At 67.6% G+C, this 57,671-nt stretch carries 51 protein-coding genes, 1 pseudogene and 1 riboswitch (2 of these 53 only partly in view); of the genes and pseudogenes, 14 read left to right on the top strand and 38 right to left on the bottom strand.

The annotated features are described in order from the left end of the window. On the top strand, positions 1-267 hold the final stretch of the coding sequence (locus LXM88_RS34870) for an MFS transporter (RefSeq protein WP_262544024.1). Its footprint begins 957 nt before the window's first position; 267 of the gene's 1,224 nt are visible here — the last part of the coding sequence; its start codon lies off the left edge, out of view; its stop codon occupies positions 265-267. A 162-nt stretch (positions 268-429) separates the two neighbouring features. Here the strand turns inward: LXM88_RS34870 and LXM88_RS34865 are convergent, their stop codons facing one another. From LXM88_RS34865 to LXM88_RS34820, 10 genes are all read right to left on the bottom strand, one after another. Further along, positions 430-1,596, bottom strand: a complete 1,167-nt coding sequence (locus LXM88_RS34865; protein ID WP_262544023.1) for a glycosyltransferase family 4 protein — start codon at positions 1,594-1,596, stop codon at positions 430-432. After that, positions 1,596-2,780 carry a glycosyltransferase family 4 protein gene (locus tag LXM88_RS34860; RefSeq protein ID WP_262544022.1) on the bottom strand — a complete coding sequence of 395 codons (1,185 nt, stop codon included), beginning with the start codon at positions 2,778-2,780 and terminating at the stop codon, positions 1,596-1,598. Before LXM88_RS34860 ends, LXM88_RS34865 begins: the two co-directional genes overlap by 1 nt. Next, on the bottom strand, positions 2,777-4,243 hold the full coding sequence (locus LXM88_RS34855) for an O-antigen ligase family protein (protein WP_262544021.1): 1,467 nt from the start codon (positions 4,241-4,243) through the stop codon (positions 2,777-2,779). Before LXM88_RS34855 ends, LXM88_RS34860 begins: the two co-directional genes overlap by 4 nt. Before the next feature lie 10 nt (positions 4,244-4,253). Continuing rightward, on the bottom strand, positions 4,254-5,402 hold the full coding sequence (locus LXM88_RS34850; protein WP_262544020.1) for a glycosyltransferase family 4 protein: 1,149 nt from the start codon (positions 5,400-5,402) through the stop codon (positions 4,254-4,256). A gap of 43 nt (positions 5,403-5,445) precedes the next feature. Further along, positions 5,446-6,405 (bottom strand): glycosyltransferase family 2 protein, encoded by a 960-nt coding sequence (locus LXM88_RS34845; protein ID WP_262544019.1) that lies wholly within the window; start codon positions 6,403-6,405, stop codon positions 5,446-5,448. Between the two features lie 66 nt (positions 6,406-6,471). Then, positions 6,472-8,697 (bottom strand): polysaccharide biosynthesis tyrosine autokinase, encoded by a 2,226-nt coding sequence (locus tag LXM88_RS34840; RefSeq protein ID WP_262544018.1) that lies wholly within the window; start codon positions 8,695-8,697, stop codon positions 6,472-6,474. Positions 8,698-8,747: 50 nt separating this feature from the next. Next, positions 8,748-9,926: a polysaccharide biosynthesis/export family protein gene (locus LXM88_RS34835; RefSeq protein WP_262547075.1), complete on the bottom strand. Its 1,179-nt coding sequence runs from the start codon at positions 9,924-9,926 to the stop codon at positions 8,748-8,750. Further along, a complete protein-coding gene (locus LXM88_RS34830) occupies positions 9,920-10,363 on the bottom strand; it encodes a low molecular weight protein-tyrosine-phosphatase (RefSeq protein WP_262544017.1) in 444 nt (147 codons plus the stop codon). Before LXM88_RS34830 ends, LXM88_RS34835 begins: the two co-directional genes overlap by 7 nt. 29 nt (positions 10,364-10,392) lie before the next feature. Further along, positions 10,393-11,805, bottom strand: a complete 1,413-nt coding sequence (locus LXM88_RS34825) for a UDP-glucose dehydrogenase family protein (RefSeq protein ID WP_262544016.1) — start codon at positions 11,803-11,805, stop codon at positions 10,393-10,395. Positions 11,806-11,932: 127 nt separating this feature from the next. Next, the gene (locus LXM88_RS34820) at positions 11,933-13,306 is read right to left on the bottom strand and encodes an undecaprenyl-phosphate glucose phosphotransferase (protein ID WP_262544015.1); all 1,374 of its coding nucleotides are present in this window, start codon (positions 13,304-13,306) and stop codon (positions 11,933-11,935) included. A gap of 428 nt (positions 13,307-13,734) precedes the next feature. On the opposite strand from LXM88_RS34820, the gene LXM88_RS34815 reads away from it, so the two are divergent. After that, positions 13,735-15,261, top strand: coding sequence for a mannose-1-phosphate guanylyltransferase/mannose-6-phosphate isomerase (locus LXM88_RS34815; RefSeq protein ID WP_262544014.1), 1,527 nt, complete (start codon positions 13,735-13,737; stop codon positions 15,259-15,261). Between the two features lie 123 nt (positions 15,262-15,384). Here the strand turns inward: LXM88_RS34815 and LXM88_RS34810 are convergent, their stop codons facing one another. From LXM88_RS34810 to LXM88_RS34775, 8 genes are all read right to left on the bottom strand, one after another. Then, entirely contained in the window at positions 15,385-16,326 is a 942-nt protein-coding gene (locus tag LXM88_RS34810) for a transposase (protein WP_262544013.1), read from the bottom strand. 723 nt (positions 16,327-17,049) lie between these two features. Continuing rightward, positions 17,050-17,631: a DUF3501 family protein gene (locus tag LXM88_RS34805; protein ID WP_262544012.1), complete on the bottom strand. Its 582-nt coding sequence runs from the start codon at positions 17,629-17,631 to the stop codon at positions 17,050-17,052. Between the two features lie 31 nt (positions 17,632-17,662). Further along, a complete protein-coding gene (locus LXM88_RS34800) occupies positions 17,663-19,000 on the bottom strand; it encodes a heterodisulfide reductase-related iron-sulfur binding cluster (RefSeq protein WP_262544011.1) in 1,338 nt (445 codons plus the stop codon). 123 nt (positions 19,001-19,123) lie between these two features. Then, positions 19,124-19,546, bottom strand: coding sequence for a rubrerythrin family protein (locus LXM88_RS34795; protein WP_262544010.1), 423 nt, complete (start codon positions 19,544-19,546; stop codon positions 19,124-19,126). A gap of 230 nt (positions 19,547-19,776) precedes the next feature. After that, positions 19,777-21,045 (bottom strand): RNA polymerase sigma factor, encoded by a 1,269-nt coding sequence (locus LXM88_RS34790; protein ID WP_262544009.1) that lies wholly within the window; start codon positions 21,043-21,045, stop codon positions 19,777-19,779. Further along, on the bottom strand, positions 21,042-21,458 hold the full coding sequence (locus LXM88_RS34785) for a VOC family protein (RefSeq protein WP_262544008.1): 417 nt from the start codon (positions 21,456-21,458) through the stop codon (positions 21,042-21,044). Before LXM88_RS34785 ends, LXM88_RS34790 begins: the two co-directional genes overlap by 4 nt. A gap of 38 nt (positions 21,459-21,496) precedes the next feature. Then, positions 21,497-21,919 carry a YciI family protein gene (locus tag LXM88_RS34780; RefSeq protein ID WP_262544007.1) on the bottom strand — a complete coding sequence of 141 codons (423 nt, stop codon included), beginning with the start codon at positions 21,917-21,919 and terminating at the stop codon, positions 21,497-21,499. A 125-nt stretch (positions 21,920-22,044) separates the two neighbouring features. After that, positions 22,045-22,398, bottom strand: coding sequence for a YciI family protein (locus LXM88_RS34775; protein ID WP_034185206.1), 354 nt, complete (start codon positions 22,396-22,398; stop codon positions 22,045-22,047). Positions 22,399-22,605: 207 nt separating this feature from the next. On the opposite strand from LXM88_RS34775, the gene LXM88_RS34770 reads away from it, so the two are divergent. The 4 genes from LXM88_RS34770 (at position 22,606) to LXM88_RS34755 (ending at position 27,055) form a co-directional block, all read left to right on the top strand. Beyond that, positions 22,606-24,453, top strand: coding sequence for an ExeM/NucH family extracellular endonuclease (locus LXM88_RS34770; RefSeq protein WP_262544006.1), 1,848 nt, complete (start codon positions 22,606-22,608; stop codon positions 24,451-24,453). Positions 24,454-24,728: 275 nt separating this feature from the next. Further along, positions 24,729-25,115: a DUF883 family protein gene (locus LXM88_RS34765; protein WP_262547074.1), complete on the top strand. Its 387-nt coding sequence runs from the start codon at positions 24,729-24,731 to the stop codon at positions 25,113-25,115. Between the two features lie 64 nt (positions 25,116-25,179). After that, positions 25,180-25,764, top strand: a complete 585-nt coding sequence (locus tag LXM88_RS34760) for a BPSL1445 family SYLF domain-containing lipoprotein (RefSeq protein WP_262544005.1) — start codon at positions 25,180-25,182, stop codon at positions 25,762-25,764. 235 nt (positions 25,765-25,999) lie between these two features. Next, complete coding sequence (locus LXM88_RS34755; protein ID WP_262544004.1) at positions 26,000-27,055, top strand: AI-2E family transporter; 1,056 nt, start codon at positions 26,000-26,002, stop codon at positions 27,053-27,055. Positions 27,056-27,119: 64 nt separating this feature from the next. Here the strand turns inward: LXM88_RS34755 and LXM88_RS34750 are convergent, their stop codons facing one another. The 6 genes from LXM88_RS34750 to LXM88_RS34725 all read right to left on the bottom strand — a co-directional run bounded on the left by LXM88_RS34750 (position 27,120) and on the right by LXM88_RS34725 (position 33,144). After that, positions 27,120-27,638, bottom strand: a complete 519-nt coding sequence (locus tag LXM88_RS34750; RefSeq protein ID WP_262544003.1) for a thioesterase — start codon at positions 27,636-27,638, stop codon at positions 27,120-27,122. A gap of 208 nt (positions 27,639-27,846) precedes the next feature. Continuing rightward, positions 27,847-28,863 (bottom strand): NADP-dependent oxidoreductase, encoded by a 1,017-nt coding sequence (locus tag LXM88_RS34745; RefSeq protein WP_262544002.1) that lies wholly within the window; start codon positions 28,861-28,863, stop codon positions 27,847-27,849. A gap of 37 nt (positions 28,864-28,900) precedes the next feature. Next, positions 28,901-29,689: an SDR family oxidoreductase gene (locus LXM88_RS34740; RefSeq protein ID WP_262544001.1), complete on the bottom strand. Its 789-nt coding sequence runs from the start codon at positions 29,687-29,689 to the stop codon at positions 28,901-28,903. A 451-nt stretch (positions 29,690-30,140) separates the two neighbouring features. Beyond that, a complete protein-coding gene (locus tag LXM88_RS34735) occupies positions 30,141-30,731 on the bottom strand; it encodes a phosphatase PAP2 family protein (protein ID WP_262544000.1) in 591 nt (196 codons plus the stop codon). 83 nt (positions 30,732-30,814) lie between these two features. Next, positions 30,815-32,131: an Nramp family divalent metal transporter gene (locus LXM88_RS34730; RefSeq protein WP_262543999.1), complete on the bottom strand. Its 1,317-nt coding sequence runs from the start codon at positions 32,129-32,131 to the stop codon at positions 30,815-30,817. After that, the gene (locus LXM88_RS34725; protein ID WP_262543998.1) at positions 32,080-33,144 is read right to left on the bottom strand and encodes a helix-turn-helix domain-containing protein; all 1,065 of its coding nucleotides are present in this window, start codon (positions 33,142-33,144) and stop codon (positions 32,080-32,082) included. Before LXM88_RS34725 ends, LXM88_RS34730 begins: the two co-directional genes overlap by 52 nt. Positions 33,145-33,631: 487 nt before the next feature. Here LXM88_RS34725 and LXM88_RS34720 point away from each other — a divergent pair, with 487 nt between their 5' ends. Then, the gene (locus LXM88_RS34720; RefSeq protein ID WP_262543997.1) at positions 33,632-34,555 is read left to right on the top strand and encodes a LysR family transcriptional regulator; all 924 of its coding nucleotides are present in this window, start codon (positions 33,632-33,634) and stop codon (positions 34,553-34,555) included. 97 nt (positions 34,556-34,652) lie between these two features. Continuing rightward, positions 34,653-35,054 carry an OsmC family protein gene (locus LXM88_RS34715; RefSeq protein ID WP_175917638.1) on the top strand — a complete coding sequence of 134 codons (402 nt, stop codon included), beginning with the start codon at positions 34,653-34,655 and terminating at the stop codon, positions 35,052-35,054. Between the two features lie 132 nt (positions 35,055-35,186). On the opposite strand, the gene LXM88_RS34710 is transcribed toward LXM88_RS34715, so the two are convergent. Next, on the bottom strand, positions 35,187-36,068 hold the full coding sequence (locus LXM88_RS34710) for a Dyp-type peroxidase (RefSeq protein WP_262543996.1): 882 nt from the start codon (positions 36,066-36,068) through the stop codon (positions 35,187-35,189). A gap of 531 nt (positions 36,069-36,599) precedes the next feature. Between LXM88_RS34710 and LXM88_RS34705 the strand changes: the two genes are divergently transcribed. Both LXM88_RS34705 and LXM88_RS34700 read left to right on the top strand, forming a co-directional pair. Next, complete coding sequence (locus tag LXM88_RS34705; protein ID WP_262543995.1) at positions 36,600-38,462, top strand: ABC transporter ATP-binding protein; 1,863 nt, start codon at positions 36,600-36,602, stop codon at positions 38,460-38,462. Between the two features lie 209 nt (positions 38,463-38,671). Then, the gene (locus tag LXM88_RS34700) at positions 38,672-39,385 is read left to right on the top strand and encodes a riboflavin synthase subunit alpha (protein ID WP_262543994.1); all 714 of its coding nucleotides are present in this window, start codon (positions 38,672-38,674) and stop codon (positions 39,383-39,385) included. 165 nt (positions 39,386-39,550) lie between these two features. Here the strand turns inward: LXM88_RS34700 and LXM88_RS34695 are convergent, their stop codons facing one another. The 12 genes from LXM88_RS34695 to LXM88_RS34640 all read right to left on the bottom strand — a co-directional run bounded on the left by LXM88_RS34695 (position 39,551) and on the right by LXM88_RS34640 (position 55,991). After that, positions 39,551-40,111 carry a shikimate kinase gene (locus LXM88_RS34695; protein ID WP_262543993.1) on the bottom strand — a complete coding sequence of 187 codons (561 nt, stop codon included), beginning with the start codon at positions 40,109-40,111 and terminating at the stop codon, positions 39,551-39,553. Positions 40,112-40,180: 69 nt separating this feature from the next. After that, positions 40,181-41,422, bottom strand: coding sequence for a voltage-gated chloride channel family protein (locus LXM88_RS34690; RefSeq protein ID WP_262543992.1), 1,242 nt, complete (start codon positions 41,420-41,422; stop codon positions 40,181-40,183). A gap of 79 nt (positions 41,423-41,501) precedes the next feature. Further along, positions 41,502-41,605, bottom strand: a riboswitch (Fluoride riboswitch). Positions 41,606-41,687: 82 nt separating this feature from the next. Beyond that, positions 41,688-42,707, bottom strand: coding sequence for a chemotaxis response regulator protein-glutamate methylesterase (locus LXM88_RS34685; protein ID WP_262543991.1), 1,020 nt, complete (start codon positions 42,705-42,707; stop codon positions 41,688-41,690). Next, on the bottom strand, positions 42,704-45,013 hold the full coding sequence (locus LXM88_RS34680; RefSeq protein ID WP_262543990.1) for a hybrid sensor histidine kinase/response regulator: 2,310 nt from the start codon (positions 45,011-45,013) through the stop codon (positions 42,704-42,706). The genes LXM88_RS34685 and LXM88_RS34680 overlap by 4 nt, the downstream gene beginning before the upstream one ends. Next, a complete protein-coding gene (locus LXM88_RS34675) occupies positions 45,010-45,717 on the bottom strand; it encodes a chemotaxis protein CheW (RefSeq protein WP_262543989.1) in 708 nt (235 codons plus the stop codon). Before LXM88_RS34675 ends, LXM88_RS34680 begins: the two co-directional genes overlap by 4 nt. A gap of 46 nt (positions 45,718-45,763) precedes the next feature. Beyond that, positions 45,764-47,158, bottom strand: coding sequence for a CheR family methyltransferase (locus tag LXM88_RS34670; protein WP_262543988.1), 1,395 nt, complete (start codon positions 47,156-47,158; stop codon positions 45,764-45,766). Further along, positions 47,155-47,667, bottom strand: a complete 513-nt coding sequence (locus LXM88_RS34665; protein WP_262543987.1) for a chemotaxis protein CheW — start codon at positions 47,665-47,667, stop codon at positions 47,155-47,157. The genes LXM88_RS34670 and LXM88_RS34665 overlap by 4 nt, the downstream gene beginning before the upstream one ends. After that, the gene (locus tag LXM88_RS34660; protein WP_262543986.1) at positions 47,664-49,340 is read right to left on the bottom strand and encodes a methyl-accepting chemotaxis protein; all 1,677 of its coding nucleotides are present in this window, start codon (positions 49,338-49,340) and stop codon (positions 47,664-47,666) included. The genes LXM88_RS34665 and LXM88_RS34660 overlap by 4 nt, the downstream gene beginning before the upstream one ends. Before the next feature lie 126 nt (positions 49,341-49,466). Continuing rightward, on the bottom strand, positions 49,467-50,600 hold the full coding sequence (locus tag LXM88_RS34655; RefSeq protein WP_318654705.1) for a hybrid sensor histidine kinase/response regulator: 1,134 nt from the start codon (positions 50,598-50,600) through the stop codon (positions 49,467-49,469). A gap of 473 nt (positions 50,601-51,073) precedes the next feature. Next, positions 51,074-52,657: a Na+/H+ antiporter gene (locus tag LXM88_RS34650; RefSeq protein WP_262543984.1), complete on the bottom strand. Its 1,584-nt coding sequence runs from the start codon at positions 52,655-52,657 to the stop codon at positions 51,074-51,076. Positions 52,658-52,887: 230 nt separating this feature from the next. Continuing rightward, positions 52,888-54,321 (bottom strand): aldehyde dehydrogenase family protein, encoded by a 1,434-nt coding sequence (locus LXM88_RS34645; protein WP_262543983.1) that lies wholly within the window; start codon positions 54,319-54,321, stop codon positions 52,888-52,890. A gap of 29 nt (positions 54,322-54,350) precedes the next feature. Next, positions 54,351-55,991, bottom strand: a complete 1,641-nt coding sequence (locus LXM88_RS34640) for an acetolactate synthase large subunit (protein ID WP_262543982.1) — start codon at positions 55,989-55,991, stop codon at positions 54,351-54,353. Between the two features lie 350 nt (positions 55,992-56,341). On the opposite strand from LXM88_RS34640, the gene LXM88_RS34635 reads away from it, so the two are divergent. From LXM88_RS34635 to LXM88_RS34620, 4 genes and pseudogenes are all read left to right on the top strand, one after another. Then, a complete protein-coding gene (locus LXM88_RS34635; protein ID WP_096474909.1) occupies positions 56,342-56,659 on the top strand; it encodes a type II toxin-antitoxin system RelE/ParE family toxin in 318 nt (105 codons plus the stop codon). Between the two features lie 3 nt (positions 56,660-56,662). Next, the gene (locus LXM88_RS34630) at positions 56,663-56,962 is read left to right on the top strand and encodes an addiction module antidote protein (RefSeq protein ID WP_039344756.1); all 300 of its coding nucleotides are present in this window, start codon (positions 56,663-56,665) and stop codon (positions 56,960-56,962) included. Between the two features lie 7 nt (positions 56,963-56,969). Then, positions 56,970-57,110 (top strand): annotated as a pseudogene (locus tag LXM88_RS34625) (type II toxin-antitoxin system RelE/ParE family toxin); the annotation flags it as partial. A 12-nt stretch (positions 57,111-57,122) separates the two neighbouring features. Further along, positions 57,123-57,425 carry a HigA family addiction module antitoxin gene (locus LXM88_RS34620; RefSeq protein ID WP_257770678.1) on the top strand — a complete coding sequence of 101 codons (303 nt, stop codon included), beginning with the start codon at positions 57,123-57,125 and terminating at the stop codon, positions 57,423-57,425. 33 nt (positions 57,426-57,458) lie between these two features. On the opposite strand, the gene LXM88_RS34615 is transcribed toward LXM88_RS34620, so the two are convergent. Beyond that, positions 57,459-57,671, bottom strand: the 3' end of a protein-coding gene (locus LXM88_RS34615) for a DUF445 domain-containing protein (protein ID WP_262543981.1). 1,074 nt of this gene lie beyond the right edge of the window; the window shows 213 of its 1,287 coding nt (coding positions 1,075-1,287); its start codon lies off the right edge, out of view; it ends in the stop codon at positions 57,459-57,461.

The raw sequence follows: 57,671 nt of genomic DNA, 5'->3' as shown, positions 1-57,671 counted from the left end.
CTGCTGATCGTCGGCATCGTGCTGCTCGACGTCGGCGGACAGGCCGTCCACGTCGTCAACCAGAGCATGATTCTCGGCACGCGGGCCGACGCGCATGCGCGCCTCGTCGGCTGCTACATGCTGTTCTACTCGGCCGGCAGCGGGCTCGGTGCGATCGCGTCGACGATGATGTATGCGCGCGCCGGATGGACCGGCGTCTGCGCGCTCGGCGCGGTCGTGAGCGTGGCCGCGCTCGGCGTGTGGGCCGCGACGCACAGGCGTGCGTGACGCGTGCCGGCGATGTCGATCGAGTGGGGAAAGCCGGCGCGCCCGCAGCGGGCGACCGGCAGCGGGCGGCCGGCAGCGGGCGGCCGGCACACGAACCGGCCGCGCACGCGTGCCGGTTCGATCTTCGGTTCGGCACGCGCGTTGCGCACCGCGGACGGACGCTCAGCCCGCCGCCCGGATCGCCTCTTCGTACACGCCGGCGACGCGCCGCGCGATCACCGCGTTGTCGAAATGATCGCGCGCATAACGCTTGCACGCAGCCTCGTCGGGCAGCGTGATCGCGCCCGACAGCGCGGCGCCGAGCCCTTCCGCGATCGCGCCCGCGCCGGTCGACGGCAGCACGAGATCGCTGGACAGCCCGGCGACCGCCTCCGGCAGCCCGCCGACCGGCGTGACCAGCACGGGCGTGCCGGACGCGAGCGATTCGACGGTGATCAGCCCGAAGCCTTCGAGCGCGACCGTCGGCACGACGCTGACCGTCGCCGCGCGGTACAGCGCCGCGAGATGGTGGTCGGGCACGAAGCCGAGCAGCTTCACGTTGTCCTGCAGCCCTGCCGCGTCGATGCGCTGCTGCAGTTCCTCGCCGATCTTGCCCTTGCCGGCGATCAGCAGCAGCACGTCCGGGTGACGGTGCTTGACGAGGCCGATCGCGTCGATCAGGTCCTCCAGCCCCATGCGCCGCACGAGCCGGCGCACGGCCAGCACGATCGGCCGGTCCTGCGGCAGTTGCAGCTTGTGCCGCGCCTCGGCGGGCGTGAGCGGCGTGTCGAACTGCGCGGTATCGACGCAGCCGGGAATCACGCGCACGCGCGACGGTTCGATTCCGTAGCGGTTCGTCAGGATCTGGCCGAACGCCTGCGACAGCACGATCAGGCGCGACGAGCGCGTATAGACGGCCTGTTCGAGATAGCGCTTCGCGCGCTGCCCGAGCGACGCGGCGCCCTCGACCTGGCTTTCGTCGGCCCACGGCCCCTGGAAGTGCGACACCTGCGGAATCCCGCGCGTCACGTCGAGGCCCGGGAACGTATACAGCGCGAAGTGCGACGAAATCACGTCCGGCCGATCGCTGCGGATCTCGTCGCGCAATGCGCGCCGCGCCGCGAGCATCCGGCGCGCGAGCGTCTGCGACGCGGGTCCGAAGCCCTGGATCGCGCCGCCCGTGTCGTCGGCGACCTTCGGCGAGCCGGCGACGAGCCCGCGCACCTCGACGCCCGCACCCGGCAGCGCACCGACGAGCGAGTAATACATCCGGTCGAGGCCGCCCGCACGTTCGGGGAACCAGTGCATGCCGATCTGCAACGATTTGATCGGCCGGGAGGATTGGGACATCACGATTGCTCCTGCGTGACTGCATGCTCGACCCGCTCGAAGGCGGACGGCTGCGTGGGTTGGCCGATGCGCCGGTAGAGCGCGACGTACTGGGCACCCATGTGCGCCCAGCCGAAACGGGTCATCAGTTCGCGGGCCGCGTCGCCCATCGCGCGGCAGGTGTCGCGCGACGCCGCGAGCGAGCCGATCGCCTGCGCGAGCGCCGCCGGATCGTCCGGATCCTCCAGCACGATCCCGCATTCGCGCGTGATGATTTCCGCGCCGCCCGCGGTGCGCGCGGTGACGACCGGCAGGCCGGCCGCCATCGCCTCCAGCAGCGACAGGCTCATCGCTTCGTAGCGCGACGGGAACACATACGCGTCGACCGAACTCATCAGCGTCGGCATGTTTTTCACGAGGCCGAGGAAATGCACGCGCGAATCGATGCCGAGCGCGCGCGCCTCTTCCGGATACGGGCTGCCCGGCAGATAGCCGGCCACCGCCAGATGGACGTTCGCCGGCAGCTTCGTCAGCGCCTTCAGCACGGTGCCGAGGTTCTTGCGCGGCGTGCGCAGGTCGCCGACGAACAGCAGCAGGAACGCGTCGTCCGGCAGCTTGAACGCCGCGCGGTCGGCCTGCGCGCCCGCGAACGCGCTGCCGTCGACGCCGTTGTAGATCACGCTGATCTTGCGGCTGTCGATGCCGAGCGCGGCGATCTCGTCGGCCACCTTCTGCGACACGGCGGTGATCGCTCGCGAACGCCGGTATGCCCAGCGCTCGAGCGCGGTGTTCACGCGCGTATAGACGTACTGGTAAGCCGACCACATCCCCTTCGTGAGCCCGAACGGATAGTACGGGCTCCTGAACCAGCCGCCGTGCACGAAGTGCGCGGTATTCACGTCGGCCTTGATCCACGAGATGAAGCCGTTCACGTGCAGCACGTCGTACTCGCTGCGATGCGCGCGCAGCCACCATGCGCTCTTCAGCGCGAACACCTGCTGCTTGACGAGATTCGACGGCCAGAAGCGCCCGACCTTCACGGGCACCCAGCGCACGCGCGGGTCGGCCAGCAGTTCGGGCGCGACGTGCGACGCGACCAGCGTGACTTCGTAGTGCTCGGCCAGCGCCGCGCGCGCGATTTCGTAATTGACGCGGCCCTGCCCGTCGTTATGTCGCACGACATGCGTGACGATCGCGATTCTCAAAGGTCGCCTCCCCGTGAACGCGCGGCGACCAGCAGGCGCTGAGCCTTCTGCCAGTGCGCCGCGGAAAGTATCGAAAAAATGGCTGTAAACATCAGCAGGCCGCCCGTGCCGATCAGCGAGTTCGTGAACACGAGCATCGCGAACGTCGACAGGCACAGGCTCAGGCACGCGCCGACGAACTTGTCCTTGCGCAGCTTGAACGCCGCGCGCAGCGTGCGGCCGAACAGCATCACGACACCGGCGAGATACAGCAGCGTGCCGGGCCAGCCGAGCACGAACGGCACGTTCATCACGCCGCTGTCGAAGCTGCCGTACTTGCCGAGCTCGCCGCTGTCGCTCGACAGTTTCGTCGATGCGCCCGTCGCGCCCATCCCTTCGCCTGCGACGTCGGTAAACGCCGTCTGCGCGAAGGTTGCATAGAACTTGTTGCGGTCGTCGTAGCTGCGGTCGTCCTTCAGGTTCGTGATCGACTGCAGACGCGCGCCGAGGCGATCGGCCACCGGCCCGACGGTCAGGAGCGGCACGCATAGCCCGACCAGCACGACGCCGCTGATGAGGATCCGCATCCGCACGCGGTTGTTCGACTGCGCGAGCTGGATCGCAAGTGCGATCACCCAGCCGCCCCACGTCGAACGCACGAGACACAGCGCGAACGACACGAAACCGGCCGCCCCCGCGAACCAGCGGATCTTCTGCGGCGCCGCGAGCACGAACACCAGCGCGCCCATCATCGCGAATGCGAACGGTCCCGACGAGTTCATCGTGCTGAATACCCGCACGCCGTACGGCACCGGCTCGCCCTGCGAACCCATGTCCGAGCCGATCATCCACAGCACGTCCCACTGCGGCATCACGAAGTACTGCACGACGCCGTACAGGCCCATCACCAGCATGCCCCACATGAACGTGGACAGCAGCACGTCGCGGTACTCGGGATAGTCGCGCGCGTTGACCATGATGTGAAAGCCGATCAGCACCGGGTACACCCAGTTCGCGAGGTCGTAGGTCGCGGCCATCACGCCGCTCGACACGATCCCGACGAGGTACGCGTACGTGAGCCCGAACAGCATCAGCAGCACCGGTATCCCGCGCCGCTGCGCGAGCACGCGGTAATGCCGGATCAGCCCGAAGCCGGCGATCATCGTCACCGCGAGCGGCGCGACCTGGATCAGGCTGGTCGGCGTAAAGGCACCCTTCGACCAGTCGGCGAGACGCCGCACTTCCGGACTCAGGAACCACACCCACCACATGAAGCCGACATAGCGCGCCGGGCTCTTGAAATACAGCCAGATGCCGACCGCGATGGCCAGCACCGGAAACGCGAGCGTCAACACCTTGCCCTGGTGAATGGCGATCAGCGCGGCGGTAAACGACCACAGCCCGGCCTGCCCGATCCAGTGCTTCGGTTCGGCAAACCAGCTGCGGTTGCGCGACGGTGCGCGTTCGGCGGCAATCGTACTCATCGATCCGCTCTCACCGCGACGACGGACGCGAATCCGCCAGCGGCATCGCCAGGCCCGCGGCCGCCGGCGTGCGGCGCCGGCGCAGCATGTCGCGCGTGATCCGCACGTGCTGCTCGGCAAACGCCTGCGTGGTCAGGTCGCGCTCGCGCAGGCACGCGGCGGCGGCCCGCGCACAGCCGAGCGCCGCGACCGGATCGGCGACGAAGCGGTCGGCGGCCTGGCGCATCGCCTGCGCGTCGAACGCCGGCACATAGGCGGCCGTATCGTGCGGGAAGTAGTCGCTGAGCCCGCCGACGTCGGACACGATCATCGGCTTGCCGACGGCTGCCGCTTCGAGCATCACGGTGATGCCCGACGCGTGGAAGTTCGGCCGCAGCGGCACGACGATCACGTCGGCCCATGCGTACAGCTCGTGCTGCTTCGCGAGCCCCGACGCCGAGCCGATCTTCACGTTCGGCGCATGCCACTCGCGCGGCACGCGGCGCCGCGTCGCGAGCCGCACGTCGTAGCGCTCGTCGCCGCCGAACGCGGCGAGGAACGTGCGCCAGTCGCGGTCGCGGTCGTTGCCGATCGCCGCGATCCGCAGCGGCCGGTTCGGCTTCCACTGCTGCGGCTCGGTGAGCGGGAAATCCTGCGTGTTCAGCCCGTAGTAGACGAACTCGGCATCGCGCCCGAGGTAGCGGCGGCACAAATCGGCGTTATCGCGGGCGAGCGTGGTCAACGCATCGGCGCGCTTGAGCAGCTTGCGGTACAGCCAGCGGCGCGGGCCGCCGAAGCTGCTCCACTTGTCGAACAGCCACACGCTCTGCGCGAGCAGCAGCGGGCGCTTGCCCTGCGCGCCGGCGAGCTTCAGGATCAGCGAAGCGGCAAGATGCTCCTGCTCCGTATGCGTCCAGATCACGTCGGTGTTCAGCAGCGCGGCGCGGTTGCGCCATGCATGCACGACGTCGAAGCCGAGCGCCGCCTTCAGCGCGCGACGCGCGAGGCTGGCGACACGGTTCTCGCCGCCGTCCTGCGAATACGTCAGCCGGAATTCGTCGGATTCGGCATGGTGATAGCCGTACAGGCAGCCGATGTTCTCGCCTTTCCGGTAGGTACGCGGATCGGCGCCGTAAAACAGGTGGACGTGAACGTTCGTTGCAGCTTTCGTTGCAGTCATGCGAGCCCTCCGGGGGTGGCCGCGCGCGATGCGCGCAGCCCGTTCAAGACGTCACCGGCGGCATCGCCGCACGGTGGGAGGCCAGGTTCGCGCGGCGTGCATCGCGTGCGCCGCGGCGCACCGCGCGCCAGTGCTCGCGGATCCGGTCGCGCTGCGCCGTGTGCAGCGACAGCAGCACGTGCGCGAAACCCGGATAGACGCGCGTACCGACCAGCGTCCACCACCACCACGCGATCTCGCGCCGCAGCGGCGGCAGATGCTCGCGCAGGATCAGATGCAGGTTGTACGCGCCGTTGCTGATCGCATTCAGCGACGCGGCATCGCGCCGGTCGTCGTCGAAGCGCTCGGCCGGGAAATGATCGACCGCGATCGCCGGGTCGTAGACGAGCTTCCAGCCGGCACGCTGCACGTGCATGCTGAAGCCCATGTCGTTGTGCACCTGCGCACCGGCGCCGCGCAGCCGCGTGTCGAAACGCAGCCGTTCGATCGCGGTGCGGCGGTAGCTCATGTTCGCGCCTTTCAGCATGTCGACTTCGCGCGCGCCGCCGACGCCGAGGTGATGATTGCCGACGATCTTGCCGGACAGCGTGAGCTGGCCGACGAGTTCGCGCGATTCGTCGAGCACGCGGCCTTTCTCGTGCACCCAGTCGCGCCCGCCGACCGCGCCCACGCGCGGATCGGCCTGGAATACCGACTCGACGCGCGCCAGCCAGTCGGGATGCGGCGCCGCATCGTCGTCGGTAATCGCGACGATGTCGCCGTTCGCCGAGTCAAGCCCCTTGTTCAGCGCGGCGACCTGCCCCGGCACGTCGACCGGCACGATGCGCAGCGGCAGCGCGCCGCCGACCGCCGGATCGGCGAGCCGTTCGTGCGTGGCGTCGTCCTCCGGGCGCGCGACGACGATCACCTCGTCGGGCAGCCGTTGCTGGCGCTGCAGCGCCAGCAGGCAGCGCGCGAGGTCGGCCGGGCGCCGGTAGGTCGGAACGAGCACGGAAATTTTCATCGATGGTTCTCCATCCAGTCGGCCGGGCTGGCGCGCTGCGCGCCGGCCCGGTTTCGCACACTGCACTCAGGCGCTCAGGTATTCGTGCACGGCCGCATAACCGCGGCCGTAGCCACGCGCCTTCGGCGGCACGCCGTTGAAGATCCCGCCTTCCAGATCGACGCCCGCGGTGCGCAGGCGCTTGATCGCGTCGGCGATCTCGCCTTCGGTGTGCATGCCCGAGCGCAGCACGAGGAACGTCGAGCCGGCCATGCGGCCGATGATGGTCGCGTCGGTCACCGCCAGCACCGGCGGCGAATCGATCAGCACGACGTCGTAGCGCTTGCTGAGCCCTTCGAGGTATTGCGGCAGGCGCGTCGACATCAGCAGTTCCGACGGGTTCGGCGGACGCGTGCCGGCCGCGATGAACGACAGGCCCTGCACCGGCGTTTCGCGCACGGCATCCTCGAGCGGCGACTGGTCGCTCAGCAGCTCGGACAGGCCCGGCTGTGCGGTGAGGCCGAAGTAGCGGTCGAGCAGGCCGCGACGCATGTCGGCGTCGATCAGCAGCACGCGCTTGCCCGAATGCGCGAGCAGCACTGCGAGGTTGACCGCCAGGAAACTCTTGCCGATGCCGGGCGTCGGGCCGGTCAGCACGATCACGCGGTTCTTCGCATCCATCATCGCGAACTGCATCGCGGTGCGCAGGCTGCGCAGGCTCTCGACGCTGAGATCCTTCGGACGCAGGCTCGCGAGGATCGGCCGCGCGCGGCTGCCGCTCTTCTCGGCCGCGGCGTCGAGCTTCACCTGCTCGGCGCTTTGCGGCACCAGCCCGTACAGCGGCACGTTGAAGGTGCGCTCGACGCGATCGGGATCCTCGATGCCCTGGAACATGTTGCGGCGCAGGAACACGATGCCCGTGCCGAGGATCAGCCCCAGGAACACGGCGGCCGACAGGATCAGCACCTTCTTCGGCTTGACCGGATCGCCCGGACGCAGCGCCGAATCGACGAGGTGGATGTTGCCGCCCGTGCCGGCCTTCTGCACCGACAGTTCCTGCACGCGGTTCAGCAGCAGCACGTAGATGTCCTCGGCGACCTTCGCGTCGCGCTGGAGCTGGACGGCCTTCACTTCGGTCGCCGGAAGGCTGCGGAAGCGGTTGCTGAACTTGTCCTTCTCGCCCTGCAGCTCCGCGAGCTGCTGCTTCGCGGCGATCACCATCGGGTGCGAATCGGTGAAGCGCTGCGCGAGCGACGCGAGCTGCAGGCGCTGCGCGGCGATCTGCTGCTCGTACTGCACGCTGCCCTCGAGGTAGACCTTCGCCTCGTCGCTCGCGTTGATCGAGCCCGACGTGCGCTGGTACTGCGTCAGCGCGGCTTCCGCGCGTTCGAGGTCGGACTTCAGGCGCGGTTCCTCGCCCTTCAGGAAGTCGAGCATCTTGGTCGCTTCGGCCTGCTTCGCGATCACGTGCAGGTTCAGGTACGACTGCGCGAGCGCGTTCGCGATCGCGGCGGTCTGGTCCGGGTCCTTGCCTTCGAGCGAGATCTGCACGACGCCCGTCTGCTTGCCCTGCTCGCTCACCTGGATCCCGGTCTGGAAGCCGGAGATCGCGTCGAGATCGTTGTAGCGGGTCACCGTGAACTGCGTGCCGGGGCGCGCGACGAGCTTCTTCACGAGCAGCGTCACGCCGCCGCCCTGCGCCGATTCGCCGACCTGGCCCGCCAGCAGCCGGGTGCCGTTCTCGTCGACGACCGAATAGGTGTCGTTCGGACCGGCCGTCAGCGTCAGCTTCTTGCCTTCGAGCGCGGGCACGACGCTGATCGAATCGACGTCGGCGATTTCACCGCCCCACGCATACGATTTCAGGCCGAGCCACGGCCGTGCCGGCGTGCCCGGCGTCGCGACGCGCGCGGCGAGGCTGCCGATCACGGGCAGCGTCTTCGGCACGACCGAGAAGTTCAGCTTGAACTGCTCGACGACCGGCGCGACGACGCCGCGGCTCTTGATCATCTCGATTTCCGCATCGGTCTGCGCCTGCTGCGGACCGGTGTTGATCGTCGCGCCGGTCTGCGTCTGCGTGAGCGCCTGCGACGTGTTGTCGTTGCTCTCGACCCGCACGTGCACATCGGCCTGATAAACCGGCTTCGCGATGTAGCAATAGAGGCCGGCGAGCGCGATGACCGTCACCGCGATGCCAAGCAGCAGCCAGATGTCATCCATGATGACCTGGAGCAACTGGCCGAGGACGACGTCCTCTTCCTCGGTTTTCACGGACAGATCCGTGTAGGAGTGTTTCGCTTGCGTGTTCACCATTCGTTCCCGCTTGAGTGGTGCCGGGGCGGAGGCGCCGCCCCGGCGGGCTATCAGCGCGTGATTTGCTTCATGAAGAAAATCGTCTGGATCGTCGGCAGCACCTGCTGCAGCACCCGGTTGAACTGCACCGAGCTCGCCGTGCTGACGTAGACCACATCGAGCGGCTGAAGCGGGAAGCGGCTCGACAGCATCAGTGCATCGGGCTGCGTCATGTCGAGACGGAACACTTCAGGCTTCGTCGGGTTGTCGCGCATCCCGCGCATCACGTAGATCTTGCGCGGGTTCGCATCGGTGTCGAGGATGCCGCCGCCGGCCGTCAATGCGTCGGCGATGGTCAGCTTGCCCTTGAGCATCGGCACCGTGACCGGCGTCTTGACCTCGCCCATGATGAACACGCGGCTGTCGCTGCGGTCCGGCACGTTGACGATGTCGCCCTGCTGCAGCATCACGTTCTGCCGCACTTCGCCGCGATCGAGCACGCCGTTCGCGTCGAGCGTGTAGAGCTTGCCGTCGCGCGTCAGGCGCACGCGCTGCAGGTCGGCGTCGGTGGTCGAGCCGCCCGAGCGCGAGATCGCGTCGACCAGCGTCAGCGGCACGTCGCTCATCGCGAGCGGACCCGGCGTCTTCACTTCGCCCGTCACCTGCACCTTCTGGCTGCGGAACGACAGCACGCGCACGTCGAGCTGCGGGTTCTTCACATAGCGCGCGAGACGCGTGGCCAGCTCGTCGCGGGTCTGCGCGATCGTCTTGCCGGCCACGTGGATGCGGCCGACGAACGGGAAGAAGATCGTGCCGTCGGCGGCCACCGTCTGGCCGTAAGGATCGGCCTGGCCCGGCAGCGACGACGAATAGGGCTGCTGCAGCGCGCCCGCGATCGTCTGCGTCGTGTTGCCGCCGCTCGAGAACGACTGGCCCTGCGGCGTCGTCAGCTCGGGGTGGTCCCACACGGTGACGCCGAGGATGTCCTGCGGGCCGACGCGGTACACGTACTGCGACGGATCGGTATAGCGTGCAGGCGGCAGCGGATGGTCGACCTGCTGCTTCTGCAACTGGTCCATCACCACTTTGGCGTCGATGTAATGAACCGGATAGGTCTCGGCCGCTTGCTGGCGGCCTTCGTCCTTCAGGTTCGACGAGTCGAGGTAGTTGCCGGGCGCGGTTGCACAGGCTGACAGGAAAGTCGTCAGCGCGACGGCAAGCGCCACCGGGCGCATCGGGCGTTTCAGCATAATTTCTGTAGCCATCCTTGAACCAGACGTTCGATCAGTGAGTAGCTTTCGCGGTAATCGGCCTCGCGGCCGCCGTGCGGGTCGGCAATCTCGGCCCCTTCCCACTTGCCGAGCAGGTGAACCTTGCCGCGCGCGAACGGATCGACCGATTCGACGGCCGCGATCTGTCCGCGCTCGCTGACGAGAATCAGGTCGGCGTCGCGCACGAACCGGCGCGACAGCCGCCGCGAGCGGTGGGTCGTCGCATCGACGCCGCGCTCGGCGAGCAACCGCCGCATCACCGGATCGATGCCGTCGCCGTCGTTCGCATGAACGCCGGCCGAGTGAAACGTCGGACGCGGGCCGCCGCGCGACGCGGCGTGCGACTTGAACAGCATTTCCGCCGCCGGGCTGCGGCAGACGTTCGCGTGGCAGACGATCAGGATGTTCCGGAACATGGCGTCTCGTAACGAGTGACGTGAACGGGTTACGCGCTCTCGCGCGCGGTGCCCGGCACGCGGGCCGCGACGGCCTGGCGCGAGCCCGGCCGGCCGATCGGGTGGTATTCGATGCCCTGCTCGCTCATCGTCTCCGGCTCGTACAGGTTGCGGCCGTCGAAGATCACCGGCGTCTTCCACAGGCGGCCGAGCGCGATGAAGTCGGGGCTCTTGAACGCCTTCCATTCGGTGACGATCACGAGCGCATCGGCATCGCGTGCGGCCTGCGCTTCATCGTCGACGAAGCTCAGGCGCTCGAGCCAGCTCGGGTGATCGGCGAGATCGAGCGCGATCACGCGGCGCGCTTCCTGCTGCGCGACCGGGTCGTATGCGGCGATGCGCGCGCCGCGCGACAGCAGTTCGGCGATCAGCTCGCGGCTCGGCGCTTCGCGCATGTCGTCGGTGTTCGGCTTGAATGCGAGGCCCCAGATCGCGAACGTGCGGCCCGTCAGGTCCTCGCCGAAGCGCGCGACGATCTTGTCGGCAAGCACGCGCTTTTGCGTCGCGTTGACCGACGACACGGCCTTCAGGATCTGCAGCGATTGCCCGTGCTCGTCGGCCGTGCGGATCAGCGCCTCGACGTCCTTCGGGAAGCACGAGCCGCCGTAGCCGCAGCCGGCGTACAGGAAGTGATAGCCGATGCGCGGATCGGAGCCGATCCCGCGGCGCACGGCCTCGATGTCCGCGCCGAAGCGGTCGGCGAGGTTCGCCAGCTCGTTCATGAACGAGATGCGCGTCGCGAGCATCGCGTTCGCCGCGTATTTCGTGAACTCGGCCGAGCGCACGTCCATGTACAGCGTGCGTTCGTGGTTGCGGTTGAACGGCGCGTACAGCTTCTTCATCAGCTCGCGGGCGCGCTCGCCCGGCACGTCGTCGTCGCAGCCGATCACGATGCGGTCCGGCCGCGTGAAATCGTCGACCGCCGCGCCTTCCTTCAGGAATTCCGGATTCGACACGACCGAGAACATCTGGTCGCCGCCGCGCTTCGCGAGTTCCTCGGCGACCGCCGCGCGCACGCGCTCGGCCGTGCCGACCGGCACCGTCGACTTGTCGACGATCACCTTGAAGCCCGTCATGTAGCGGCCGATGTTGCGCGCCGCCGCGAGCACGTATTGCAGGTCGGCCGAGCCGTCCTCGTCGGGCGGCGTGCCGACCGCGATGAACTGCACGTCGCCGTGCGCGACCGCGGCCTCGACGTCGGTCGAGAAACGCAGGCGGCCGGCCGCGCGGTTGCGCGCGATGACTTCCTTGAGGCCCGGCTCGTGGATCGGCACGCCGCCGTTGTTCAGGATGTCGATCTTTGCCTGGTCGACGTCGAGACAGAACACGTCGTGCCCGATGTCGGCGAGACAGGCGCCGGTGACAAGACCTACGTAACCGCTGCCGATGATAGTCAGATTCATGATGTGTCGACCTCTTGACCAATGATTCGAAATTCGTGGAACCGGAATGCCTGCACGGGAGTGCGTCTCGGGAACACGCCGGGCCGCCCCGGGTTTCCCGCCCCGCAGGAAGTCCCCTCGGGGGCGCCTAATACGCGTTGCTGCCGGTGAAGCCTTTCCAGAGCGTCAGCGCGACGATCTTGATGTCGAGCCAGAACGACCAGTTCTGCATGTAGTACAGATCGAGCTTCACGCGTCCCATCATCTTCTCGATCTGGTCGGTCTCGCCGCGAAAGCCGTTGATCTGCGCCCACCCGGTGATGCCAGGCTTGATCCGGTAGCGGAACATGTAGCCCTTGACCAGATCCTTGTAGATGTCGTCGTGCGCGAGCGCATGCGGACGCGGGCCGACCACCGACATCTCGCCCTTCAGCACGTTGATGAACTGCGGCAGCTCGTCGAGGCTCGTGCGGCGCAGGAACCGGCCGACCGGCGTCACCCGCGTGTCGTTCTTGGTCGCCTGCGTCACCGTGCCCGCCACTTCCTGGTGCACCTTCATCGAGCGGAACTTGTAGATCTCGAACTCGTGCCCGTCGATGCCCTTGCGTTTCTGGCGGAAGAACACCGGCCCGCGCGACGTCAGCTTGATCAGGCCCGCGATCAGCAGCATCACCGGCGCGAGCGCCGTGAGCGCCGCCATTGCGAACAGCCGGTCGAACACGAACTTCGGCAGGATCCGCACGTCGGTGATCGGCGACGCCGCGAGGTTGATCGCCGGCACGCCGAGCACCTCGACCACTTCCTGGTTGAAGAACGACAGCGTGCGCACGTCCGGAATGAAACGAATGTTCACGAAGTCGTGGCGGAACACCGTCACGATCTGGTGAATCCTCGGTTCCTCCGAGATCGGCAGCGTGAGCCACAGCTCGCGGATCGCGCGGCTGCGCACCAGCCACACCAGCGATTCGAACTGCCGCTCGATGCGCACGTCGTCGAGCGCGACATCGCCAGCCGCTTCGCTTTCGTCATACACGCACACCGGGTTGAAGCCCGCTTCCGGCCGCGCCCGCATCTGCGCGATCAGCCGCCGCGCCGCCGGCGTACCGCCGACAATCGCGACCGCCTTCAGGTTGTAGCCGCCGCGGCGCAGCTGCCGCAGCACGACGTGCACGCACGCCTTCGAGCCGGCCAGCAGCGTCATCGTCACGAGCGCCCAGTAACCGAGCCACAGTCGCGACAGGTCGCCCGACTGGTGAAAACTGAAGCTCATCAGGATGCCCGCGAGCTCGACCACGAGCCACGCGAATGCGACACGCCCCATCAGCGCGACGAGACGCTTGCCGCGCCACGACTGATAGATGCCGATGGCCGGAAAGAACACCACGACCAGCAGGCAGTCGAACAGCACCGTCGTGCGCTGCAGGTCGTTGAGCCAGATGCTGCCGTCGTGCAGCGCGGCGGCGATCAGCGCCCCCGCCACGACCATCGCGATATCGATGACTCTCGCCAGCACGCTCAACATGTCTGCTTCCTCTTTGAACAGGCGTTTGCCGAACAGCTCCTTGTGCAGCCCTTGCCGCACATTCGATTCAAACGTTGCATGACGCTATTGAAGCGACAAGAAAATCCTTCCTCAAGCGCACAAGTATTTCGAAAAATAATCGGAAATTCTTGCTGCGAACTTTTTGATTTAATTCGGCACGTTTTCCCGAATCGATCGGGAATCGGGAAGTTTTCGGAAACTTTACGATCGCCGCAGGCCCTTTGTGGACACGGGATGGCCAACAATTCACGGAATTATTTTTTATTTTTTTATTTGCATCCGATGCTATCGCGGAAAATTTTTCCAGATGAATGCCTGGCGAATATTCGCCAATGGATCCGGTTTTATTGTCGATTTACTTCATGCTACAACGACAGGCACTGACTTCAACCGTGGAGAGTGTCATCATGAATGCTCCGGCCGTGGCCGCCGAAACGCGCCAATCTTCGTCCGCCAGCCCCGCCGCAGGCACCCGCCTCGCCGTGCAGCCGGTGATTCTTGCCGGCGGTTCCGGCACCCGCCTGTGGCCGATGTCGCGCGAACGTTTTCCGAAACAGCTCATCGGCCTGCTCGGCGATCATTCGCTGCTGCAGTCGACCGCGCTGCGCCTCGACGGCCTGACGGCCGACCACCCGCTGAACGACGACGTGCTGATCGTGTGCGGCGAGGATCACCGCTTCACGACCGCCGAACAACTGCGCCTGACCGCCAAGCCCGCGACGATCATGCTCGAGCCGCTCGGCCGCGACACCGCGCCCGCGCTGACGCTCGCCGCGCTGCGGCTCGTCGCCGACGGCAACGATGCGGTAATGACCGTGATGCCGGCCGACCATGCGGTCGCCGACCTGCCGCGCTTCCACGCGGCCGTTGCGGCCGGCGTGCACTGCGCGGCGCAAGGCAGGATCGCGACGATGGGCATCGTGCCCACGCACGCGGAAACCGGCTACGGCTACATCCGCGTCGGCGCGCCGCTCGGCGACGCCGCGACGGGCAATCTCGACGTGCGCCGCCTCGACCGTTTCGTCGAGAAGCCGCACCTCGAGCTCGCGCAGCAGTACGTCGCGTCCGGCGAGTACTGGTGGAACAGCGGGATCTTCATCGTCCGCGCGTCGGTGTGGCTGAAGGCGATCCGCCAGCTCGAACCGGCGATCTACGCAGCCTGCGAACAGGCCGTCGCACAGGGCAAGGCCGATGGCGACTTCTTCCGCGTCGATCGCGAGGCATTCGCCGCGTCGCCGGCGAACTCGATCGACTACGCGGTGATGGAGCCGCTCGCGAGCCTGCCGCAACTGTGCGAGAGCGTCGTCGTGCCGCTCGACGCGGGCTGGTCGGACGTCGGCTCGTGGGACGCGATCTGGCAGATCTCGCAGAAGGACGAGGCCAAGAACGTCGGCCGCGGCCACGTGCTGTTCGAAGATGCCGAATCGACCTTCGCGCATTCGGAAAGCCGGCTCGTCGCCTGCGTCGGCACGCAGAACCTCGTCGTCGTCGAAACGCCCGACGCCGTGCTCGTCGCGGACAAGTCGCGCGTGCAGGACGTGAAGAAGATCGTCGGCCGCATCAAGGCGCAACAAGGCGCGGAAGCCACCGATCACCGCAAGGTGCATCGTCCGTGGGGCCACTACGACTCGGTCGACATGGGCGAGCGCTTCCAGGTGAAACGCATCGTCGTGAAGCCGGGTGCGCGACTGTCGCTGCAGATGCACCATCACCGCGCCGAACACTGGATCGTCGTGCGCGGCACCGCGCGCATCACGCGCGGCGACGAGACGTTCCTGCTGTCCGAAAACGAATCGACGTATATCCCGCTCGGCGTATCGCACCGTCTGGAGAACCCGGGCAAGATGCCGCTCGAACTGATCGAAGTGCAGTCGGGCGCGTATCTCGGCGAGGACGACATCGTCCGCTTCGACGATACCTACGGCCGGCAGTGACGCGTCAAGCGCCGGGAGCGCCGCTACGACAGCGGCGCCCCCGGTGTGGCAAGCATGGAGAGACGAAGCTTCCGCACGGGCGTCGTGGCACACGACAGCCCGCGCGATGCACTCGAACGGCGCTCAACCTACGCGGTACGCGTATTCGCGGCGATCCGACTGCACGGGATCGTTGCGGCTTTCGGACAGCGCACCCGCGTGACGCTCGGCGATGAAGCGCTTGATGTCCGACTCCGCGCGCGCCAGCGCGGACAATCCGGCCAGCACCTCGTTTTGCGGCGCGCGTGCCGGCTCGTCGCTCGCACCGTGGCGATCGATCCACTGGCGTGCCCAGTCGAGCGCGAACTGCTCGGCTTCCTCGGCATCGGTGAAACGCGGGCCGATCAGGCCCGAGCGCTCGACGCGCCGGTCGTCCTGCGAGATCTCGGCCCACGCGCGATACATCAGGTTCTGCACCGGCTGCGCGATGCCGCAGATCGTGTAGCCGCGATACTCGTCGACTTGCGGTTCGGCCGCGGCGAAGCTCGCCGACGACGCGCGCGCATGACGCAGTTCCGCCGCAGGCGTGCCGGGCACCACGAACGACGTACGTGCCGGATCGGCCGCTTCGTCATCCGGCCTCGCGCTCAGCGACGCACCTTCGCCCTCCCAAACGTTTGCCTGCGCAACCGGCAATTGCCACGACTCGGGGTTTTGCCAGAACACGCCGCGCAAGCGATCGTTGTCGGGCACGGGCTCCGCGCGACGCGCAGGCACGACCGGCACCGGCGGCGGCGGAATATACGCGAACGTGCGCCCGCTGAACTGGGTCAGCACGTCGATCATCTGCAGCAACGTGCCGCTCGCGAGCCACTCCTCGTAGCGACGACGGCACGTCGGCCCGGACGGATAACGACCGGGCAGCTTGGACCAGGCTTCACCGGTCGTCAGGATCCAGAGCACCGCGTTGGCAACGACGCGCGGTTCGGCTCGTGGACGCCCACGGCGATTCAGCCGGATGGGTTCATCGGCGATCAGCGTTGAAAGACGAAACCACTCTTCATCGTTAAGCTCATCGAAGAACATAGTAGATCTCTCCACGCAGCCAGGCCGGGCTGCGATTGGCGGCGCCGTCGCGACTTATCGTGTCGCGGGGCGGCCAGGTTGCACATTATGTTTATCCGGTGTTGTGCATGCCGGCCGACACCGCACTTTCACGGTGCCGGAATTCCCGGCAATGACGCACAAATCACGGTCTCACTCCAATGTGGGAATTTTTGTGCACGAAGCATACCACCCTCAGGGTTTATCTCAATATGACAATGACTTAATGTTACGCACTGAAACAACCTGCCACGGATGCGTAATCTATTTACGCATGAATTTTTTTGCGAGATCTTTATGCCCGGCGCTGCAAAGGCCCGCCTGGCGGGGCTCTACAAGGTATGAAGAATGGCTGCCAGCGGGCCTTTCCGGGCTGTTCCGGCCCCTGCCGGAAACAATCCCCGGAATTGCCTCCTAAAATCGGTAAATCAGGGAAAATTCCGTAACAAGATATTCACGAATCGGTAAATCATTCAAATTCCGTTCAACTGAATTATCTCCGTGCACAATCTTTTTATTGTTTCTCCGCGAGTGATGAAAGCACTGTGACGCGGGATGCACATTGTTTCCCCGCACGCAAGCGCGGGGTGCCTGTTACATCTTCGCGGCGACAGGCGAGCGCCCGCGCCGCGCTACGCGCGGAAAGCCTGTTTCGGGTCGGAACGGAAAAACGAAATACGCCGCGCAGGACGCGCGGCGGTCGTATCAGCGCAAGTCGCCGGCCAGCGACGCGGCCACGTCCGGATCGACGCGCTGCGGCGGCATCGCGTAGGCCGGGTGATCGCAGCCGATCGACAACGCCGCCCCGCCCTTGAGCGCCGCGCGCATCGGCGCGTCGAACTCGAAGCGCACGAAATGCACGGCCGACGTCTTCTTGTCGTTGTCGCGCTCGAGATCCTCGTCGGCGATCGCATAGACGCGCGCCTGCCCGTCGACCTGCAGGTACACGCGATCCTCGACGCCGATCAACCGCGCGAGCGCCGCGCGCCGCTCGATCTCGTGCTCGTATTCGATCTGCATCGTCGCCTTCAGGTTGGTGCCGTCGGGCACGAGCGGCAGGTACGCTTCCAGTTCGCCTTCGATGCCCGCCTCGTCGAAGATCTTCTCGATGTGCAGCATCTCCTGGATCTGATAGCGGATCGTCGCCTCGTCCTCGAACAAAAAACGCAGGTGGTTGCCGAGCGCGACCGCGCGGCGGCGCTTGTACGCGACGAGCCGCGCGTGTTCGGTCTTGCGGATCTTCGCGTACGCTTCGAGCGTCAGCAGGGAGTCGCGGGTCAGCGTCATGAGTGGTCCTCGTGGGTCGGCCGGCAGCGGCTCAGATGCCGTATGCGCGGCGCAGCAGCGTGAGCGGATGCGCGAGCGGTGCGGAAGGCAGCCCCTTCTCGTCGATGCCCTGCACGATGTGATGGCCGGCCAGCGCGCAGTCCGACGACACGAAATCCGGCTGCGGCTCGGCCATCGCCTTGAACACGGGCGTGCCGATCCGCATCGCGTCCGCATGGAATTCCTTCTTCACGCCGAACGTGCCCGCATGGCCCGAGCAGCGCTCGACGACATGCACGCGCGTATCGGGCACCAGCGACAGCGCGTCGGCCGTCTTGCGGCCGATGTTCTGCACGCGCGCATGGCACGGCACGTGATACGACACGGTGCCGAGGCCGGTCTTGAAATCGGTCTTCAGCAGCCCGTCGCGATGCCGCGCGATCACGTATTCGAACGGATCCCAGAATGCGTCGGCCACCGAGCGCACGGCTTCGTCGCCGGGGAACATCAGCGGCAGCTCGCTCTTGTACATCAGCACGCAGCTCGGAATCGCGCCGATCAGCGCATAACCTTCGCGCGCATAGCGTTCGAGCACGGGCAGGTTCACGTCCTTCTTCGCGGCGACACCGGCAAGGTTGCCCTGCTCCAGCAGCGGCATCCCGCAGCACGCTTCGCGCGTGACGAGCTCGTACGGGATGTCGTTGTGCGCAAGGATCGCGAGCAGATCGTGGCCGATGCCGGGCTCGTTGAAATTCACATAGCACGTCGCGTAGATCGCGACCTTGCCGGGCGTGCGTTCGCCGTCGCGCGCGGGCGGGTTGTCCGAGCACTTCGCGGCGCGCCGGAACGTGCGCGGCGCGAACTCCGGCAGCCACGCGTTGCGATCGACGCCGAGCGTCGCTTCGAGCGCGTGGCGCGCGGGCGGCGTGCGGTTCACCGCGTTCACCGCCTGCGTGACGATCGGGATGCCCGCGAAATGGCCGAGCGCATCGGTGTTCGACAGCACCTTGTCGCGCAGCGTCGCTTCGCCGCGCTGGTAGCGCGCCGCCTTGCCGCGCAGCATCAGGTGCGGGAAGTCGACGTTCCATGCGTGCGGCGGCACGTACGGGCATTTCGTCATGTAGCAGAGGTCGCACAGATAACACTGGTCGACGACCTTGCCGAAGGCTGCCTTCGGTACTTCGTCGATGTCGCCCATCGGCGTGTCGTCGACCAGATCGAACAGCGTCGGAAACGCGCCGCACAGCGACACGCAGCGCCGGCATCCGGCGCAGATGTCGAACACCCGCGTCATTTCCGCATCGATCGCGGCCTGGTCGTAGAACGCATCGGACTGCCAGTCGAGCGGATGCCGGGTCGGGGCTTCGAGACTGCCTTCCTTGTGGGGCATGGGGCGCTCCAGCGTGGCGCGCATGCGCGCGAGCGCGCTGCCCGCGCGCGGCGGGGCAGCGATTAACGAACGGCCGGCCGCTGGCGGGTCGCACGGTGGTACCGTGCGGCCTGCGGCGGCCCGTCAGTCGACGAGACTGTCCAGCGCCTTCGTATAGCGGTTCGCGTGGCTGCGTTCGGCCTTCGCGAGCGTCTCGAACCAGTTCGCGATTTCGTCGAAGCCTTCGTCGCGCGCCGTCTTCGCCATGCCCGGATACATGTCGGTGTATTCGTGTGTTTCGCCGGCGATCGCCGATTCGAGATTCAGCCGCGACGAACCGAACGGCAAGCCCGTTGCCGGATCGCCGACAGCTTCCAGGTATTCGAGGTGGCCGTGCGCATGGCCTGTTTCACCTTCGGCAGTCGAGCGGAACAGCGCGGCGATGTCGTTCTGGCCTTCGACATCCGCCTTCGAAGCGAAATACAGATAGCGCCGGTTCGCCTGCGATTCGCCGGCGAATGCGGCCTTCAGGTTCTCTTCGGTCTTGCTGCCCTTGAGGTGAGCCATTTGCGCCTCCGTTCGAGTCGGCACGGCCGCGTGCGAAGCCGGGCCGATCAGATATGTGGGGAACGATGCGTTTGCCTGGGGCGCACGCATCGTGCCTTTTAATCTAGGCGGTCGCGTTCGCATCCCCCAATAGGCTTTTTCAATCCGGGCGATAGTTCCGGGCGCGCATCGGGGATCGTCGGGAGGGTGTGTAAGCGTGGCGTAGACCGCGCTTGTGCACGCTTCATGCGTCACGCATCGATCGCGCGCTTGAGCAGCAATTCGCGTTCGCGCTCGTTGCGCGTCAGTTCCGCCGCGCGACGAAACTCGAGCTTCGCCTCGTCGGCACGGCCGAGCTTCGCCAGCAGGTCGCCCCGCACGCTCGGCAGCCAGTGATAGCGCGCGAGCGCGGGATCGTCGCGCAGCGCGTCGACGAGTTCGAGCGCCGCGGCCGGCCCGAACGCCATCCCCACGGCCACTGCGCGGTTCAGTTCGACGACGGGCGACGGGGCGACTTCGGCAAGCGCATCGTACAGCGCGACGATCTGCGCCCAGTCCGTTTCCGACGCGTGGCGCGCACGCGCATGGCAGGCGGCCAGCGCAGCCTGCAGCGCATACGGCCCGCGCACGCCGCCGAGTTTCGTCGCCCGTTCGAGCGCCGCGAGGCCGCGCCGGATCAGCAACTGATCCCAGCGGCTGCGATCCTGGTCGAGCAGCAGCACGGGCCGGCCCTGCGCATCGGTGCGCGCATGCATGCGCGACGCCTGCAGTTCCATCAGCGCGACGAGCCCGAGCACCTCGCTCTCGTCCGGCGCAAGCCCGGCCAGCACGCGGCCGAGCCGCAGTGCCTCGTCGCACAGCGCCGGACGCGTCCAGTCGTCGCCCGCGGTCGCCGCATGGCCTTCGTTGAACACCAGGTAGATCACCTCGAGCACCGACGCGAGCCGCGCAGGCCGCGCATCGGCGGCCGGCACCTCGAACGGCACGCGCGCCGCCGCGAGCGTGCGCTTCGCGCGTACGATCCGCTGCGCGATCGTCGGCTCGGGCGTCAGGAACGCACGTGCGATCTCGCCCGTCGTCAGCCCGCCGAGCAGCCGCAGCGTCAGCGCGACGCGCGCGTCGGTCGACAGCACCGGGTGGCACGACGTGAAGATCAGCCGCAGCAGGTCGTCGCCGATGTCGTCGTCACTCGCATCGGCGAGCGCATCGGCGATGTCGGGGACGACATGGGCTTCGAGCGCGTCCATCTCGTGGCCGAGCTGGTCGCGCTTCGCCGCATGAAGCGACTCCTGCCGGACGCGGTCGAGCGCGCGACGCTTCACGGCCGTCATCAGCCATGCAGCCGGGTTGTCGGGCACGCCGTCGACGGGCCAGTGCTCGAGCGCCGCGACGAGCGTGTCCTGCGCCAGTTCCTCGGCCACGCCGACGTCGCGCACCACGCGCGCGGCGCGCGCGATGATCTTCGGCGCCTCGATCCGCCAGACCGCCTCGATCGCACGGTGGGTCGCCTCGTGCGTCACGCCGACGGCCCCTGCGCGGTCGCGTCCTGCTCCATGTACATCAGCTCCCACGCGTGGCCGTCCGGATCGGTGAACCCGTGACCGTACATGCCCGGATACTCCAGCGGCGGACGCGGCGTGGTACCGCCGGCCGCACGCGCTTTCGCGACGGTATCGTCGACTTCGGCCCGGCTTTCGCACGACAGGCACGACAACGCCTGCACGTGCGTCGCCGGATCGACGATCGTCTTGTCGGTGAAGGTCTGGAAAAACGGCCGCACGAGCAGCATCGCGAAGATCGTGTCGCTGATGCGGATGCAGGCGGCCTGATCGTTCGTGTAGGCCGGCACGACCTCGAAGCCGAGCGCCTGGTAGAAAGCCTTCGAGCGCGGCAGGTCGGCCACGGGCAGGTTGATGAAAACCATCTTGTGCATGACGGGTGCTCCGGGTGAGGTTGGATTCGGGTCGGGATTCAGGCAGCGTTGCCGCGGCCGACGTGGAGTTCGCGGAACCGCTCGACCGCGTCGCTCGGCGTGAGGTCGTCGAGCTCGAACAGCGGCCGCACCTCGATCTCGCAATCCATCTCGGCGCCGAACGGCGCGGGGAACCGGCGCGTCCATTCGAGCGCCTCGTCGCGCGAACGCACCTGGATCAGCGTATAGCCGGCGATCAGTTCCTTCGTTTCGGCGAACGGGCCGTCGACCACCGTGCCCTTGCCGCCCGCGTAGCGCACGCGCCAGCCGCGCGCACTCGGCCGCAGGCCGTTCGCATCGAGCAGCACGCCTGCATTGGCCAGTTCCTCGTGATAGACGGTCATGGCCTCGACCAGCCGGTTGTCCGGCAACGCGTCGGATTCGCTGACGGCGTTGGCCCGGATCATGATCATGAATCGCATCGTTCACTCCTTGTCGTCGGTGGAAAGCGGCGCCCGTTCATCGGCGCCTTATCCGGACGACGGGCGGAACACGGCCGGATCGACACGCGCCACGACGAATCAGGGTAAATACCGAGCCGAAGCCTTCACAGGAAGCACGGGCCGACCGCGCGTACCTCGACCGTGCACCACTGCGCGGCCGGGCACTGGCGAGCGATCTCGATCGCTTCCTCGCGCGTGTCGACGTCGACGAGGAAGAAGCCACCGACCATCTCCTTCGCCTCCGCGAACGGACCGTCGAGCAGGCGCGTTTCGCCGTCGCGAACCTGCACGCGCGTACCGCGCTCGGAGCGCTCCAGCGACTCGACGCCGCGCAGCACGCCACGTGCCTTCAGCGTCTCGGCGAAATCGACCATCCGCGCGTAAAGTGCCTGGCCTTCGTCGAGCGTGCGTTCGGCACGCTGGTCGGTCGGTTCGACAATCAACAGCATGTAAGACATGGACTTCTCCTGTGGGGACGGGGTGCGGCAGCGTTCGCCGCGCGATCGGCGTGCGACACCCGATGCGAAAGCGTAACAGCCGCGGCAGGGCCTGCCTGCGTCGCTAGCCATCCGGCACTGGCCGGACGGCCAATTCGGCCGCTTCCCGACATTTTGCCGTCAAGATGCGTTCCCGAACTGTCGGATTTTCTTCCTGTGGACCGTCCCATGTCACGCCTGCTTCCGTCGCTTGCCGTTGCACTATCGCTCGCCCTCTCCTTCCGGCCGACCGCGGCTGCGCTGCCGGTCAGCGCCGGCTGCGGCGGCGCAACCACGGCGATTGCCGACCTCCGCAGCGCCCATGGCCCGTCGCCGCTGGCCGGACAAACGACGTCGATCGAAGCGGTCGTCACCGCGGCGTTCGCCGGCGCCGACGGCCTCGGCGGTTTCTTCGTCCAGCAGGCCGACGCGCAGCGGCGGCATCGGCCGGGCGTGCCGGAAGGCGTGTTCGTGTATGCGCCGAAGGCGCGCGCGAACGCCGGCGATCTCGTGCATCTCACGGGCCGGGTCGACGACCGATACGGCCGCACGCAGTTCGTGCTGTCGGGCGGCATCGCCGTCTGCGCGCGCGGGCAGACGGTCACGCCGGCGACGCTCACGCTACCGGTCGCCACACCGGCCGTGCTGGCCGCGCACGAAGGCATGCGGGTGCGCCTGCCGCAAACGCTGACGGTCAGCGATACCCACGAACTCGGCCGCTACGGCAGCGTCGTGCTCAGCAACGGCCGGCTGCGCATCCCGACCCATGTCGCGCCGCCGGCCGAAGCCGCTGCACATGCGGCGGCCAACGCGCGCAACCGCATCGTGCTCGACGACGGCTCGAACCGCCGCGATCCCGCAACGGTCCGTTATCCGCCGCCCGCGTTGAGCGCCGCCAACACGCTGCGCGCGGGCTACACGGTGCGCGGCGTCGAAGGCGTGCTCGAACTGCGCTACGACACGTGGCGACTGCAACCGGCAACCGACGCGGCGCCGGCGTTCGACGCCGCCGCGAATCCGCGTACCGATGCGCCGGGCCGGCATCCGGACGCCGATGTGCGCGTCGCGTCCTTCAACGTCTTCAACTATTTCAACGGCGACGGCCAGGGCGGCGGATTCGACGCGCCGACCAACCGCGGCGCGAAAACGCACGCCGTGTTCGTGCGGCAGGAAGCGAAGATCGTCGCGGCGTTGCGTGCGCTGCGCGCCGACGTGATCGGGCTGATGGAAATCGAGAACAACGGCCACGGCGACGCGAGCGCCGTGCGGCGTCTCGCTGCGCAACTCGGCGCCGGCTGGCGCGTGGTCGATCCCGGCACCGCGCGACTCGGCCGCGACGCAATCGCGGTCGCGCTGCTGTACGACAGCCGCACGGTCGAGCCGGTCGGACGCGCCGCGACCGTCGCGCTCGGCGGCCGCCACCGCCCGCCGCTCGCGCAGACATTCCGGCGCATCGGCGGCACGCGCACGTTCACGGTCGCGGTCAATCACCTGAAGTCGAAGAACTGCCCGAACGCGACCGGCGCCGACCGCGACCAGGCGGACGGCCAGGGCTGCTGGAATGCGGCACGCACGCAGGCGGCCACACGCATCGCGGACTGGCTCGCCGCGTCGCCGACGGGTGCCGCGGCCGACGGCACGCTGCTGATCGGCGACCTGAACAGCTATGCGAAGGAAGATCCGATCCGTGCGCTCGAATCGCGCGGTTATGCGAACCTGGTTGCCCGCTTCGTCGGCGATGCTGCGTACAGCTACGTATTTCGCGGCGAGGCCGGCAACCTCGATCACGCGCTTGCCACGCCGACGCTCGCCGCACGCGTGAAGGCCGTGCACCTGTGGCACATCAACGCGGACGAACCGGTCGCACTGCAAGCCGTGCCCGATTACAAATCGCACGCGCAACGGTCGTCCTATTACGCACCCGACGCCTATCGCTCGTCGGACCACGATCCTGTCATCGTCGATGTCGCGCTTGACGATGGCGGCCCGCGGCGTGGCTCGGGCACAAACCGTGCTTCGCCAAACGGCGTCGACTAGTGCATTGGCATCAACGCGAGGCCTGCAACGGCACTATTTACCTGATGCCGCAGGCGACGCCATATTTACCGAGCATTCACTTCGTACCGCTGTCCGATTCCCCCGATCGCGAATTTTTTTCAACCGCCGCGCCGCCCCGTGCGACGGGGCTTCGCGGCAATCCTGCCGACGAATTGAAAATTTGCGTCGAAACTCAAACGGATCAAGTGAATCACATTAATTGCAGGATTCGTCTTATCTTCAAAATAACCTTGAATCGAAGGAGGATAAACACCATGGCGCTCACCGACTCGATCGAACACAAGCTGGACCGCGGCCTGTCCGACATCCGTCGCACCGGCCGGCGCGTGGGACGCACGGCACGCTCGGCCGCCCGTGACCTGCATGCCGATGTCACCGACGATCTGCGCGGTCTGGTCGACGAACTGGAAGACCTGCTGAAAAACGACGGCGACGGCGACATCGCCGCGCTGCGCAAGCGCGTGCAATCCCGGCTCGATGAAGCGCGCAGCACGCTCGACTACGCGTCGGGCAGCGCGGCCGCGCGGCTGCGCGATTCGGCCGAACGCGTGTCGCAGGCCGTGCACGACAACCCGTGGCAAACCGCCGGTGTCGTCGCAGGCCTCGCGTTCGTTGCGGGCCTGCTCCTTGCCCGCCGTTGAACGGGGCTGCCCGCACCGCCGCCCGCCCCGTCCGCCCTCAATCAGACAACGAAGGAGAACCGCCATGCAGAAGTCTCTCGCCATGAAAGCCGCCGCCGCCGTGATGCTCGGCAGCCTCGCGCTCGCCGGCTGCACGACCACGCCCGACAAACCCGAAAGCGCGTCGACCAGCGCGTCGAAGCGACAGTCGATCGACGCGAGCGTGAACGCAACGCTGTCGCGCCTCTATTCGACGGTGCCGGGTTCGCGTGAGCTCGTCGCGAAATCGCGCGGCGTGCTCGTGTTCCCGAACGTGCTGCAGGCCGGCTTCATCGTCGGCGGCCAGTCCGGCAACGGCGCGCTGCGCGTCGGCGGCAGCACCGTCGGCTACTACAACACGTCGTCGCTGTCGGTCGGCCTGCAGGCCGGCGCGCAATCGAAGGCGATCGTGTTCCTGTTCATGACGCAGGATTCGCTCGACTCGTTCCGCAAGTCCGACGGCTGGGCCGCCGGCGCCGACGCATCGGTCGCGGTCGTGAAGGTCGGCGCGAACGGCGCGGTCGACACCACCACGGCCACCGCGCCGGTCGAGGTGCTGGTCCTGACCAACGCGGGCCTGATGGGCGACCTGTCGGTGAACGGCACCAAGGTCACGAAGCTCGATATCTGACGATGCGGCACGCGGCCTTGCGCCGCGCTCGCTTCCCGGCAGCGCCGCGGCCCCGGCCGCGGCGTTTTCGCATGGGTCGCGCGCAGCGGCTATGATGGCGGCACCTTTGCGGGCATACTCCGGTTGGGCCGCCCGGCGGCGTGTTTCGCCGCGAACCCGTGACGTTCGCGAGCCGATCGCGCCCGGAGCAACGAGATTCAATCAAACCAAGCATCAATCTGCGCGAATGCCACCCATGGATAGCGGACACCACGATCACCAAAAATTCTTCTATTTCCTGCTGTTCGCGGTCACCGTCGGCATGTGCGGGATTCTCGCGCCGTTCTCCGGAGCCGTGTTCTGGGGCACCATTCTCGCGATCCTGTTCCAGCCGGTGCAGCGCTGGCTCGCCGCGCGCTTCGGCAAGCGGCGCAACCTGGCCGCGCTCGTGACGATGACGCTGATCATCCTGATCGTGATCCTGCCGCTCGTGTTCGTCGCCGGCACGCTCGTACAGGAAATCGCCTACGTCTACCAGGAAATCAAGACCGCGCAGCCGAACTATTCGCAGTACTTCCAGGAGATCATCCACGCGCTGCCGGCCTCGATCCAGCGCCTGCTCGCGAAATACGGGCTGACCAACATCCCCGGCATCCAGAAGAAGCTGACCGACGGCGCCGCGCAGATCAGCCAGTTCGCCGCGGCCCAGGCGTTCAGCATCGGCCAGAACACGTTCCAGTTCATCGTCAGCTTCGGCGTGATGCTGTACATGGTGTTCTTCCTGCTGCGCGACGGCGGCGAGATCGGCCGCCGCGTGCGCCGCGCGCTGCCGCTCGACGAGGAGCACAAGATCCTGCTGCTCGCGAAGTTCACGACGGTCGTGCGCGCGACCGTGAAAGGCAACATCGCGGTCGCGCTCGTGCAGGGTGCGCTCGGCGGGCTGATCTTCTGGATCCTCGGCATCCAGGGCGTCGTGCTGTGGGGCGCGCTGATGGCGTTCCTGTCGCTGCTGCCCGCGATCGGCGCGAGCCTCGTGTGGATCCCGGCTGCGCTCTACTTCCTGGCGACCGGCGAAATCTGGAAATGCGTGATCCTCGTCGCGTTCTGCGTCGGCGTGATCGGCCTCGTCGACAACCTGCTGCGCCCGATCCTCGTCGGCAAGGACACGAAGATGCCCGACTGGGTCGTGCTGATCTCGACGCTCGGCGGGATGGCGTTGTTCGGCATCAACGGCTTCGTGATCGGGCCGCTCGTCGCCGCGCTGTTCATGGCGAGCTGGGACATCTACGCGCGCGCCGAACAGGGCGAATGACGCCGCGCGGCCGCGTGCCACGCACCCGGCCGCCACCGCTCCATCCGCCTGCACAAGCCATCCGTCACGGATGGCGAATCCTGATCACGACGGGCGCCACGGCGCCCGTCGCTTCATCCGCCGCGACGGTCATCACGCCGCCATACGGGCCCACGCGATGAACGCGGCCCGATACCAGCGGCTCGCTTCGATCGTCGTGCGCATCGCGCCACGTTGCGCGCACCCCCGAATCGGCATCCGGCGCAAACGACGCACCGTCGGGCCCGACCAGTGCCACATGAGCACCCGGCAAACGCCGGCCATGCGCATCGAACCGGAGCGTCGCCGCGGCCCCGCTGCCCGCTGCATCCCGTCCCTCGACAACCGCACCCGACGGCGCGTCGAACGTCACGTCGTAGAGATCGACGAGCGCGCCGGTAAACCGCACGACGCCGTCCGACGCGGCCTGCCCGGCCGCCACCGCACTCGACATCGCCAGCACGACGCCCAGCCCGATCGCCATCATCCGCACGGCACCAGCACACCGCACCGTTCGATTGCGCATCGCTGCTGCCGATACCGCCCGCTTCGCGGTGTTCCGCATGTTCCCTCTCCTCGGCCGCGTGACCAGAAAAAAAGGCGGCGTGACACGTCGGTCACGCCGCCTGTTCGCTGGCAATCACTTTAGGGAGAGAGGCCGGGACAATATATGGGACAAGTCCTAAATTGAAGCCCGGTCGATCGAATTCACCACGTTCGACAACCTCTCGCGGCAACCCGCGACCGATCTCGCGCGTCGCGCCGCAAGCCGGTCACGCGTCCGGATCGACGCGCAGCACGAGCTTGCCGCGATGGTCGCCGTCGAACAGGCGATTCAGCACGTCGGGCGCGTTTTCGAGACCGTCGGCAACCGTCTCCTCGGCCTTGAGCCGGCCGTCGCGCAGCCAGCCCGCGAGCGTCTGCACGGCTTCGCGGCTCTTGCGGTAATCGAGGATCAGGAAGCCGCGCATCGTCAGCCGCTTCGAGATCAGCACGCCGACGTCGTCGGCCGCGCGGCCGCTGTTGTAGTTCGAGATCACGCCGCACAGCGCGACGCGCCCGCCGATCACCATCCGCGACAACACCGCGCGCATCACCTCGCCGCCGACATTCTCGAAGTTCACGTGCACGCCGTCCGGCGTCGCCGCCTTCAGTTGCTGACGGAAATCGTCGGCCTTGTAGTCGACGGCCGCGTCGAAGCCGAGCGTCTCGGTCAGGTAGCGGCACTTGTCCGCGCCGCCCGCGATGCCGACCACGCGTGCGCCGTGGATCTTGCCGATCTGCCCGGCGATCGAGCCGACCGAACCGGCCGCCGCCGACACGACGAGCGTCTCGCCGGGCTGCACCGGAGCGATGTCGGTCAGCCCGTAATACGCGGTCAGTCCGCTCATCCCGCACGCGCCGAGCAGCGTCGGCAGCGGCAGGCCCGACTGCGCGGGCAGCTTCACGAGCTGCGCGACCTGGTCGGCCGGTACGACCGCGTAGTCCTGCCAGCCGACGAGCCCCTGCACGAGATCGCCTTCCGCGAAACCCGCATGGCGCGACGCAACCACGCGCCCGATGCCGAGCGCGCGCATCACCTCGCCGATCGCGACGGGCGGCAGGTACTGCGGCACATCGCTCATCCACACGCGGTTGGTCGGGTCCATCGACAGGTACAGCACGCGCACGAGCACCTCGCCGTCCGCGAGCGCCGGTACCGGCGTCTCGACGAGCGAAAAGTGTTCGCGGCCGACCCGCCCTTCCGGGCGCGTCTTCAGCAGCAGCTGGCGGTTCACGGGTGTCGACACGATGTTCTCCTCCGGTAGTTGTTCTGCGGGATGCGCATCAGACCGCGCACATGCCGCCGTCGATCACGAGTTCGGCGGCCGTCACGAAGCGGCTCTCGTCGGATGCGAGATACACGGCCGCATGCGCGACGTCGTCCGGCTCGCCGAGCCGGCGCAGCGGAATGCCGCGCGCGAGCTTGCGCGTCGCGTCGCGTTCGCCGAGCGTCTGGAACAGCGGCTCGACGATCCCCGTGCGGATGAATGCCGGGTGAATCGAGTTGCAGCGCACGTCGATCTCGCGGCGAGCGCAGTCGATCGCGACCGATTTCGTCAGCGACGCGACCGCCGCCTTCGACGCGTTGTACGCGGTGAAATCCGGCTCGACCTTGAACGCGGCGACCGACGAGATGTTGATGATCGACGCGGGATGGCTCTCGGCCAGATAGGACAGCGCATGCTTGCAGCCGAGCACGATGCTCTCGACGTTGATCGCCATCACGCGCCGCCATTCGTCCAGCTCGATTTGCGCGGGCGAACCGATCGAGCCGACGCCCGCATTGTTGACGAGCACCGACAGCCCGCCCATCGCATCGGTCGCTTGCGCAAGCAGCGCCTGCCAGCGCGCCTCGTCGCGCACGTCCTGCGTCGCGGCAAACGCGATCGGTGTCGCGTGGCCCGCGTTGAGTTCCTGCGCGAACGCGTCGAGCACCGCCGCTTCGGCGATGTCGGTCAAGAACACGCGCGCACCCTGCTCGACCATCCGGCGCGCGATCGCGCGGCCGAGGCCGCCCGCCGCGCCCGTGATGTATGCGCACTTGCCGGCGAGGCGCGAAGAAACGACTGTCATGTGACCTGCTCCTATCGTGAATCGTCGTCGCGCAACGCTGCCGCGACGGGTTTTCCGTGCGTGTCGCGCCCGACGCATGCCGGTCGACGGCGCGTCGGCGTCATCAGGCGCCGCACGGTTTCCGCGAGTATATCGAGACGAGCGTGACGCGCGCCGGGCAACCGCCCGCGGTCGAACGACAGCCAGCGTACGCGAATGCCGCCTATCGATGAAATGAATATTCGTTATGCCCGGTCATAGATGCCGCTCATGACATTCGCGCGCCTGCGCCGATGCGCAAAACGGCGCGGCCGATCCTGCGGACCGGCCGGTTCGTTGACTCGGGGGAATGACGCGCGATGCGTTCCGCAACGGGCAGGAAACGATCGGGAACAGGAATCGTGCAACCGCCGGGCGCTCGCCGGCGACAATACGGCGGCACCGGAGGCCGGGCCGCCTCAACCGGCAACCGTCAGAATCCGTCGCCCGACGGCGCGCGCACGAACGCGCAGAGTTGCGGCGAATGCGTATCGATCATCTGCTGGAACGGCGCACGGTTCCCGTACGCGATACCCGACACGAGCAGCAGGCAGGCAGCTGCAATGCGCGGCGAGAACGCGCGCTGGCGCACGCCGTCGTAGCCGCGCAGGAACACCAGCGCGACCAGCGCGCCGAGCATCCAGCCGACGACGACTTCCGGAATCGTGTGCGAGTGATCGAACACGCGCGCCACCGCCGTGACCGCGCCGACGGCCAGCCCGGCGGCGACGCCGGGCGCCTTGCCCGGCCGGAACGCCTGCCACAGCATCGACAGCGCGACCGTCCAGACGGACGTCGACAGCATCGTATGGCCGCTGATCACGCGGAAATCGAATCGGGGGATCTCGATGCCGCACCCGGCATACAGGATCTTGGTTGCGCCGACGAGGCCCATGCCGGCAGCCAGCAGCACGACCCAGCGTACGGCGACGCGCCAGTCGGTCAGCGCCAGCCACGCCGCGCAGGTCAGCGCGATCGGCAAGGTCAGCGCGGCATCGCCGATGTTGCTGATTTCACTCCACATAACGAACTTCGGACGGCTATCGAAAGGCCGCAGTTTACCGCATGCGCGCAGCGCACCTGCATGTCAGCCTGTGACAGGCTGTATCAGCCCGCGACACCGGTAATCAGCAGCAGGTTCGTGCCGGTGATGACGACGAACAGCGCCCACGCGGCAACCTGCATCCTGCGGCCGATCGCGTGCTCGCCCATCGTGTTGCGATCGCTGACCGACCGGATCAGCGGCCACATCGCGAACGGCAGCTGCAGGCTCAGCAGCACCTGGCTCCAGACGAGCAGTTGCCCGACCGACCCGTCGCCGAGCCACAGCACGCCGATCAGCGCCGGCACGAGCGCGAGCCCGCGCGTGATCAGCCTGCGCTGGTAGCACGGGATCTTCGTGTGCAGGAAGCCGTCCATGATCACCTGGCCGGCGATCGTGCCGGTCAGCGTCGAGCTTTGCCCCGACGCCAGCAGTGCGATGCCGAACAGCAGCGCGGCCGCGCCGCCCGCGATCGGCGTAATCAGCTTGTAGGCCTGCTCGATGTCGGCCACGTTGTGCTGGCCCGTCGCGTGAAACGCCGCGCCCGCGACGATCAGGATCGCCGCATTGACGAGCATCGCGACGAACAGCGACACGCAGGTATCGATGCGCACCAGCGCGAGCGTGTCGCGAACCACGCCGCGCGCGCCGCCGACGACGTGCCGCGTCTGCACGACCGACGAATGCAGATACAGGTTGTGCGGCATGATCGTCGCACCGACGATGCCGAGCGCGAGCACGATCGCGTCCTTGCGGTCGTGGCCCGGATCGCCGGGCACGAGCCCGCCGACCACCGCGTGCCAGTCGGGCGGCGTGATAGCGACCTGCGCGACGAAGCAGAATGCCATCGTCGCGATCAGCCCGAGCACGATCGCCTCGATCTGCCGGAACCCCTTGCCCTGCAGGCCGAGCACGATCACCGTGTCGAGCGCGGTCAGCACGATCCCCCACGCGAGCGGCACGCCGAGCAGCAGCTTGAACGCAAGCGCGCAGCCGAGGACTTCCGCGATGTCGCACGCGATGATCGACACTTCTGCGGTGACCCACTGCACGATGCGGCCGAACCGGCCGTAGCGGTCGTAGCTGGCCTGCGCGAGATCCTTGCCGGCGACGAGGCCGAGCCGCGCCGCGAGCATCTGCAGGAAGATCGCCGCAAGGCTCGAGAACGCGACGACCCACAGCAGCGAATAGCCGAACTGCGAGCCGGCCTGGATGTCGGTCGCCCAGTTGCCGGGATCCATGTAGCCGATCGCGACGAGCAGGCCGGGGCCGAAGAAGCGCTTGAGCTTCTGCCAGCGCGGCGCGCCGGCGTCGATCGTGATGCTGCCCTTTACTTCCGACGGGCAGAAAGGGGCGGTGGCGGTAGTGGGGAGGAATGGCATGGAAACCGGGAATCGAGATCGCGACAGGACGATTCTACGGGTATCCGCCCCGTTTTCTCCCGCGCGTCGGCGCACGTGCCGTAACCTCCCCCGTCATCCTCGCAAAACGCGGCTGCCGGCCCATCGTCCGCATCGATCGACGCAGTGCCGTGGCCGAGGATCTTTTCCCGCTCGGCGGCGCGAAATTCGGTCGGCGACATCAGCAGGCGCTGGCGAAACAGCTTCGCGAGCCGCTCGCCGCTGCCGAACCCCGTGCGGCGCGCGACCTTGTCGGCCGGCAGCGTCGTGTGGACCAGCATGTGGCACGCGCGCTCGAGCCGCACGTGCTGGACGAACTCGGTCGGCGTCACGCCGATCTCCTTCGTGAAGCGCCGCAGGAAATTGCGCTCGCTCATCGCGGCGGTCTGCGCAGCGTTCGCGATCGAGATGCGGTTCACGCTCTGCGCGCGCAGCCGCTGCGCCGACATCCGGATCGACGGGCTCGCGCTCAGTTCGCGAAACGCCCACATCGACTGCGCATAGCGCTGCTCGACCGGCCGCATCATGTTGCTGGCGATCTCCTGTGCGGCGTTGTCGCCGAGATCGACGCGGAACATGTCGAGCGCGGCGGCGAACACATCGGTCTCGCCCGCCTGCAGTTCGACCGGCGCGGCGGTACGGCGCCCGGCCCGGCCGGGCCGCACGCCGATCGCCTCCGACGGCCGCTGCGTGGCCGCGAGCGACGGCAGGTCCATCGCGTCGACGATCCAGCGTGCGTGCCGGCGAATGTCGGTCAGGCGACGCTGCAATGCAGCGTCCCAGTTGACGGCCGCGCGATCGCCATGAAGATGAAAGAACGCGAGCGCACGGCGGCCGTGCTCGTCGCCGAGCGGATCGGCCGCGATGCTCACGCCGGACGACGACTGCAACAGCCCCCCGCTTTCGGATACGTACTTCAACTGGTAATCCGCACTGAACGCATGCAGGCGATTCGCCAGGTTGAAAGCCTCGCCGAGACGCGCGGCCTGGGCCAACGAAAACCCCGTACTCAAATAGATAACGACCCACCTCTGATCTGCTGCATTCACTTGCCAAGCCCCCGACTTGTTTCGACTTCTTTTAATACCGTCGAACTGTCAGGCTTATATTTGGTTTGAATGCGTGCGACAGGACGGCTATCTCGAAATATGAAGCGACGGCATCTTAGCCGAACGGGTAGCGCCTTTGGCGCGAAATGGCCGACGCGGACAGCATGATGGCGGATTACTACAGACTGTCGCGGGCCGTTGGTATGCCGACACGGAATCGTGCCTGTCGATGCAGCCGATCATTGCGGCCGTCGTGCGTCACGATGTGCGCGTTTCGTCGCGTTGCACATCGGGCCAAGCTGCGGTCGCGTATCGGTCCGAACCGCGTCGACATGCATCGAACGCCGCCGATCGCCGCGCACGAAAACCCGCGTATCCGTTGCCTGCGCATCCTTTAGAATCTGTCCACCGTTCACCACGCCGCCCGCGCCCCGTGCCCGCCGATCACCGTCTCGACCTGAACCTGTTTCGCGTGCTCGACGCCGTCTACGTGCACGGCGGCATCGGTGCGGCCGCCCGCGCGCTGCATCTCACGCAGCCTGCGGTCACGCACGCGCTCAACCGGCTGCGTGCGCATTTCGACGATCCGCTGTTCGTGCGCCAGGGCAACCGCGTCGTGCCGACCGAACGTACGCGGTCGATCATCGCGGACGTGCAGTTGCACCTGAAGGGCCTGCAAGGCACCGCGCGCGATCCGTCGGCATTCGATCCCGCGACACTCGACCTGAGCATCGCGGTGGGCATTCGCGACGTGCTCGAATCGATCGCGCTGCCGCGAATCGTCGCCGCGTTCGCCAACGAAGCACCGGGCCTGCGGCTCGTGAGCCGTCGCATCGCGGTGCCCGACATCGAGCGCGAACTCGCGTCGGGCAATCTCGATCTCGCCGTCGACCGTCGCGTGCAGACGGGCCCGCGCATCGCCACCGAACACCTGCTCGACGATTCGCTCGTCGTCGCGCTGCGCCGCGATCATCCGCTCGCGCGCGACCCGCTGCGACGCGGCGACTATTTCGCGGCGCGGCATATCGCGGTGTCGTCGTTCGGCGAACCGCAATCGCTCGACGTATTGCTCGGCAACGACGGGCGCATCCGCGATATCCGGCTCACCTGCCAGCACTATTTCGCCGCATGCCAGATCGCCGCGACCGGCGACCTGCTGGTCACGCTGCCGCACACCTATGCGCTGCGGATGGCCGCGCTGCTGCCGATCGTCGTGCGGCCGCTGCCGCTTCGGCTCAAGCCGTTCCCGCTGCTCGCGTACTGGCACGAATCGCGCGACACCGACCGCGCGCACCAGTGGGTGCGCGAACGCATCGCCGCACTCGTGCGCAGCAGCGCCGGCGTCGCCGACGCGTAGGCACGCTACGTACGCCGTTCCGAGCGAAACGGTATGCTGGCGGCTTTGCGCTGTCACGCAGCGCCCTGCTCCATCTTCCGCTTACCGGAGACTTGCCATGTCGCTCATCCATGCCGCCGCCGTCCTCGATGCCGACGCGCCCGATTACGTCGTCCAGCTGCAGGCCGGCACGCACGCGCTGACCGGCGACGAAGCACCGCGCGAAGGCGGCCAGGATCGCGGGCCGGCGCCATACGAGTTCGTGCTTGCCGGTCTCGCGCAATGCACGGCCGCGACGTTGCGCATGTACATGCAGCGCAAGTCGTGGCCGGCCGCGCGCATCGACGTGCGCACCGAACTGCATGCCGATCGCGAAGGCGTGCAATACGTGCGCCGCGTCGTGACGCTCGACGGCCCGCTCGACGATGCACAACGCCAGCGCCTCGCGGAAATCTGCGAGAAGACGCCGGTGACGCAGTTCATCAAGCGCGGTACGCGAATCGAGACGACGTTGAACTGACGCGCGCGGCGGGTGGTGCACGGCGAGTGGCGCACGGCCAGCGGCGAGCAACACACGTTCGCCGCCTGAAAGACAAAACGGGCGGGCCGCGCACGATGCGCGGCCCGCCCGTCCATCGAATTCAGCGAGCGCTTACAGTCCGAGCGCGGACAGGTCCAGCTTGCCGCCCTTCATCGGCGGGCACCAGAAATACGCACCGGTCAGCGGCCGCGTGAAGCGGAACAGGCCGTCGACGATCCCGTCCTCCGCGCCGCTCATGCGGCGCATCTGCACGTCGAACGCGCGGAACGAGCAGCCGAACGCAACGAAGTAGAGGCCCGCGCGGCGCGCATCCGACCACGGCGACGAACGGCGCAGCATGAACGCCTCCGGCTCGAAGCTTTCCTGCGCGGTACGCTTCACGTGCGCGAACTCGGGTGCGTCGTCGAGTTCCTCGTTGTCCGAGCGGCGACGCCCGATGATGTTGTCCATGTCGCCCGACGGAATGCGCTCCATCTGGTCGAAGTCGTGCAGCCACTGCTGCACCGCGACGAAGCTCGAACCGTCGAGCCCCGCGCCCTGCCCCGTCACGATCGCCGCCGCGAGCGCGTCGTCGCCGGTCGGGTTCTCGGTGCCGTCCTCGTAGCCGGACAGGTCGCGATCGTTCGAATAACGAAAGCCGTCGACGGCGTCCTGCAGCGCGAACGCCGGCGCCAGCGCGCGTTCGATCGCCCGCGCGCGCAGCACGATCTCGCCGCGATCGTCGGCGCGCAGCCAGACCCACACGTCGGCCGGCGTCGCCGGCAGCGTGCGGTCCTTCACCGCGAACGCCGGATAGTCGGTCAGGCCCGGAACCGGGCGCCCGACGTGCGCCGCCAGCGCCTGTCCGAAACCGACGACCGTGTCGCGTCCGTCGACGATCTCGCGCAGCGCGGCCAGCGCCGCCGCCACATTGCCGTCATTCGAAATCGTGAAAGTGAGGTATCGGGCCGCCGTGTCGATCGGAGCCAGGATGCCTTGCTGAACGTCGCTCATCGTTTCCTCAGGTGTGTATCGGGGTAAATCTGCGAGGGCCGCATCGGCCAGCCGCTCGTTGTGCCGGGCCGCGCCGGAACGCACGCACCGTGGCGTGCCGCGGACGCCAAAGTGTAATCGATGCGCCCGCCGGCCCATCAGCCGCCGCTTTGCTGCGAGCCCGCGAAGAAAGGGCCGAAACCCTGAATACTAACCGTATCGACGCCGCAACGCCGCATTCGTCAGACGTTGCGGCGTGCAGAACACTGCTGATAGAATCTTTACACGTCTTTTCGGCGTCTTTTCAACCATTCACTTCAGGGAGGTGCAGATGTTCCGAATGCCAGCAACCTTCCCGAACGTGGTCCCACGGCGCAGCTGATCCAGCCCGCCGTCCGCGCCGGCTCCCGAGTTTTCCGCTAACCCGTCAGCCGCGCTTTTCCCGACAGCCCGTTTCGTTTCGCCCGCGTTTTCCACGCGGCTCCGGCTGTTGCGTTTTCGACGTTCTCCGAACCGGAAAGTCCCGTCGCGCGATGCGCCGGGCAACGATAAATGACCAGAAAAACCTCCCATCTGGGCGGCCACGCATTCAAGGCCGTCTTCGGCTTCACCATCCGCTACTGGCGCAAGCAGCCGGCACGCATCGCCACGGTCACGGCCTTCGCGCTGCTCGCCGCGCTCGCCGACGTGCTCACGCCGCTGTTCGCCGGCCGCCTCGTCGACGCGCTGTCGACCGGCCTGACCGACCGCGCCGCCGCGTGGCATGCGGCCATCGTCGCGTTCGGCACGCTCGCCGCGCTCGGCATCGGCGCGACGGTGCTGCGGCAAGGCGTCTACCTGAACATCATCACGCTCACGCTGAAGATGATGAGCGAGATCGCCGCCGCGTCGTTCCACCGCGTGCAGCGCTTCTCGACGGACTGGCACGCGAACAGCTTCGCCGGTTCGACCGTGCGCAAGATCACGCGCGGGATCTGGGCGCTCGACCTGCTGAACGACACCGTGCTGATCGCATTGTTGCCGTCGGTCACGATGCTGGTCGGCGCGACCGTGCTGCTCGGCACGCACTGGCCCGTGATGGGGCTCGTCGTCGGCGCGGGCTCGCTGCTGTACATCGCGGTGACGGTCGCCGTGTCGCTCGGCATCGTCGCGCCGGCGGCGCGGCTCGGCAACCTGTGGGATACGCGCATGGGCGGCGCGCTCGCCGATGCCGTGAGCTGCAACGCGGTCGTCAAGGCGTTCGGCGCGGAAACGCGCGAGGAAGCGCGGCTCGCGCGCGTGATCGACAAGTGGCGGCAGCGCACGCGCCGCACGTGGGTGCGCGGCACGTTCAACGGCGGGTTGCAGGGCGCGATGCTCGTCGCGATGCAGGCGGCGATGATCGGCGTTGCGCTGCGGCTGTGGGCGAACAACGAGGCGAGCGTCGGCGACATCGCGTTCGCGCTGACGATGTTCTTCATGCTGCAGGGTTACCTGCGCGACGTCGGCATGCACATCCGCAACCTGCAGCGGTCGGTGAACGACATGGAAGAACTCGTCGCGCTCGAACGCCAGCCGCTCGGCATCGACGATCGCCCCGGCGCGCCGGCGATCCGGATCGGGCAAGGCGAAATCCGCTTCGATCACGTGACGTTCCGCTACGGCAACCACCCGGTGCCGCTCTACGACGATTTCTCGATGCGGATCGCGCCCGGCGAGCGCGTGGGCCTCGTCGGCCACTCGGGGTCGGGCAAGACGACGTTCATCAAGCTGATCCAGCGCCTGTATGACGTGTCGGGCGGCCGCATCACGATCGACGGCCAGGACATCGCGCGCGTGCGGCAGGATACGCTGCGCAGCCAGATCGCGATCGTCCAGCAGGAGCCCGTGCTGTTCCACCGCACGCTCGCGGAGAACATCGCGTATGCGCGCCCCGACGCGAGCCGCGCGGACATCGAGCGCGCCGCACGGCTCGCCAGCGCGCACGATTTCATCGCCACGCTGCCGGACGGTTACGACACGCTCGTCGGCGAACGCGGGATCAAGCTGTCGGGCGGCGAGCGCCAGCGCGTCGCGATCGCGCGCGCGTTCCTCGCCGATGCGCCGATCCTGATCCTCGACGAAGCGACGTCGAGCCTCGACAGCGAAAGCGAGCTGCTGATCCAGCAGGCGATGGAGCGGCTGATGGTCGGCCGCACGACGCTCGTGGTCGCGCACCGGCTGTCGACCGTGCGTGCGCTCGATCGGCTGCTCGTGCTCGATCGCGGCAAGGTGATCGAGGAAGGCAACCACGACGCGCTGATCCGCATCGACGGCGGCATCTACCGCCGGCTGTTCGAGCGGCAGGCGCTGGAGCTCGCGAAGGGGTTGATCGATTCGCCGCGGCGCACGGCGGACGACGCCGCCGGGCCGCTGGGCGAGCCGGCCGAGGCGTAACGCAAGCGTGTCGTGATGCGGCTCGGCGGCGGGATCATCACCGCCGGGCCGTGTCGACCCGACCGGATCCGGATCGAGGCCGTGCCACGTGCACGGCCTTTTTCTCGTCTGCGGATATCGCCGGCTGCCCCTGAGCCGCGCCCTGCGGAGCCGCCTTTTCCGGGATCACTTATCATGTCGGCCAGGAAACTTGCGACGAGGGATCGATCATGTTTACAGGAATTGTCCAGGGCGTTGGCGCCATCAAGGCCATCAAGGATCACGGCGAGCTGAGAACGTTCAGTATCGAATTCCCCGAGCGATTTACCGACGACATCGAGATCGGCGCCAGCGTCTCGGTCGACGGCGTGTGCCTGACGGTGACGACCATCCATTCGCCGGAGCTGATCGACTTCGACGTGATGTTGCCGAGCCTGAAGATCACCACGCTGGCCGATCTGGCGACAGGCTCGCGGATCAACGTGGAGCGGGCCGCGAAGGACGGCGCGGAAATCGGCGGGCATCCGCTGTCCGGCCATGTCGACTTCCCGGGGACCATCCTGCACATCGCATCGTCCGAACACAACCGGATGATTCGCATCGGCGTGCCTGCCGATTTCAAACGCTATGTGTTCGCGAAGGGCTATATCGCGATCAACGGCTGCAGCCTCACGGTTTCGGACGTCAATCGAGACGAAGGCTGGTTCGAAATCTGGCTGATTCCGGAAACGCGCCGCGCGACGACCTTCGATGCGAAGGGTGTCAACGACAAGGTCAACATCGAGATCGAGCGAAGCACCCAGGTCGTCGTCGATACGATCCGCGAATCGGTCCAGGAAACGCTCGGCGAATTGACCGGCATCGTCACAGCGTTGCTCGCGGAAAAAGGCGTCGATATCGAGGAACTGCTGGCCCGCAACGTCGCGCGCCTGCCGAACAAGTAACGGATACCGGCGTGTCCGGTGATCCGGCGGATCACCGGGCACCGGCTTCCGTCGGCGAACCCCTCGGCCCGCGGTTCGGACACGTCGAACGGCCGAGGACGAATTCAAGGGTAGCGCGCAATCACTCCCCGGATTGCGGGCTACCACGATGCGTCGATCGAACGCTCATGAGCGTTCGATCGACGACAAGGACGCCACGATAAAGCGCGTCATGTCGGCCGCAACTCGCTCGGGTGATCCGTTGCTCGCAAACCGTTTGCAACTCAGGCGCATGAACGCAGGAAATCGATCGCGGATTTTGCGCATCTCGCTTGCTTCGTCGGCGTTCAGATACGGCCTCGACATCTGACGGCCCACAATCAGTTTCGCGCAGCTTTCGAGATCGAACGCAGGCAACAGAAGGGCCGTGAGCGTGTCCTCCTCGATACACCGGCGAACTGCCGAATAGGTCGGCGTGACATCCGCCGGATACAGCATGAACCCGGACGAAACCGCACAGATCGTGGGCGCCGAAATCCCGCGTTCGAGTTGCTCGTATAACCGGACGTTGTGCGCTGCGTATTCGACATATCCGTGGTCGCGGATGAAGTCGGCGATGTTTCCGTGCGACGCCAGGAAGCATTGATCCACATCGAGAAACCGCCAGTTCAAGCGATCTGCGACGATTGCCCCGACGGTTGTTTTGCCGGCGCCTCCCGGCCCGATGAGATGCGCAAGCAACGACACGTTCAACCTCCGAGATCGCATGCATCAGGTTCCCGGAGGGTCCGCGACGAATCCGCTGTCCACACCGCCTCAATCCACCTCAACCTGCGCCCCCTTCCCCACCGCGACGCGCTGCGCGCGATAAATCCCCGCGTGCCCCGAAAACAGATACGCGACGACGCACGCGACGATCGCATACACGCCGATGTCCGCGCCGAACAGTTCGATCGCCATGATCGTCGACGCGATCGGCGTGTTGGCCGCGCCGGCGAACACCGCGACGAAGCCGAGCCCCGCGAGCACGGGCACCGGCAGCGCCAGCACCTGGCCGAGCGCGTTGCCGAGCGTCGCGCCGATGTAAAACAGCGGCGTCACCTCGCCGCCCTTGAACCCCGACGCGAGCGTGACGACGGTGAACGCGAACTTGCCCGCGAAATCGTAGAGCGGCAGCGGACCGTGAAACGCGGCCTCGATCGTCGGAATGCCGAGGCCGAGGTACTGCGGCACGTTCAGCACGGTGGCCGCCGCCGCGACCAGCAGGCCGCCGAGCACCGGCTGCAGCGGCGCATAGCGGACGACGCGCCGGAACCACGCGGTCAACGCATGCGTCGCAAACGCGAACAACCGCCCGACGACGCCGAACGCAATGCCCGCGACGACCGTCACGGCCAGCCCCGTCGCCGATACGGCCGGCACGAACGGAATCGCATAGGCCGTGTGATGCACGCCCCACGCGCGACACACGACGTCTGCGACGATCGCCGATGCAACGCAGGTCAGCAGTGCGTCGTACCGCACGCGCCCGATCGCAAGCACCTCGAGCCCGAACACGGCGCCCGCGAGCGGCGTGCCGAACACCGACGCGAAACCGGCCGCGATGCCGCCCATCAGCAGCACGCGGCGATGCTCGCGATCGAGACGGAACACGTGCGTGACGCGATCGGCGAGCGCGCCGCCCATCTGCACGGCCGTGCCCTCGCGGCCGGCCGAGCCGCCGAACAGGTGCGTGACGACGGTCGCGACGAGTACGAGCGGGGCCATCCGCTTCGGCACGAGCGCCTTCGGGTCGTGAATCTCGTCGATCAGCAGGTTGTTGCCGCGCGCGACCGACTGGCCGAAACGATGGTAGATCCACCCGGTCGCGAAACCGGCGGCCGGCAGCCCCCACAGCAGCCACGGACGCGCGACGCGCGTGCCGGTCGCCCAGTCGAGCGCGATCAGGAACAGCGCGGAAGCCGTGCCGGCCAGCGCGCCGAGCAGGGCCGAGAGCGCGAGCCAGCGGCACACGTAGCGCACGGTCGCGAGAAGATCGGCAGAAGTCGTGAAAAACATGATTTCCAGATTCGACAGAACATCAAAACCTGGGCGGCAGAATACCGCATGGACGGCCTGCGACCTCCTGACGACCCAGGAACACGCAGGCATCATCAGCCGGGCAAACCGGCGGTTGAGGGCCGCACCGCGCGCAACGCGCCGGGAACGACCGCAGGGAGGCATGCCATCTCCGCAGGCCGCAATTGTACGCGACGCCGCGCACCGCACGCAATGCGGTCACCAGCCCCCCGGACAGGACGGCGCCCTCCCCTCGGGCTTGCCGTCAGTCGCGCGGCGTGCGTGCGACGCGCGAGATCAGTTGCGGCGCGATCCGTTCGAGCGGCAGGATCGCCGACGCCGCACCGATCGCCGCGGCCGCTTTCGGCATCCCGTAGACGGCGCTGGTCGCCTCGTCCTGCGCGATCGTGTAGCAGCCTTTCGCGCGCATCGCCTTCAGGCCGAGCGCGCCGTCGCGCCCCATGCCCGTCAGCAGCACGCCGAGCGCATCGCCCTGCCAGCCGTCGGCGACGCTGTTGAAGAACACGTCGATCGACGGCCGGTACGGCGTCTCGGCCGGATGCCGCGTATAGCCGAGCACGCCGCGCGGCGACAGATACAGGTGATCGTTGGTCGCCGCGAGCAGCACCTCGCCGGCCTGCGGCACGCTGCCATGCCGCGCGACGCGTACCGGCAGCCGCGTATAACCGTCGAGCCATTCGGCCATCCCGAGCGCGAACGCCTGGTCGACGTGCTGGACGATCACGATCGCAGCCGGGAAATCGGCCGGCAGCGCACGCAGCAGCGCGGTAAGCGCGGTCGGCCCGCCCGCCGACGCACCGATCGCGACGAGCGTCGGCTGGCCGCGCGCGGGCGTCGGCCCCGGCGGCACGAGCGCCGCGGTGCGGCTTTCGAGCAGCCGGCCGATCTGGTCGATCTTCGCGAGCAGCGCCTGCGGCGACGCGTCGGTCGACAGCCCGAGCGCGAGCGTCGGCGTGTCGACCGCATCGAGCGCACCGGCGCCCATCGCCTCGTAGACCGACGATGTGTTCGCGCTGACGCTGACCGTCACGATCAGGATCGCGCACGGCGCGCGCGCCATGATCTGCCGGGTCGCCTCCACGCCGTCGACCTTCGGCATCACGAGATCCATCAGCACGAGATCCGGCGGATGGGCGATGCAGAAATCCACCGCCTCGTCGCCGTCGGTCGCCACCCACAGCACGCGATGGTCCGGCCGCAGCGCGAGCACGCGGCGCAGCGCCTCCACGGCCAGCGGCAGATCGTTGACGATACCGATGTTCATCCGCGTGCGTCCCCGATCAGGTCGTGCACGGCATCGAGCAGCGCCTCGTCGTGGAAGCTGCTCTTCGCGAGGTAGTAGTCGGCGCCGGCGTCTAGCCCGCGACGGCGATCCTCGTCGCGATCCTTGTACGACACGATCATCACCGGCACGCGCTTGAGCATCGGATCGCTCTTGATCAGCGTGACGAGTTCGATGCCGTCCATGCGCGGCATGTCGACGTCCGTGACGACGAGATCGAACGCATCGCTGCGCACCGCGTTCCAGCCGTCCATCCCGTCGACCGCAATGGTCACGTCGTAGCCGCGCTTTTCCAGCAGCTTGCGTTCGAGTTCGCGCACCGTCAGCGAATCGTCGACAACGAGCACGCGGCGGCGCCGGTCGACGAGCGCGAGCTGCGGGTCGCGCTTGAGCCTCGCGAGCTGCCCGCCGCGCACGAGCTTGTCGACCGAGCGGATCAGGTCCTCGACGTCGACGATCAGCACGGGGTCGCCGTTCTCGAGCAGCGCGCCGGCCGCGATGTTCTGGATCTTGTGCAGGCGGCTGTCGAGCGGCTGCACGACGAGCATCCGTTCGCCGAGGAAGCGGTCGACCGCGACGCCGTACAACTCGGGTTCGCCGCCGACGACCACGACCGCCGTGCTCGCGCGCGCCGCGTCGGGCTCGCCCGCATCGAGCAACTGGTGTGCGGCGACGAGGCCCGCGCGCCGGCCGTCGAACGGAAAATGCGGCTGCCCTTCGAGCACGTCGATATCGTCATGCGCGAGTTCGAGCGTCCGGCGCACATGCGCGAGCGGGAACGCATACGGTTCGCCGCCGACTTCGACGAGCAGGCTGCGGATCACCGACAGCGTGAGCGGCAACTGCAGCACGAAGCGCATGCCCGCGCCCGGTTCGTTGAAGATCCGCACCGCGCCGCGCACGCCGCGCACCATCTCCTGCACCGCATCGAGGCCGACGCCGCGACCCGACACGTCGGTCACCGCTTCGCGCATCGAAAAGCCCGGCAGCAGCAGGAATTCGAGCAGCTCGGGATCGGACAGCCGCGCGGCCGTCTCGTCGTCGGTCAGGCGCTGGCGCACGACGGCCGCGCGCAGCGCGTCCATGTCGACGCCCGGCCCGTCGTCGATCACGCTGACGAGCAGCGAGCCGGCGCTGTGGCGCGCCTCCAGCGTCACGCTCGCCTCGGCCGGCTTGCCGCGCGCGAGCCGCGCGTCGGGCGACTCGACGCCGTGGTCGATCGCGTTGCGCAACAGGTGGCCGAGCGGCGCGTCGAGCAGGTCGAGGATGTCGCGGTCGACCTGCGTGCCCTCGCCGACGATAGAGAAGCGCACCTGCTTGCCGAGCGAGCGCGCGAGATCGCGGACGATGCGCGGATACGCACGCGTCGCATCGCCGAACGGCCGCATCCGGCATTGCAGCGCCTCGTCGTAGAGCTGTTCGGCGATATGCGTGCTGCGCCGCTCGAAGCGGTCGAATTCGTCCATGCGCTCGGCGAGCGAACGCTGCAGGTCGTTGAGCATGTGCCGCACTTCGTTCATCGACGCGAGCATGCCCGCGTCGAGATCGTCGGCGAACTGTTCGTACATCAGATCGAGCGAACGGGCGGCGTCGCGCTGCGCGCGCTTCACGCGCAGCATCGATTCGGCGAACGGCTTGAGCCAGCGCGATTCGACCAGCGATTCGCCGGACAGGCTCAGCAGCCGGTTCAGCGTATCGGCGCGCACGCGGCGCATCGCGCCGGCGCCGGCCACGCGGCCGGCCTGGACCGGATCGGGCACCGTGCCCGACACCGCGAGCGGCGGCATCGCGGCGCCGGCCCCGACGGGCTCGTTCGCGGCGCCGTCGTGCTCGCGATACGGCACGGCCGACGATGGCACCGGCGGCGGCACGACGGCCGGCGCGTGCATCGTCCGCGCGCCGTCGGCACCGGTCAGCGCCGCTGCGAACACGTCGATCTCGGTCGACGTCACGGGCGGCCCCTGCGGATCGCCGACGCGCACCAGCAGGTCCACGCCGGCGAGCAGCACGTCGACGTGCGTGGCCGTCAGCGCGATCGTGCCGGCCTGCGCGGCGACGAAGCATTCTTCCATCCGCCCCGCGATATCGACGCCGAGCGGCACGCCGACGATGCGCGCGGCGCCCTTCAGCGAATGCGCGGCGCGCATGCATGCCTCGAGCGCGACGGCATCGGGCTCGCCCGATTCGAGCGCGAGCAAGCGCTCGGACAGCGCCTGGGTCTGCGTACGCGTCTCCTCGCGATACAGCTCGAGCAGCGACAGGTGGCTCAGATCGTCATCGCCGCTCATCGCATGCTCCGTGTCACGGCGTCGAACAGACGATCGTCGTCGAGCAGGCCCACCGACTTGCCGCGCCACGACAGCACGCCGCGCGACAGGCCGGCGCTCGCGCGCCCGACCGTCGCCGGCACGGGCACCCAGTCGGATGCGCCGAAGCGCAGCACGCCCTCGACTTCGTCGACCGGAAACACGACCGGTTCGCCCTGGTGCGCGGCCACCAGCAGCCGCGTGAAACGGCCGTCGCCACCGCCCTTGCCGCCCTTGCCTGCATCGAGGCCGAGCAGCGCGCCGATCGAGATCGCGATGCGCAGCGTGCCGCGGATGTTGACCACGCCGCGCACGGCCGAATTGCGGCGATGCGGCAGCGAATGGATCGGGCGGGTTCCGGCGATCTCGCGCAGCACGCCGATCGGCAGCGCGAGCCATTCGTCGGCCACGCGAAACGCCAGCGCCGCGTGGCGCGTATCGCCGTCGTCGTCGCGCACGCGGGTGGTGCCGAACGCGCTGATCCGGCGCGTCGCGTCGGCCAGCTCGGCGTCGCCGAGCGGTCGCTCGAGCAGCTTCGCCGCGTGATACGCGTAGACCGGGCAGTTCAGGCAGCGCTGGCAGTCGGCCAGCCGCTCGCACGAGCGGTCGCCGCGCGTGCCGATCCGGTTCCAGCAATCGTCGACGTCGATCGTCGTGTCGTCAGTGGCAGCGGCGTCGCGGTTCATGAATTCCTCTGGTCATCGCGGTGTCGGTCCCAATCCCGTATTCGTATCAGCCGGCCGAGCGCCGTGCGCGTTCGAGCAGCCATTGCGCGCCCGCGCGATCGCCGCCGACGTCGAGCAGCGTCGCCAGGTGGGTCAGCGCCTCGTGGTGCGTGGGCCGCAGGTACAGCGCCTTCCGGTAGAAGTTGCCGGCTTCCGCCGCGCGCCCGCGCGCATCCGCGATCAGCCCGTTCAGGTAGAACGCATCGGCATGCGGTCCGACGCGCGCCGAGAACTGCGCAAGCACACGCTCGGCCTCGTCGAACGCGCCCGCGTTCGCGAGCGCCTGCGCATCCTCGAGCGTCGGCGCGACGCCTTCGTCGACGGGCGCGGCCGCTTCGACCGTCGCCACCGGCAGGTCGGCCCGTGCGTCGAACGCGGCCGGGCGCACGGCGGGCGCCGCGAACGGCTGCAGCCCGTCGCCGAGCCAGGCCGGCGGCGCGACGGCCAGCACCGTGCGCGTCGCCGCGAGCGGCGCGACCGTGAGGCGTTCCGCGTGCCGGTACGCCGCTACCGCGGACGGCAGTGCCGCGGCCCGGGCCGCGCTTGCGTCGGCCGCCGCACCGGCAGGCTCGCGATGAAACGCGAATGCCAGCGGCACGCGCGCCGAGCGCATCCCGTGCCGCATCGCGACACCCGTTTCGGCCGGCCCGACGAACAGCATGCCGTCGTCGGCGAGACACGCGTCGAGCGAACGGATCACGCGATCCTGCGCGTCGCGGTCGAAGTAGATCAGCACGTTGCGGCAGAACACGAAATCGTAGCGAATGCCCGTATCGGCGATCGGTTCGACGAGGTTCGCGTGACGGAACTGCACGCGCGCACGCACGCGCTCGTCGAGCAGCCAGCCGTCGGCGGCCGGCGTGAAGTAGCGCGCGCGAAATTCCGTCGCGGTGCCGCGAAACGCGTTGCGCCCGTAACAGCCATGCCGCGCCTGCTCGATCGCGCGCGCGCTGAGGTCGATCGCGTCGATCGTGAAGCTGGCCGGTTCGAGCCCCGCGTCGAGCAGCGCCATCGCAGCCGAATACGGCTCCTCGCCCGTCGAGCACGGCGCGCTCAGCACGCGGATCACGCGCCCGGGCGTCGCGGCGAGCCGTTCGGCCGCGAGCCGCGCCAGCGTCGCGAAGGCCTCGCGGTCGCGGAAGAACCACGTCTCGGGCACGACGAACAGCTCGATCAGCGCACGCCGCTCGTCGGCCGACGCGTTGAGCTGCTGCCAGTACGCGTCGAGCGCGTCCTGCGTCACCGGCGGCCGCGCCGCCGACGGCAGCCGCTCGCCGTCCGTTTGCAGCGCGTGCACGCGCTCCGTCAGCGCACGGGTCAGGAAATCGTTGCCGAGCGAATCGGGGTCGATGCCGGTCTCGCGCAGCAGCCACGCGCGAAATCGCGATTCGGACTCTTTCATGCGGACTCCTCCACGTGGCCCGGCAGGCCGTCGAACAGATACAGGCGCGCAACGTCGTCGATCAGGTCGGATACCGACACCTGCTGCACGACGCCGTCGGGCGTGTTCGCGACGAACCCGAGCCAGCGCGTGCGCGCGGTCGAGATGCCGCTCGCGCGGAACGCCGCGCGATCGATCCGCATCGTCTGCGTCGCGCGCTCGACGATCAGGCCGATCACGCGCTCGCCGTCGGCATGACCCGCGCGGTAGCGCACCATCACGAGCCGCGTCGAGCGCAGCGCATGCGCGCGGCGCCCGAGCGCGAGCATCGGCACGTCGATCACCGGCACCGGCTGGCCGCCGCGCATCAGCAGCCCGGCGATCCATTCGGGTGCACCGGGCACGGCTTTCGTGATCGCGAGCGGCAGCACCTCTTCGATGCCGGCCGCGTCGAGCGCATAGCGCTCGCCGTCGAGCTCGAACATCAGGAACAGCGCGTGCGCGCCGTTCTGCGGATCGGCGCGCGTCACGCGTCGACCTTGAAGCGCGACACGCTGGTGCGCAACTGGTTCGCGACCAGCGTCAGGTCGTCGATCGCCTGCGACGACTGGCGCAGCGACTCGGCGGTCTGCTGCGCGGCTTCCGACAGTTGCGACAGCGCCTGCGTGATCTGCTCGGCGCCGTTCGCCTGCGTCTGCATCCCTTCGTTGACCATCTGGAAGCGCGGCGCGAGCGTCTGTACCTCGGCAATGATCTGCGACAGCTGCCCGCCGACCTGCTGCACGTCGAGCATCCCCCGGCGCACTTCCTCGGAGAACTTGTCCATCCCCATCACGCCCGCCGACACGGCCGACTGGATTTCCTTCACCGTCTGCTCGATGTCGTAGGTCGCGACGGCCGTCTGGTCGGCGAGGCGGCGGATCTCGGTCGCGACGACCGCGAAACCGCGGCCGTACTCGCCGGCCTTCTCGGCCTCGATCGCCGCGTTCAGCGACAGCAGGTTGGTCTGGTCGGCCACCTTGGTGATCGTCGCGACCACCTGGTTGATGTTCAGCGCCTTCTCGTTGAGGATCGCGAGCTTCGCGTTCACCGAGCCGGCCGCGTCCATCACGCTGCGCATCGTCTCGCCCATCCGCGTGAGCCCGCTCTGGCTCACGCCCGCGAGCGTCGCCGACTGCTCGGCCACGCCGGCCACCTCGTTCATCGTGCGCAGCAGGTCGCGCGATGTCGCGAAGATCTCGCGCGACGTCGCGCCGATCTCGGTCGTCGTCGCCGCGGTTTCGTTCGCGGTCGCCTGCTGCTCGCGCGACGTCGCCGCGATCTCGGCGACCGACGTCGTCACCTGCAGCGACGACTGCTGCGCGCGCGAGACGAGCTCGGTCAGCTCGTCGGCCATCCGGTTGAAGCCCGTCTCGAGCGTGCCGAATTCGTCGCGGCGGCGCAGGTCGAGGCGGTGCGTCAGGTTGCCGGTGCGCATCACGTCGTGCACCTCGACGAGCCGCGCCATCGGGACGGTGACCGAACGGTACAGCACGTAGCCGAGCCCGAGCGCGGACAGCAGCATGATCGCCAGCGCGGTCGCGAGCACGACCTCGGTGTCCTGCACGGATTCGCGGATCAGCTTCGCGGACTGGTCGGCGAACTTGCGGTTTTCCTGTACCAGCGTATTCGCATTGCGCACGACCTCGACCCACACGGGCTGCACCTTCGCGTAGGCGGCAACGGCCTCGTCGCGCGACACGCGGTGTTTCTGCACGGCTTCGTTCAGCAGCGGCAGGTAGCGGTCGTAGGAGCCGCGAAACGTCGCGAAGCGCTGACGGTCGTCGTCGCGGAATATCGAGTTCTGGTAATCGACCGACAGCGACTCGACTTCCTTCAGCGCGTCGGAAATTTTCGCGAGATCGCGCTGTACGGCCTCGGGATCGGCGTCGACGAACGTTGACTGCTGCAGCAGCGTGAACGATTCGTTCACCGTGCCGCGCAGCGACGACGCGAGGTAGACGCCGGGCAGCGAGTCGCGCTCGATGCTGACGGCTTCGCTGTTGATCGCGCGCAGGCGCTCGTAGGACACGCCGGCTGTCACCAGCATCAGCACGAACAGCACGCCGAAGCTGAGCAGGATGCGATTGCCGAGCGTCAGCCGGGTAGCGCCGATCGTCGGATGCAGGCTTTCATTGGTCGCGCGGGGCGTCACGGTGGCCATGTTCGTTATGGGCTTTCTAAAATCAGCGTTGAAAAAAACCACGCCCGCCGGCGCGCCGGACGGCGCGCCACGAGCGCCTCGTGGTCGGATGCGGACGACGCGGCGCCGGCGGGCCGCGCCGCGAAATCACCGCTCCGCTTGCGCCGGCAGTCGAAGCGCGACCATGAAGCCGCGCGCCGTATTGCGCATCAGAATCTGCCCGCGATGCCGCGCCGCCGTCGCGCGGACGAACGCGAGCCCGAGGCCGAAGCCGCTGCGCGCCGCGCCATGCACGGATTCGAGCTGCACGAACGACTCGGTCGCGGCCGTGCGCTGCTCCGGTGCGATGCCGGCGCCGGTATCCTCGACGCCGATCAGCCACGCTCCGTCCTCGCCGCTCAGCGTGCAATGCACGTCCGTGCCGGCCGGACCGTACTTCAGCCCGTTGTCGATCAGGTTCGCGACCGCGCGCGTGAGCATCATGCGGTCGCCCATCGTCACGCACTCGGTATCGGGCACCTGCGCGACGACCCGGCTGCCGCACCCGGCCGCCTTCTCCCAAAGCTGGTCGACGGCGTCGAGCACGATCTCGTTGAGACTCACGACCTCGTGCGCGCGCCGCTCGGACTGTGCACGGGTCAGATGGATGAAACCGTCGGCGAGCGCCAGCGCGCGCCGCGCATGGCCGGCGATGCGCTCCATGATCGCCGGCATGTCGCCGTGTTCTGCCCGGTAGACGTCGAGCAGCGCGAGGATCGACGTCTGCGGCGAGCGCATGTCGTGCGACAGGAAATCGAGCGCCTCGTCGCGCTGCCGCGACATCAGATACGAATTCGAGTGATAGCGGATGCGCGCGGTCAGTTCCATCGCGTCGGGGAGCTTCACCAGATAGTCGTTCGCGCCGGCGATGAACGCCTCGCGCTTGACGATCGGCTCCTCCTTCGCGGACAGCACGATGATCGGCACGCGCGCGGTGGCGGCGTCCGCGCGCCATGCGCGAACGAGATCGAGGCCGTCGATCTCCGGCATCACGAGATCCTGCAGGATGACCGTCGGCTTCACGTCGCGCGCGACCGACATCGCACGGTGTGCGTCGGTGCACACGTGCAGGTCGATGTCGTGTTCGCTGCGCAGCGCGCGGCGGATCACCTCGCCAACGAACGGTTGATCGTCGACGAGGAGAACCGAAAGCCCCGATTCAAGACAATCCGGGGCATTATCACTGCTCGATTCTTTCATAAATACAGTTTCAAACGCCGAATCTCCAATTGATTCTTTCATAGGAGTTGTTTATCCGACTTGGACACTATCTTATTTTGGCGGCCGAAAACCCTGCCTGATTCCGCCAAATTGGCCTGTCGGCAATGCCTTGCGGGGCCCCGGACGCCGGTTTTTCCCCGTCGACGGCCGCATTACCTCCGCATTCTTTCTCTCAATAAAGATAACCGGCTGATTCTAAATGAAATTAGAACACAGCATCTATCTCCTTCCGGTTTAGTTTTGCCAAATATGCAGAAAGAGCCGCAATCAGATAAATCAGATCATTTCCGGATTCGAAAGACGATAACGTTTGCGAGCCCGGCGAATCGAGGTTTGCATGCGCTGCAAGGATCGATCGCGAGTCGTATTGGGGCCTGATGCGGTGCATCGAATCGGCCGGAGGGTGGGAGAAAAAGTGCGGCGCGCCGGGCGAGGATCGACCCGCGCGCATCGGGCCGACAGGAAGCCGGCCCGTGTGATGGAGGTGCGGCCGCCTACCCGCGCCCGTGCTGCGCAGCCACTTCCTGCAGGTCGAGATCGCGTTCGAGCATGTGCAGCATCTCGTCATGGATGCGGCCCGATCGATGCAGCCGCAACAGTTCCGCGCGCCCGGCCTTGATCGCGGCCAGCACCACGTCGTAGTGCGCGGTGCGCACTTCCGCCGGATACGCGAGCTCGTCCTTCGCCCGTTCGGTCAATTCCGCGCGATACGTGTATTGCTCGAGCAGGCGCGGATGGATGACCACGCCATTCTCGTCGCGCACGAGCGGCTGGATCGCCGCGAGCTGCGCAGCCTCGACGTACGCCCACGTCTGCGGCTCGGTCAGGTGATGCGCAGCGCGCTCTTCGCGTTGCGGCAAACGCAGCAGCCGGATCAGCGGCCCGATCGTCGTGCCCTGCAGCAGCACGGTGACGAGGATCACCGCGAACGACGCGATCAGGATCACGTCGCGGCCGGGCATCGCCTCGGGCAGCGACAGCGCGATCGCCAGCGTGACGACGCCGCGCATCCCGGCCCAGCTCATGATCGTCGCGGCCTTCCAGTCGGGCGCGTCGCCGCGCCGCGCGATCCCGCGCACCGGCCACTTCAGCGCCTCGACCGCGTAGATCCACACGAAGCGCGACACGATCACTGCCGCCAGCACTGCGAGCACCGGCGGCACCATCGTGGCGAGCACCTGCTCGAAGCCGCCGAGCCGGTGCATCGCGCCGCGCAGCGACAGCCCGATCAGCACGAACACCATCGCTTCGAGCAGGAACACGATGACCTGCCAGAACGCGGTGCCGCGCGTGCGCACGGCCGCCGAGAACACCTCGTGCTGATGCCAGCCGATGATCATGCCGGCCGTGACGGTCGCGATCACGCCCGACACCTCGAGCATCTCGCCCGCGATGTACGCGATCCAGCCGGCGATCACCGCGACGGTGATCACGAGATAGTCGTCGTCGAGCAACTTCAGGAACCACACGACGAGCCTGCCGACCACGAAGCCGACCACCACGCCGCCGAGCCCGAGCTCCGCGAAGCGCACGACCGCATGCTCGAGGCTGAACGCGCCGGTGAGCGCGGCCGCGACCGCGAAGCGGAACAGCACGAGGCCGGCCGCGTCGTTCAGCAGGCTCTCGCCTTCGAGCAGCACCATCAGCCGGCGCGGCAGCGCGACGCGTTCGAGCACGGCCTTCGCGGCAACCGCGTCGGGCGGCGACACGATCGCGCCGAGCGCGAAGCACGCGGCCCACGGCAGCGCCGGCACGACCCAGTGCACGGCGAAGCCGACCGCGAACGTCGTGAACACGACCGCGCCGATCGCGAGCAGCAGGATGCCGCCGACGTTGCGCTTGAACTCCTCCCACACGGAGAAGTACGCACCGTCCATCAGCAGCGGCGGCAGGAATACCAGCAGCACCAGTTCGGGATCGAGGTTGATCGGCGGCAGGCCGGGGATGAACGCGATGCCGATGCCGCCGATCAGCAGCGCGGCCGCGGGCGGCAGCCGCAGCCGCTTGGCGATGCATTCGAGCGCGACGATCGCCAGGAATGACAACAAAACCAGCTTGAATGCCGAGACGGGAGACATGAATCGACCTCGTGAAGAATGAATTCGCGCGTTCCGGCGTCGTACCCCGGTCGGCAGTTTGGCGCGATTACATCACGATGCGATGCCGGCAGTCGAGCGCGTTCGGGAGGCCCGCCCACGCAGTACAGGCCCGGTGCGGCCGGGTGCGCGCGCCGCGATGAAAAACGGCACGCGGGCCGGCACGATCGCCCGCCCGCGTGCCGTCGCGGCACCGCGCTGCCCGCCCCGCGTTACCGGCGCCGCACGATCATCAGCCGCGGTTCGGTCATGTCCTCGATCGCGTAGCGGATCCCTTCGCGGCCGAGGCCCGAATCCTTCACGCCGCCGTACGGCATGTTGTCGACGCGGAACGACGGCACGTCGTTGATCACGACACCGCCGACCTCCAGTTCGTCCCACGCGCGCTGCGCATGCGTGAGCGAATCGGTGAACACGCCGGCCTGCAGCCCGAAGTCGCTGTCGTTCACGCGCGCGAGCGCGTCGTCGAACCGGTCGAACTTCTCGAGGATCGCAACGGGGCCGAACGCCTCCTTCCGGTACAGGTCCTGCTCGGGCCCGACGTTTTCCAGCAGCGTCGCCTCGAACATCGCGCCATCGACCTTGCCGCCCGCGACGATCTTCGCACCCGCCGCGACGGCCGCATCCATCCAGCCCGACAGCCGGCGCGATTCGGATTCGGAAATCATCGGGCCGACGAACGTCGACGGATCCTTCGGATCGCCCATCTTCAGCGAACGCGTCTTCGCGATCAGTTTCTCGCGCAGCGCGTCGTACAGATCGGCATGCACGAGGATCCGCTGCACGCCGATGCAGCTCTGGCCCGACTGGTAGTACGCGCCGAACGCGAGACGCTCGACCACGTAGTCGAGCCGGTCGCGCTGGTCCGCATCGACGATCGCGGCCGCGTTGCCGCCGAGTTCCAGCACGACTTTCTTCTTGCCGGCCTTCTCCTTCAGCGCCCAGCCGACGGCCGGCGAGCCCGTGAACGACAGCAGCTTGAAACGCTCGTCGGTCGTGAAGAGATCGGCGCCGTCGCGATGCGCGGGCAGCACCGAGAACGCGCCCTTCGGCAGGTCGGTTTCCGCGAGCACCTCGCCGATGATCAGCGCGCCGATCGGCGTGCGGCTCGCGGGCTTCAGCACGAACGGACAGCCGGCCGCGAGCGCGGGCGCGACCTTGTGCGCGGCGAGGTTCAGCGGGAAGTTGAACGGCGAGATGAACGAGCACGGGCCGACCGGCACACGCTTCGTGTAGCCCGTATAGCCCTGCGCACGCGCGGAAATCTCGAGGTTGATGATCTCGCCGTCGATGCGCACCGATTCCTCGGCTGCCACGCGGAACGTGTCGATCAGCCGCGTCACCTCGCCCTTCGAATCGTTGATCGGCTTGCCGGCCTCGATGCACAGCGCCTCGGCCAACTCGTCGAAACGCTCGCGAAAGCGCGCGACGCAATGGTCGAGCACGGCCTGCCGCTTGTAGGCCGGCAGCTCGCGCATCGGCTTCGCGGCGGCGACCGCCGCGCCGATCGCCGCATCGATCGCCTTCGCGTCGGCCAGCGCGACGCGCGTCGCGACCTTGCCGCTGAACTTGTCCGTCACTTCCAGATCGGTGTTCGCGTAGACGGCCTCGTTGGCGAGGTAGTACGGATAGGTTTCCTTCAACATGGAACGACTCCTTCCTGTGAACGGGGAATTCAGAGTTGCGCCGACAGCCGCTTGATCTCGCGGTTCAGCACGCGCTCGTTGTCCGAATAGTCGATCGGCACGTCGATCACGTGCACACCCGGCGACGAGAAGCACTCGCGCAGCAGCGGCTCGAGATCGTCGGCCGATTCGACGCGATGCCCGTGCGCGCCGTAGCTTTGCGCATACGACACGAAATCGGGGTTCTGCAGCGTCATCGCGAAATCGGGGAAGTTCATGTTCTCCTGCTTCCAGCGGATCATCCCGAATGCGTCGTCGCGCAGGATCATCACGACGAGGTCGAGCTTCAGCCGCACGGCCGTTTCGAGCTCCTGCGAATTCATCATGAAGCCGCCGTCGCCGCACACGGCGATCACCTTGCGCTGCGGATGCACGATCTTCGTCGCGATCGCCGACGGCAGGCCCGCGCCCATCGATGCGAGCGCGTTGTCGAGCAGCAGCGAGTTCGGTTCGTGCGCGCGCCAGTAGCGCGCGAACCAGATCTTGTACATCCCGTTGTCGAGACAGACGATCCCGTCGGCCGGCAGCGCGTTGTACAGGTCGTTGACGATGCGCACCGGGTACATCGGGAAGCGCGGGTCGTGCTGGCCCTTCTCCAGGTGCGCGTCGAAATGCTCCTTGATCATCGCGAAACGCACGAAATCCCAGTGCGGCTGCGGCGCGATCGCTTCCGTCATCTGCCACACCGCATTCGCGATGTCGCCGACCACCTCGATCTGCGGGAAATAGACCGGATCGACCTGCGCGCCGAGGAAGTTCACGTGGATCACGGTCTTGTCGTCCGCGCGCATGAAGAACGGCGGCTTCTCGATCACATCGTGGCCGACGTTGATGATGCAGTCCGCATGCTCGATCGCGCGGTGCACGAAGTCGCCGTCGGACAGCGTCGCGTTGCCGAGCCACAGCGGGTGCGTCTCGTCGATCACGCCCTTGCCCATCTGCGTCGTGAAGAACGGGATGCCCGTCTTGTCGACGAATTCGACGAGGATCTTGCGGGTCGTCTTGCGGTTGCCGCCCGCGCCGATCATCAGCAGCGGATGGCGCGCGGCCTGGATCGCGTCGACCGCGTGCGCGACCGCCTTCTCCTCGGCGATCGGCCGCCGGCTGTAGCTGCGCGGGATCGGCTTGCCGTCGCCTTCCTCGTGCGCGATGTCTTCCGGCAATTCGAGGTGCGCGGCGCCCGGGCGCTCTTCCTCCGCGCGGCGGAACGCCTCGCGCACGGCCGACGGGATGTTGCCGATCGACACGATCTGCCGCGTGAACTTCGTGAGCGGCTGCATCATGTCGACCACGTCGACGATCTGGAAGTGGCCCTGCTTGCTGGACTTGATCGGCTTCTGCCCGGTGATCATCAGCATCGGCATCCCGCCGAGCTGCGCATACGCGGCGGCCGTCACGAAGTTCGTCGCGCCGGGCCCGAGCGTCGCGAGGCACACGCCGGTGCGGCCCGTCAGGCGGCCGTAGGTGGCGGCCATGAACCCGGCCGCCTGCTCGTGCCGGGTCAGCACGAGCTTGATCTTCGATCGCCGCAGCGATTCGAGCAGATCGAGGTTTTCCTCGCCGGGAATGCCGAACACGTACTCGACACCTTCGGCTTCCAGCGCCTTCACGAACAAATCCGATGCTTTCATGGGGGACTCTCGGTTGATGCCGCCTGCCCGGCCTACGGACACGCGGCGTACATGACGCGCGCCGGCCTACGGCACGCGGACGCTTTACCTACTGGACACAGACCACGGCACTCCCCGCCACGCGATGCGCGATGCGCGGCGGCGCCTCCGGATACCGGAGGACGAACGGACCCGCCCGTGCGCGACGGGCGCGCACGGGCGGCAAAGACGTGATTGATTGTAGACGGATTCGGAAAATTTCGACTTCGGCCGAACGGCCAATTGGCGCGCAAACGCAGCGGACAGCCCTAATGTAGCGGCTACGGAATAGCCCGATACACCTGTGAACCATGGTTGACATACTGCAATCAATGCCCTACAGTGCGCCTACGTTCAGCATCCGGACCACCGACGTCTTCGACGCATGGTTTGCCGGCCTGCAGGATCGCGTCGCGAAGCGCCGCATCCAGGCGCGCATCGACCGCCTGTCGATGGGCAATCCGGGCGACTGGAAATCCGCCGGCTCGCCGGTCGTCGAAATGCGTATCGACCATGGCCCCGGTTATCGCGTCTACTACGTCCGGCGCGGAACGATCTGGGTCATCCTGCTCTGCGGCGGCGATAAATCGACGCAACAGGCCGACATACGCGCCGCGCACGCGATGCTTGCGCATCTCGACATGGAGTGATCGATGGACAAGATCAGCACCCGGCCGTGGGATTCGGCCGACCATCTGAAAACCGAAGACGACATGGCCGACTACTTCGAGGCCTGCCTGCAAGAGGCCGGCGACGATCCGGCCTTCATCGCGCACGCGCTCGGCGTGATCGCACGCGCCCGCGGCATGTCGCAGGTCGCGCGCGATGCGGGCCTGTCGCGCGAAGGGCTGTACAAGGCGCTGTCGCACGACGGCAACCCGAGCTTCGGCACGATCCTGAAGGTCATCAAGGCGCTCGGCCTGCAACTGCACGGCTCGAAAGCGCACGCGTGATGCGTGGGCGCCGCCCGGCAATCGGCTCGAAGGATTGCAAGGCGATCGGGAGGGCCAGCACAGCATCCGGATCAACGAACAATGGCGGATCTGTTTTGTATGGAGCGACGATGGCCCGACCCAGGTCGAGATCGTCGACTATCACTGACTGGAGCCTCGCATGCTCAAGAATGGAATGCGCCCGATTCATCCGGGCGAGGTCCTGCGGGAAGAGTTCCTCGTTCCGCTGGAAATGAGCGTCAACGCACTGGCGCTCGCGTTGAACGTGCCGGCGACACGCGTGCACGAAATCGTCAAGGAACGGCGCGGCATCACGGCCGATACGGCTTACCGGCTCGCGCGCTACTTCGATACGTCGCCGGAATTCTGGCTGAACCTGCAGGCCGCCTACGATCTCAAGACACTGCCGACGCGCAGCGAAATCGACCGCAAGGTCGAACCGCGCGAGCGCACGCACGCGTAGGCACCGCGGCCGCCGTTCGCCGGCGCGGCCGCGTCAATGCAGCCACCCGGCCGCCCAGCGCGGCACCAGCGACACCAGATACAGCCCCAGCCCGATCAGCCCGCCGACCAGCGTGCCGTTGATGCGGATGTACTGCAGATCCTTGCCGATGTTCAGCTCGATCTGCCGCGACATCTCGCGCGCATCCCAGTTGCGCACCGTGTCGCGGATGTGGCGCATCAGGAAATCGGCGAAATCCGGCGCCAT

Origin of the sequence: Burkholderia sp. S-53 (assembly GCF_025560745.1) — a bacterium.
GTDB lineage: Bacteria > Pseudomonadota > Gammaproteobacteria > Burkholderiales > Burkholderiaceae > Burkholderia > Burkholderia pyrrocinia.
This window is presented reverse-complemented; position numbering and strand designations above follow the sequence as displayed.

Bases quoted from the DNA above. Each gene is read 5' to 3' on its own strand.
- LXM88_RS34755 (WP_262544004.1), top strand. From the start codon at position 26,000: ATGGATAGCGGACACCACGATCACCAAAAATTCTTCTATTTCCTGCTG.
- LXM88_RS34770 (WP_262544006.1), top strand. From the start codon at position 22,606: ATGTCACGCCTGCTTCCGTCGCTTGCCGTTGCACTATCGCTCGCCCTC.
- LXM88_RS34780 (WP_262544007.1), bottom strand. From the start codon at position 21,919: ATGCGATTCATGATCATGATCCGGGCCAACGCCGTCAGCGAATCCGAC.
- LXM88_RS34785 (WP_262544008.1), bottom strand. From the start codon at position 21,458: ATGCACAAGATGGTTTTCATCAACCTGCCCGTGGCCGACCTGCCGCGC.
- LXM88_RS34850 (WP_262544020.1), bottom strand. From the start codon at position 5,402: ATGACTGCAACGAAAGCTGCAACGAACGTTCACGTCCACCTGTTTTAC.
- LXM88_RS34805 (WP_262544012.1), bottom strand. From the start codon at position 17,631: ATGACGCTGACCCGCGACTCCCTGCTGACGCTCGAAGCGTACGCGAAG.
- LXM88_RS34670 (WP_262543988.1), bottom strand. From the start codon at position 47,158: ATGAAAGAGTCCGAATCGCGATTTCGCGCGTGGCTGCTGCGCGAGACC.
- LXM88_RS34810 (WP_262544013.1), bottom strand. From the start codon at position 16,326: ATGTTCTTCGATGAGCTTAACGATGAAGAGTGGTTTCGTCTTTCAACG.
- LXM88_RS34830 (WP_262544017.1), bottom strand. From the start codon at position 10,363: ATGTTCCGGAACATCCTGATCGTCTGCCACGCGAACGTCTGCCGCAGC.
- LXM88_RS34675 (WP_262543989.1), bottom strand. From the start codon at position 45,717: ATGAACCGCGACGCCGCTGCCACTGACGACACGACGATCGACGTCGAC.
- LXM88_RS34825 (WP_262544016.1), bottom strand. From the start codon at position 11,805: ATGAATCTGACTATCATCGGCAGCGGTTACGTAGGTCTTGTCACCGGC.
- LXM88_RS34865 (WP_262544023.1), bottom strand. From the start codon at position 1,596: ATGTCCCAATCCTCCCGGCCGATCAAATCGTTGCAGATCGGCATGCAC.
- LXM88_RS34730 (WP_262543999.1), bottom strand. From the start codon at position 32,131: ATGCCATTCCTCCCCACTACCGCCACCGCCCCTTTCTGCCCGTCGGAA.
- LXM88_RS34705 (WP_262543995.1), top strand. From the start codon at position 36,600: ATGACCAGAAAAACCTCCCATCTGGGCGGCCACGCATTCAAGGCCGTC.
- LXM88_RS34845 (WP_262544019.1), bottom strand. From the start codon at position 6,405: ATGAAAATTTCCGTGCTCGTTCCGACCTACCGGCGCCCGGCCGACCTC.
- LXM88_RS34685 (WP_262543991.1), bottom strand. From the start codon at position 42,707: ATGAACATCGGTATCGTCAACGATCTGCCGCTGGCCGTGGAGGCGCTG.
- LXM88_RS34750 (WP_262544003.1), bottom strand. From the start codon at position 27,638: ATGCGGAACACCGCGAAGCGGGCGGTATCGGCAGCAGCGATGCGCAAT.
- LXM88_RS34840 (WP_262544018.1), bottom strand. From the start codon at position 8,697: ATGGTGAACACGCAAGCGAAACACTCCTACACGGATCTGTCCGTGAAA.
- LXM88_RS34760 (WP_262544005.1), top strand. From the start codon at position 25,180: ATGCAGAAGTCTCTCGCCATGAAAGCCGCCGCCGCCGTGATGCTCGGC.
- LXM88_RS34620 (WP_257770678.1), top strand. From the start codon at position 57,123: ATGCTCAAGAATGGAATGCGCCCGATTCATCCGGGCGAGGTCCTGCGG.
- LXM88_RS34815 (WP_262544014.1), top strand. From the start codon at position 13,735: ATGAATGCTCCGGCCGTGGCCGCCGAAACGCGCCAATCTTCGTCCGCC.
- LXM88_RS34775 (WP_034185206.1), bottom strand. From the start codon at position 22,398: ATGTCTTACATGCTGTTGATTGTCGAACCGACCGACCAGCGTGCCGAA.
- LXM88_RS34690 (WP_262543992.1), bottom strand. From the start codon at position 41,422: ATGTTTTTCACGACTTCTGCCGATCTTCTCGCGACCGTGCGCTACGTG.
- LXM88_RS34710 (WP_262543996.1), bottom strand. From the start codon at position 36,068: ATGAGCGACGTTCAGCAAGGCATCCTGGCTCCGATCGACACGGCGGCC.
- LXM88_RS34650 (WP_262543984.1), bottom strand. From the start codon at position 52,657: ATGTCTCCCGTCTCGGCATTCAAGCTGGTTTTGTTGTCATTCCTGGCG.
- LXM88_RS34700 (WP_262543994.1), top strand. From the start codon at position 38,672: ATGTTTACAGGAATTGTCCAGGGCGTTGGCGCCATCAAGGCCATCAAG.
- LXM88_RS34765 (WP_262547074.1), top strand. From the start codon at position 24,729: ATGGCGCTCACCGACTCGATCGAACACAAGCTGGACCGCGGCCTGTCC.
- LXM88_RS34735 (WP_262544000.1), bottom strand. From the start codon at position 30,731: ATGTGGAGTGAAATCAGCAACATCGGCGATGCCGCGCTGACCTTGCCG.
- LXM88_RS34800 (WP_262544011.1), bottom strand. From the start codon at position 19,000: ATGCCCCACAAGGAAGGCAGTCTCGAAGCCCCGACCCGGCATCCGCTC.
- LXM88_RS34645 (WP_262543983.1), bottom strand. From the start codon at position 54,321: ATGTTGAAGGAAACCTATCCGTACTACCTCGCCAACGAGGCCGTCTAC.
- LXM88_RS34855 (WP_262544021.1), bottom strand. From the start codon at position 4,243: ATGAGTACGATTGCCGCCGAACGCGCACCGTCGCGCAACCGCAGCTGG.
- LXM88_RS34655 (WP_318654705.1), bottom strand. From the start codon at position 50,600: ATGAAAGAATCAATTGGAGATTCGGCGTTTGAAACTGTATTTATGAAA.
- LXM88_RS34660 (WP_262543986.1), bottom strand. From the start codon at position 49,340: ATGGCCACCGTGACGCCCCGCGCGACCAATGAAAGCCTGCATCCGACG.
- LXM88_RS34640 (WP_262543982.1), bottom strand. From the start codon at position 55,991: ATGAAAGCATCGGATTTGTTCGTGAAGGCGCTGGAAGCCGAAGGTGTC.
- LXM88_RS34740 (WP_262544001.1), bottom strand. From the start codon at position 29,689: ATGACAGTCGTTTCTTCGCGCCTCGCCGGCAAGTGCGCATACATCACG.
- LXM88_RS34680 (WP_262543990.1), bottom strand. From the start codon at position 45,013: ATGAGCGGCGATGACGATCTGAGCCACCTGTCGCTGCTCGAGCTGTAT.
- LXM88_RS34635 (WP_096474909.1), top strand. From the start codon at position 56,342: ATGCCCTACAGTGCGCCTACGTTCAGCATCCGGACCACCGACGTCTTC.
- LXM88_RS34795 (WP_262544010.1), bottom strand. From the start codon at position 19,546: ATGGCTCACCTCAAGGGCAGCAAGACCGAAGAGAACCTGAAGGCCGCA.
- LXM88_RS34630 (WP_039344756.1), top strand. From the start codon at position 56,663: ATGGACAAGATCAGCACCCGGCCGTGGGATTCGGCCGACCATCTGAAA.
- LXM88_RS34820 (WP_262544015.1), bottom strand. From the start codon at position 13,306: ATGTTGAGCGTGCTGGCGAGAGTCATCGATATCGCGATGGTCGTGGCG.
- LXM88_RS34835 (WP_262547075.1), bottom strand. From the start codon at position 9,926: ATGCTGAAACGCCCGATGCGCCCGGTGGCGCTTGCCGTCGCGCTGACG.
- LXM88_RS34715 (WP_175917638.1), top strand. From the start codon at position 34,653: ATGTCGCTCATCCATGCCGCCGCCGTCCTCGATGCCGACGCGCCCGAT.